Source organism: Kosakonia sp. S42, from assembly GCF_016624785.1.
GTDB lineage: Bacteria > Pseudomonadota > Gammaproteobacteria > Enterobacterales > Enterobacteriaceae > Kosakonia > Kosakonia cowanii.
The window spans coordinates 1-56,697 of the sequence record NZ_JACVTW010000018.1; the positions used below are offsets into that span (position 1 = coordinate 1).

53 protein-coding genes and 1 tRNA gene (1 of these 54 only partly in view) are annotated in these 56,697 nt (G+C 55.9%); 20 read left to right on the forward strand and 34 right to left on the reverse strand.

What is annotated here, in order from left to right; translation table 11 throughout:
* Positions 1-130: 130 nt before the first annotated feature.
* Together IAE50_RS17645 and IAE50_RS17650 are read right to left on the reverse strand one after the other, a co-directional pair.
* A complete protein-coding gene (locus IAE50_RS17645; protein WP_200135219.1) occupies positions 131-472 on the reverse strand; it encodes a nitrous oxide-stimulated promoter family protein in 342 nt (113 codons plus the stop codon).
* A gap of 72 nt (positions 473-544) precedes the next feature.
* On the reverse strand, positions 545-1,147 hold the full coding sequence (locus IAE50_RS17650) for a TetR/AcrR family transcriptional regulator (protein ID WP_200580836.1): 603 nt from the start codon (positions 1,145-1,147) through the stop codon (positions 545-547).
* A gap of 111 nt (positions 1,148-1,258) precedes the next feature.
* Here IAE50_RS17650 and IAE50_RS17655 point away from each other — a divergent pair, with 111 nt between their 5' ends.
* From IAE50_RS17655 to IAE50_RS17665, 3 genes are all read left to right on the forward strand, one after another.
* On the forward strand, positions 1,259-1,858 hold the full coding sequence (locus IAE50_RS17655) for an NAD(P)H-dependent oxidoreductase (RefSeq protein WP_094421858.1): 600 nt from the start codon (positions 1,259-1,261) through the stop codon (positions 1,856-1,858).
* 482 nt (positions 1,859-2,340) lie between these two features.
* Positions 2,341-3,186, forward strand: coding sequence for a transcriptional regulator ChbR (gene chbR, locus IAE50_RS17660; protein WP_042713771.1), 846 nt, complete (start codon positions 2,341-2,343; stop codon positions 3,184-3,186).
* 33 nt (positions 3,187-3,219) lie between these two features.
* Positions 3,220-4,575, forward strand: coding sequence for a 6-phospho-beta-glucosidase (locus tag IAE50_RS17665; protein ID WP_200580837.1), 1,356 nt, complete (start codon positions 3,220-3,222; stop codon positions 4,573-4,575).
* A 64-nt stretch (positions 4,576-4,639) separates the two neighbouring features.
* Here the strand turns inward: IAE50_RS17665 and IAE50_RS17670 are convergent, their stop codons facing one another.
* Positions 4,640-6,154 carry a carbohydrate porin gene (locus tag IAE50_RS17670; protein WP_234467221.1) on the reverse strand — a complete coding sequence of 505 codons (1,515 nt, stop codon included), beginning with the start codon at positions 6,152-6,154 and terminating at the stop codon, positions 4,640-4,642.
* A gap of 314 nt (positions 6,155-6,468) precedes the next feature.
* Here IAE50_RS17670 and IAE50_RS17675 point away from each other — a divergent pair, with 314 nt between their 5' ends.
* The 3 genes from IAE50_RS17675 to proP all read left to right on the forward strand — a co-directional run bounded on the left by IAE50_RS17675 (position 6,469) and on the right by proP (position 9,162).
* Positions 6,469-6,666, forward strand: coding sequence for a hypothetical protein (locus tag IAE50_RS17675; RefSeq protein ID WP_023481113.1), 198 nt, complete (start codon positions 6,469-6,471; stop codon positions 6,664-6,666).
* A gap of 1 nt (position 6,667) precedes the next feature.
* Positions 6,668-7,438, forward strand: coding sequence for a hypothetical protein (locus IAE50_RS17680; protein WP_200580838.1), 771 nt, complete (start codon positions 6,668-6,670; stop codon positions 7,436-7,438).
* A gap of 248 nt (positions 7,439-7,686) precedes the next feature.
* A complete protein-coding gene (gene proP, locus IAE50_RS17685; RefSeq protein ID WP_200580839.1) occupies positions 7,687-9,162 on the forward strand; it encodes a glycine betaine/L-proline transporter ProP in 1,476 nt (491 codons plus the stop codon).
* Here the strand turns inward: proP and IAE50_RS17690 are convergent.
* Entirely contained in the window at positions 9,159-9,482 is a 324-nt protein-coding gene (locus IAE50_RS17690) for a hypothetical protein (RefSeq protein ID WP_054803732.1), read from the reverse strand. The two genes, proP and IAE50_RS17690, sit on opposite strands and share 4 nt — an antisense overlap.
* A gap of 146 nt (positions 9,483-9,628) precedes the next feature.
* On the opposite strand from IAE50_RS17690, the gene IAE50_RS17695 reads away from it, so the two are divergent.
* Both IAE50_RS17695 and IAE50_RS17700 read left to right on the forward strand, forming a co-directional pair.
* Entirely contained in the window at positions 9,629-10,963 is a 1,335-nt protein-coding gene (locus tag IAE50_RS17695) for a sodium:proton antiporter (protein ID WP_200580840.1), read from the forward strand.
* A gap of 63 nt (positions 10,964-11,026) precedes the next feature.
* Complete coding sequence (locus IAE50_RS17700; RefSeq protein WP_200580841.1) at positions 11,027-11,635, forward strand: DUF1349 domain-containing protein; 609 nt, start codon at positions 11,027-11,029, stop codon at positions 11,633-11,635.
* Between the two features lie 41 nt (positions 11,636-11,676).
* On the opposite strand, the gene IAE50_RS17705 is transcribed toward IAE50_RS17700, so the two are convergent.
* Positions 11,677-13,641, reverse strand: coding sequence for a methyl-accepting chemotaxis protein (locus IAE50_RS17705; RefSeq protein WP_200580842.1), 1,965 nt, complete (start codon positions 13,639-13,641; stop codon positions 11,677-11,679).
* A 464-nt stretch (positions 13,642-14,105) separates the two neighbouring features.
* Between IAE50_RS17705 and IAE50_RS17710 the strand changes: the two genes are divergently transcribed.
* The 3 genes from IAE50_RS17710 to mmuM all read left to right on the forward strand — a co-directional run bounded on the left by IAE50_RS17710 (position 14,106) and on the right by mmuM (position 17,196).
* A complete protein-coding gene (locus IAE50_RS17710) occupies positions 14,106-14,744 on the forward strand; it encodes a hypothetical protein (RefSeq protein WP_200135213.1) in 639 nt (212 codons plus the stop codon).
* 120 nt (positions 14,745-14,864) lie between these two features.
* On the forward strand, positions 14,865-16,271 hold the full coding sequence (gene mmuP / locus IAE50_RS17715; RefSeq protein ID WP_200580843.1) for an S-methylmethionine permease: 1,407 nt from the start codon (positions 14,865-14,867) through the stop codon (positions 16,269-16,271).
* The gene (mmuM, locus tag IAE50_RS17720) at positions 16,258-17,196 is read left to right on the forward strand and encodes a homocysteine S-methyltransferase (protein ID WP_200580844.1); all 939 of its coding nucleotides are present in this window, start codon (positions 16,258-16,260) and stop codon (positions 17,194-17,196) included. The genes mmuP and mmuM overlap by 14 nt, the downstream gene beginning before the upstream one ends.
* Before the next feature lie 16 nt (positions 17,197-17,212).
* On the opposite strand, the gene IAE50_RS17725 is transcribed toward mmuM, so the two are convergent.
* The 6 genes from IAE50_RS17725 to IAE50_RS17750 all read right to left on the reverse strand — a co-directional run bounded on the left by IAE50_RS17725 (position 17,213) and on the right by IAE50_RS17750 (position 23,730).
* Entirely contained in the window at positions 17,213-17,827 is a 615-nt protein-coding gene (locus tag IAE50_RS17725) for a hypothetical protein (RefSeq protein WP_200580845.1), read from the reverse strand.
* A 252-nt stretch (positions 17,828-18,079) separates the two neighbouring features.
* Entirely contained in the window at positions 18,080-18,328 is a 249-nt protein-coding gene (locus IAE50_RS17730; protein ID WP_200580846.1) for a hypothetical protein, read from the reverse strand.
* Between the two features lie 892 nt (positions 18,329-19,220).
* Positions 19,221-19,436, reverse strand: coding sequence for a hypothetical protein (locus IAE50_RS17735; protein ID WP_200580847.1), 216 nt, complete (start codon positions 19,434-19,436; stop codon positions 19,221-19,223).
* Positions 19,437-19,867: 431 nt separating this feature from the next.
* Entirely contained in the window at positions 19,868-20,248 is a 381-nt protein-coding gene (locus IAE50_RS17740; protein WP_200580848.1) for a hypothetical protein, read from the reverse strand.
* A gap of 404 nt (positions 20,249-20,652) precedes the next feature.
* The gene (locus IAE50_RS17745) at positions 20,653-22,191 is read right to left on the reverse strand and encodes a methyl-accepting chemotaxis protein (RefSeq protein ID WP_232045223.1); all 1,539 of its coding nucleotides are present in this window, start codon (positions 22,189-22,191) and stop codon (positions 20,653-20,655) included.
* A gap of 636 nt (positions 22,192-22,827) precedes the next feature.
* Positions 22,828-23,730, reverse strand: coding sequence for a LysR family transcriptional regulator (locus tag IAE50_RS17750; protein WP_200580850.1), 903 nt, complete (start codon positions 23,728-23,730; stop codon positions 22,828-22,830).
* A gap of 135 nt (positions 23,731-23,865) precedes the next feature.
* Between IAE50_RS17750 and IAE50_RS17755 the strand changes: the two genes are divergently transcribed.
* Together IAE50_RS17755 and mutS are read left to right on the forward strand one after the other, a co-directional pair.
* Positions 23,866-24,807 carry an amidohydrolase family protein gene (locus IAE50_RS17755; protein ID WP_200580851.1) on the forward strand — a complete coding sequence of 314 codons (942 nt, stop codon included), beginning with the start codon at positions 23,866-23,868 and terminating at the stop codon, positions 24,805-24,807.
* 438 nt (positions 24,808-25,245) lie between these two features.
* A complete protein-coding gene (gene mutS, locus IAE50_RS17760; RefSeq protein ID WP_200580852.1) occupies positions 25,246-27,807 on the forward strand; it encodes a DNA mismatch repair protein MutS in 2,562 nt (853 codons plus the stop codon).
* 24 nt (positions 27,808-27,831) lie between these two features.
* Here mutS and IAE50_RS17765 read toward each other — a convergent pair whose 3' ends face one another.
* Positions 27,832-28,737 carry a LysR family transcriptional regulator gene (locus IAE50_RS17765; protein WP_200580853.1) on the reverse strand — a complete coding sequence of 302 codons (906 nt, stop codon included), beginning with the start codon at positions 28,735-28,737 and terminating at the stop codon, positions 27,832-27,834.
* Between the two features lie 108 nt (positions 28,738-28,845).
* Between IAE50_RS17765 and IAE50_RS17770 the strand changes: the two genes are divergently transcribed.
* Positions 28,846-30,054 carry an MFS transporter gene (locus IAE50_RS17770; RefSeq protein WP_200580854.1) on the forward strand — a complete coding sequence of 403 codons (1,209 nt, stop codon included), beginning with the start codon at positions 28,846-28,848 and terminating at the stop codon, positions 30,052-30,054.
* Positions 30,051-30,431, forward strand: a complete 381-nt coding sequence (locus IAE50_RS17775) for a DUF4440 domain-containing protein (protein WP_200580855.1) — start codon at positions 30,051-30,053, stop codon at positions 30,429-30,431. The genes IAE50_RS17770 and IAE50_RS17775 overlap by 4 nt, the downstream gene beginning before the upstream one ends.
* Before the next feature lie 55 nt (positions 30,432-30,486).
* On the opposite strand, the gene rpoS is transcribed toward IAE50_RS17775, so the two are convergent.
* The 13 genes from rpoS to cysG form a co-directional block, all read right to left on the reverse strand.
* On the reverse strand, positions 30,487-31,479 hold the full coding sequence (gene rpoS, locus IAE50_RS17780; protein ID WP_023481104.1) for an RNA polymerase sigma factor RpoS: 993 nt from the start codon (positions 31,477-31,479) through the stop codon (positions 30,487-30,489).
* A 126-nt stretch (positions 31,480-31,605) separates the two neighbouring features.
* Positions 31,606-32,700, reverse strand: coding sequence for a murein hydrolase activator NlpD (nlpD, locus tag IAE50_RS17785; RefSeq protein ID WP_234467222.1), 1,095 nt, complete (start codon positions 32,698-32,700; stop codon positions 31,606-31,608).
* Between the two features lie 160 nt (positions 32,701-32,860).
* The gene (locus IAE50_RS17790) at positions 32,861-33,487 is read right to left on the reverse strand and encodes a protein-L-isoaspartate(D-aspartate) O-methyltransferase (protein WP_023481101.1); all 627 of its coding nucleotides are present in this window, start codon (positions 33,485-33,487) and stop codon (positions 32,861-32,863) included.
* Positions 33,481-34,242, reverse strand: a complete 762-nt coding sequence (gene surE / locus IAE50_RS17795; protein ID WP_023481097.1) for a 5'/3'-nucleotidase SurE — start codon at positions 34,240-34,242, stop codon at positions 33,481-33,483. Before surE ends, IAE50_RS17790 begins: the two co-directional genes overlap by 7 nt.
* A complete protein-coding gene (gene truD / locus IAE50_RS17800; protein WP_200580856.1) occupies positions 34,223-35,272 on the reverse strand; it encodes a tRNA pseudouridine(13) synthase TruD in 1,050 nt (349 codons plus the stop codon). Before truD ends, surE begins: the two co-directional genes overlap by 20 nt.
* Positions 35,269-35,748, reverse strand: coding sequence for a 2-C-methyl-D-erythritol 2,4-cyclodiphosphate synthase (gene ispF / locus IAE50_RS17805; RefSeq protein ID WP_094421901.1), 480 nt, complete (start codon positions 35,746-35,748; stop codon positions 35,269-35,271). Before ispF ends, truD begins: the two co-directional genes overlap by 4 nt.
* On the reverse strand, positions 35,748-36,458 hold the full coding sequence (gene ispD / locus IAE50_RS17810) for a 2-C-methyl-D-erythritol 4-phosphate cytidylyltransferase (protein ID WP_200580857.1): 711 nt from the start codon (positions 36,456-36,458) through the stop codon (positions 35,748-35,750). The genes ispF and ispD overlap by 1 nt, the downstream gene beginning before the upstream one ends.
* 18 nt (positions 36,459-36,476) lie before the next feature.
* The gene (gene ftsB / locus IAE50_RS17815; protein WP_023481120.1) at positions 36,477-36,815 is read right to left on the reverse strand and encodes a cell division protein FtsB; all 339 of its coding nucleotides are present in this window, start codon (positions 36,813-36,815) and stop codon (positions 36,477-36,479) included.
* 163 nt (positions 36,816-36,978) lie between these two features.
* Positions 36,979-37,305, reverse strand: a complete 327-nt coding sequence (locus IAE50_RS17820) for a DUF3561 family protein (RefSeq protein ID WP_023481103.1) — start codon at positions 37,303-37,305, stop codon at positions 36,979-36,981.
* A gap of 109 nt (positions 37,306-37,414) precedes the next feature.
* Positions 37,415-38,020, reverse strand: coding sequence for an adenylyl-sulfate kinase (gene cysC / locus IAE50_RS17825; protein ID WP_042713713.1), 606 nt, complete (start codon positions 38,018-38,020; stop codon positions 37,415-37,417).
* Entirely contained in the window at positions 38,020-39,447 is a 1,428-nt protein-coding gene (cysN, locus tag IAE50_RS17830; protein WP_200580858.1) for a sulfate adenylyltransferase subunit CysN, read from the reverse strand. The genes cysC and cysN overlap by 1 nt, the downstream gene beginning before the upstream one ends.
* Before the next feature lie 9 nt (positions 39,448-39,456).
* On the reverse strand, positions 39,457-40,365 hold the full coding sequence (gene cysD, locus IAE50_RS17835; RefSeq protein ID WP_023481127.1) for a sulfate adenylyltransferase subunit CysD: 909 nt from the start codon (positions 40,363-40,365) through the stop codon (positions 39,457-39,459).
* Between the two features lie 9 nt (positions 40,366-40,374).
* Positions 40,375-41,781 (reverse strand): siroheme synthase CysG, encoded by a 1,407-nt coding sequence (cysG, locus tag IAE50_RS17840; RefSeq protein ID WP_200580870.1) that lies wholly within the window; start codon positions 41,779-41,781, stop codon positions 40,375-40,377.
* A gap of 245 nt (positions 41,782-42,026) precedes the next feature.
* Between cysG and IAE50_RS17845 the strand changes: the two genes are divergently transcribed.
* Positions 42,027-43,064, forward strand: coding sequence for an aminopeptidase (locus IAE50_RS17845; protein WP_042713717.1), 1,038 nt, complete (start codon positions 42,027-42,029; stop codon positions 43,062-43,064).
* 76 nt (positions 43,065-43,140) lie between these two features.
* Here the strand turns inward: IAE50_RS17845 and rlmM are convergent, their stop codons facing one another.
* The 4 genes from rlmM to IAE50_RS17865 all read right to left on the reverse strand — a co-directional run bounded on the left by rlmM (position 43,141) and on the right by IAE50_RS17865 (position 46,164).
* The gene (gene rlmM / locus IAE50_RS17850; protein WP_200580859.1) at positions 43,141-44,241 is read right to left on the reverse strand and encodes a 23S rRNA (cytidine(2498)-2'-O)-methyltransferase RlmM; all 1,101 of its coding nucleotides are present in this window, start codon (positions 44,239-44,241) and stop codon (positions 43,141-43,143) included.
* Positions 44,234-44,629 (reverse strand): DUF423 domain-containing protein, encoded by a 396-nt coding sequence (locus IAE50_RS17855; protein WP_023481135.1) that lies wholly within the window; start codon positions 44,627-44,629, stop codon positions 44,234-44,236. Before IAE50_RS17855 ends, rlmM begins: the two co-directional genes overlap by 8 nt.
* A 40-nt stretch (positions 44,630-44,669) precedes the next feature.
* Positions 44,670-45,584, reverse strand: coding sequence for a glycine cleavage system transcriptional regulator GcvA (gcvA, locus tag IAE50_RS17860; protein ID WP_023481079.1), 915 nt, complete (start codon positions 45,582-45,584; stop codon positions 44,670-44,672).
* Positions 45,585-45,936: 352 nt separating this feature from the next.
* Positions 45,937-46,164: a YgdI/YgdR family lipoprotein gene (locus IAE50_RS17865; protein ID WP_023481080.1), complete on the reverse strand. Its 228-nt coding sequence runs from the start codon at positions 46,162-46,164 to the stop codon at positions 45,937-45,939.
* Between the two features lie 201 nt (positions 46,165-46,365).
* Between IAE50_RS17865 and csdA the strand changes: the two genes are divergently transcribed.
* The gene (gene csdA / locus IAE50_RS17870) at positions 46,366-47,571 is read left to right on the forward strand and encodes a cysteine desulfurase CsdA (protein WP_200580860.1); all 1,206 of its coding nucleotides are present in this window, start codon (positions 46,366-46,368) and stop codon (positions 47,569-47,571) included.
* Positions 47,571-48,020, forward strand: coding sequence for a cysteine desulfurase sulfur acceptor subunit CsdE (csdE, locus tag IAE50_RS17875; RefSeq protein ID WP_200580861.1), 450 nt, complete (start codon positions 47,571-47,573; stop codon positions 48,018-48,020). Before csdA ends, csdE begins: the two co-directional genes overlap by 1 nt.
* Here csdE and tcdA read toward each other — a convergent pair.
* The gene (gene tcdA / locus IAE50_RS17880; RefSeq protein WP_042713386.1) at positions 48,005-48,817 is read right to left on the reverse strand and encodes a tRNA cyclic N6-threonylcarbamoyladenosine(37) synthase TcdA; all 813 of its coding nucleotides are present in this window, start codon (positions 48,815-48,817) and stop codon (positions 48,005-48,007) included. The genes csdE and tcdA overlap by 16 nt on opposite strands.
* A gap of 69 nt (positions 48,818-48,886) precedes the next feature.
* The gene (mltA, locus tag IAE50_RS17885) at positions 48,887-49,993 is read right to left on the reverse strand and encodes a murein transglycosylase A (RefSeq protein ID WP_094421911.1); all 1,107 of its coding nucleotides are present in this window, start codon (positions 49,991-49,993) and stop codon (positions 48,887-48,889) included.
* Positions 49,994-50,198: 205 nt separating this feature from the next.
* Between mltA and IAE50_RS17890 the strand changes: the two genes are divergently transcribed.
* Positions 50,199-50,275: transfer RNA gene (locus IAE50_RS17890), tRNA-Met, on the forward strand.
* 99 nt (positions 50,276-50,374) lie between these two features.
* On the opposite strand, the gene amiC is transcribed toward IAE50_RS17890, so the two are convergent.
* Positions 50,375-51,628, reverse strand: a complete 1,254-nt coding sequence (amiC, locus tag IAE50_RS17895) for an N-acetylmuramoyl-L-alanine amidase AmiC (RefSeq protein WP_200135192.1) — start codon at positions 51,626-51,628, stop codon at positions 50,375-50,377.
* A 224-nt stretch (positions 51,629-51,852) separates the two neighbouring features.
* Between amiC and argA the strand changes: the two genes are divergently transcribed.
* Positions 51,853-53,184 (forward strand): amino-acid N-acetyltransferase, encoded by a 1,332-nt coding sequence (gene argA / locus IAE50_RS17900; protein WP_023481070.1) that lies wholly within the window; start codon positions 51,853-51,855, stop codon positions 53,182-53,184.
* 27 nt (positions 53,185-53,211) lie between these two features.
* Here the strand turns inward: argA and recD are convergent, their stop codons facing one another.
* Together recD and recB are read right to left on the reverse strand one after the other, a co-directional pair.
* Entirely contained in the window at positions 53,212-55,050 is a 1,839-nt protein-coding gene (gene recD / locus IAE50_RS17905; protein ID WP_200580862.1) for an exodeoxyribonuclease V subunit alpha, read from the reverse strand.
* A protein-coding gene (gene recB / locus IAE50_RS17910; RefSeq protein ID WP_200580863.1) for an exodeoxyribonuclease V subunit beta crosses the window boundary here: on the reverse strand, positions 55,047-56,697 show its 3' end. Its footprint extends 1,898 nt past the window's final position; only the last 1,651 of its 3,549 coding nucleotides appear in the window; its start codon lies beyond the right edge, outside the window; its stop codon occupies positions 55,047-55,049. Before recB ends, recD begins: the two co-directional genes overlap by 4 nt.

Sequence of the window (56,697 nt, forward strand, 5' to 3'; positions counted from 1 at the left end):
CGGCCGCTTCCCTTGTCCCGTTCACCGCACCGGTGATAAAAACGTTCCGCCGCACGCATGGTGAACGGAACAATACCACCAAAGCCATATGCGAACCCCATTGCCGGATGGCGGCTCCGCCTTATCCGGCCTACTTGCGCCGATACTTTTCGGGCAACTCCGGTACCGGGCGCTTATCGTCGATCAAATGGCGCACCGTCAATATCGGATGCCGCCACAACATACGTGGCCCCGCCCAGCGCATCACCTGCTTCATCTCTTCGCGCTTTGCGGGCTGATAACAGTGCACCGGGCACTGCTTGCAGGCCGGTTTTTCCTCGCCGAAGACGCACTTATCAAGCCGCTTCTCCGCGTAGGCATAGAGATCCGCGTAGTGCGCCGCGCTGCTCACCGCATCCGGGCAGGCACGTTGATAGAGGGCAATCATCTTCCTGATGGTCAATTTTTCCCGCAGGATGCGTGGTCCAGACATCGTTATCACCAATAACTAAGATGCATTCATAATACAACTTAATACCTCGTGATGGCACCCTGGGTGAGCGTTTTATGCACTCTCGTCACTCAACGTCGCATGCACCATGGTGATAATCACCCGCTCCAGCTCCTCTTTCGCCTGCTGTTCGCTAATCGCATCCTGCACTGCCGCCCAGGAGAGCCCTTCGGCAGCGCCGAGCATCGCCCATAACGCGGCGTCGCGCAGAGGCGCACCACAAAACTGCGCAAACAGCGTGCGGCAGGTGCCGGTGAAATCCACCGCGTATTCGCGACGGATCTTCTCCAGCTCCGGCGTTCCTGCCAGCGCCGCCAGCAGGCTCGGCATCTCGCGCCCCTGAAACAGCACGCATTCGATATAGGTTTTCGCAACCACTTCTGCGCGCGGCTGGAGCTCGGGCGCGGTTTGCGCCAGCAGCGACTCCAGTTTGCGGTTCTGGCGCTGATCGTACTCGCGATAGAGCGCCGCCAGCAGCCCGGAGCGGCTGGTGAAGTGGTCATAGACCACCGGTTTGGTGACGCCCGCGCGTTCGGCTAAATAGCCGAGCGTCAGCGCTTCGGTACCCAGCTCATGAATGATCTGCCATGCCACTTCCACCAGCTGCGCATAGCGCTCTTCCCGCGAGAGCCGCTGGCGTACACGCGTATCGGCCATACTTTGCCTCCTTGACAAGCTTATATACCATTAGTAACTTACTAGTAGTAGGTTACCGATAGTATATAAGCCTACGGTGATTGATCCGTAATGGCAACCGAGGAGAAGAACATGCATGCACTGATCGTAGTCTCTCACCCGCTCGACACCTCATTAACCCATGGCCTGGCGCACGCGGTGGCAGAAGGGATCCGCGAAGAGAATGCGCAGCACAGCGTTGAGATCGCCGATCTGGCGCGGGAGGGTTTTAACCCGTCGTTCACCGCCGCCGACTACAACGCTTTTATGCAAACCGCCCCGCTACCCGCCGATGTGCTGGCTGAACAGGCGCGGATTGAGAAGGCCGACGCATTGATACTGGTGTTTCCTATCTACTGGTGGACGATGCCGGGGCAGTTAAAGGGGTGGATCGATCGCGTCTTTGCCAACGGCTGGGCTTACGAAGATAGCGGCACCGGCAAGGTGATCAAGAAGCTGGGGCATCTGCCGGTGCATCTGGTGGCGACAGGCGGCGCAGACACTAAAACGTTTGAAAAACATGGTTATGCGCAATCCTGGAACACGCAAATTCCCCACGGTATTTTCGATTACTGCGGCGCGCCGGTGTTAACCAATGCCACGCTGATGCAGCCCGATCTCGGTTCGCCCCAGGCGTGCCTGCAAAAAGCGCGTGAGATTGGCAAAACTATTTTTGCTGCTAACCAGGGGTAATTTTTCGCCGGAGAGGAGCCTGCGCCCTCTCCGGGCTCACTAAAAAATTACCGAAATTGTGAAGAAGAGCATAACAATCGGTCAACCAGAGATAATTGTGGCAGATTGCAGAATACCTCCCTCCGGCACGCTCCCGTATACTTGTTTTATCTCAGGAAAAAAGTACTAAACGCAAATTTACGGCTCCTGTGAAGATGTACTGACGCCCTTTTGGCAAAAATGGGAATAATTGCCGCGCGCGTTGAGGGTAGAGAAGCATATTTCTCTTTCGACATTGCAGGCGAGTCTGTTTGCTTACCGTTAATGATAAGGCAGATATCCTGCCGCTTCGGTCATTATTGAAGCATTCCCGGCAGCCCTGAACGCAGATAAAAAGCGTTCGCGCCAGAAAAAAAGCAGCGTTCATTAAGCAGGAAGCGCGCAGAGCGATCGCCAACGCGCTGAAATTTTGACATGTATGAGCAAGTCGTAAGGAGTGAACGATGCAGCCAACGCCAATGATCGGCACACAGGAGATCAAAACCGTCCACGAACAGCAGCTCTTTAAGGGAAAGCCTTTCCATGTGTTTATCTTCAACAAATCGGAGAGCGCCAGCGGGCTGCATCAGCATGATTATTATGAATTTACTCTTGTTCTGACCGGGCGTTACTACCAGGTCATTAACGGTAAACGCGTACTGCTGGAGCGCGGCGACTTTGTCTTTATCCCGCTGGGCTCGCACCACCAGAGCGTCTATGAGTACGGCGCCGCGCGGATCCTTAATGTGGGGATCAGCCGCAAATTTTTCGAACAGTACTATCAATCGCTGATGCCGTTCTGCTTTGTTGCCTCGCAACCTTACCGCACGCACAACGCATTTTTGACCTATGTTGAAACAGTGATTGCTTCGCTCAATTTTCGTGAGAACGGGCTGGATGAGTTTATCGAAACCGTCACCTTTTACGTGCTCAATCGCCTGCGCCACTACCGCGAAGAGCAGGTGCTGGAGGATATTCCCCAGTGGCTGAGAAGCACCGTCGAAGCGATGCACGACAAGCGCCAGTTCAGCGACAATGCGCTGGAGAATATGGTGCGGCTCTCCTGCAAATCGCAGGAGTATCTTACCCGCGCGACCCGGCGCTTTTACGACAAAACGCCGATGCAGATCATCAATGAGATCCGCATCGACTTTGCGAAAAAGCAGCTCGAGATGACCAACTACTCGGTGGCCGACATCGCCTGGGAGTCGGGCTACAGCAGCCCAAGCCTGTTTATCAAAACCTTCAAAAAAATGACGTCGTTTACACCTAACAGTTATCGCAAGCGGTTGACGGAAATCACGCAGTAACGCCCGCTGGCGTGACGCTCCACAGGAGAGAGCATGGATCCGAAACTGAAAGTCGTCACTATCGGCGGGGGTAGCAGCTATACGCCGGAACTCCTTGAGGGGTTTATCAAGCGCTACCACGAACTGCCGATTACGGAGTGGTGGCTCGTTGACGTCGAGGAGGGAAGAGAGAAGCAGGAGATTATTTTCCGGCTCTGCCAGCGGATGGTGGCAAAAGCGGGCATTCCGTTAAAAGTCTACCAAACGCTGGATCGCCGCGAGGCGTTGCAGGGCGCGGATTTTGTTACCACCCAGCTGCGCGTTGGCCAGTTAAAAGCGCGCGAGCTGGATGAGCGCATTCCCTTAAGCCACGGCTATCTTGGTCAGGAGACCAACGGCGCAGGCGGCTTGTTCAAAGGGCTGCGCACCATTCCGGTCATTTTCGATATTCTGCGCGACGTAGAGGAGATCTGCCCGAACGCCTGGGTGATTAACTTTACCAACCCGGCGGGGATGGTGACCGAAGCGGTCTGTCGCCATACCGACTTCAGGAAATTTATTGGCGTCTGCAATATTCCTGTCGGCATGAAGATGTTTGTCCGCGATGTGCTGGCGCTGGAGGCGCAGGATGAGATCGCGCTCGATCTTTTCGGCCTCAACCATATGGTGTTTCTCAGCGATGTGCAGGTGAACGGCGTGTCGCGCTTCGCGGAGCTACTCGACGGCGTTGCCAGCGGAAAGTTGCAGGCATCGTCGGTGAAAAACATCTTTGATCTGCCGTTTAGCGAAGGGTTAATTCGCGCTCTTAACCTGCTCCCCTGCTCCTACCTGCTCTACTACTTTAAGCAGAAAGAGATGCTGGCGATTGAGCTTGGCGAATATTACAAAGGCGGCGCGCGGGCGCAGGTGGTGCAGCAGATCGAAAAAGAGCTGTTTGAGCTCTATAAAGATCCGACCCTAGACGTAAAACCTCAGGCGCTGGAGCAGCGCGGCGGTGCGTGGTACTCGGATGCGGCCTGCGAAGTGATTAATGCCATCTATAACGATAAGCAGACCGAACACTATGTGAATATTCCCCATCACGGGCATATCGACAACATTCCAGCGGAGTGGGCGGTTGAGATGACCTGCCTGATTGGACGCGAAGGAGCGACGCCGCATCCGCGCGTCACCCACTTTGATGACAAGGTGCTGGGGCTTATCCACACCATCAAAGCCTTTGAGATCGCCGCCAGCCGGGCGGCTCTGAGCGGCGAGTTTAACGATGTGCTGCTGGCGCTCAATCTCAGCCCGCTGGTGCACTCGGACGGTGACGCCGAGGTGCTGGCGCGCGCGATGTTGCTGGCTCATGAGCAGTGGCTGCCGAACTTCGCCGCTACCCTTGCCCACCTTAAGCATCAGCAAGCTTGATACCGGGGCCGTTTGCCCGCCCGGAACAGGCTATTGCGGCGCACCTCTGCGCCGCATTGATTACTTACCACCACACCTCAGCCTGGGCGCCAACGGTGAACTGCTCCCGCCGCTCATCGCCAAAGCGGAAGTGGCTGATGCCATTCTCCTGCGCGCGGAGCCAGCTGGCGTAGAACCGCAGCTCCGGTCGCGAGGTCAGCAGGCTGGTGTCCACTTTCAGCGCGTGATAGAGCGTGGCTTTATACCCCTTCTCACGGTAATCCTCGCCCTGCTGGCGGTTGGTTTGTTTAAACCACGCCAGCTCGACGCCCGTCTGGTTATGCTTATCCCAAATCCACGCCGGGCGCATCACCGCCCGGTAGCTGCGAAAATCCGTATGCGCGCCGGTGTCATAGCTGTAAATATCCTGCCCGGCGGCGTAGACCAGCGCGTGCGCCAGCACGATCTGCGATGTGGGGTAGAACTCGCCCTGGGAGATGGCGCGCACGGCATGCCCGTAGGTGTGTTCGCCATAATAGTTGTCGTGATAACCGTAGCTCGCTCCGGAGTTGGAGATAAGCGCGAAGCCGCTCGCCAGCGCGTTATCCGCCGCCTGCAGCGTAAACTCCTCAAACCCGCCCGCGCTAAAGCTCTGTCGCAGGATCGCACCCGCTAGCCACGCATCTTTAATGCTGTAATAGCGCCCCGCTTTTTCACCCGCCCGGTAGGTGGCAGATTTGTTCGCCAACGAGTAGCGGCCAAACAGCTCCAGCGTGGCGCGATCCCACAGCGGCAGCGAGTTATAGCGAAGATCGACGGTGTGGGTGTTGACCTGAAGGGTGTTGTGGCTGGCAGGGTAATTCACCGCATGGGCGTCCACATCCTGGCGCACCAGCGCAACGTTGAGTTTGCCCGCGCCGAGCGCCCAATTTTCCACGCCGATCCCCGCGCCGCTGTCGGTCTGGTGGCTTTTCCAGTCCAGCATCTGAATTTCATACTTCGGCAGGTTGTGTTTACCGACCCAGAGATCCGCTTCCGGCGCAAAGGGCAGGAAACCGCGCGTCGTGAGGTAGATATCGGAGAACTGCAGGAGGTTTTCTGAGTGTTTGTCGAACCACGCGGAGCCGTACTGCGCGCCGACGTTGCCATCTAACTGCACCACGGCGTGCGCCGATTTGCCCCCCTCCTCATAAACCCGCTGCGAGAAGGTTAAATCGAACCACGATGAGTACTCATTGCCAAAACGCCCCAGTGAGCCGATGGCGTACTCTTTTGGCGAGCCGTTACTGGCCGCCCCCCAGCCGGAACGCAGATAGCCGTGCCAGGCAAAACCGATATCCTCTTTAACAAACTCGCTGATCTCTTTCAGCGTATAGGGGGATTTTTCTGCCGCAGCGGCCTGCGGCTGTGCGGTCGATTTTGCCCCGCTATCGCCGCTTGCTCTGGCCTGTTCCAGCTCCGCTTTTGCCTGCGCCAGCTCCGTCATATTGCGTTGTAATGCCATTTCCAGTTGGCTCAGTCGCTCCTCAACCGTTAATTTTTGTGCAGAGGCGTGGGCACAGGCTGCTGTAATTAGCAGTGCGAGTAATGATTTATTCATAATAATTAGTCCATTTATTAATATATAAACGCGCTGAATAAAGATTCCCTTTAATTTAATTTGCGCGTCTTACCCTGAATGCGTGAAATATAAGAAAGTTAACAAATACAGAAAGATAAGATTATTGATAAACGAGGGGTATAACCCAAAAGCAGGCCTCCTTAACAACTATTATTGAGCGGATAATAGTCATTCAGGATGTTTCGATATGTCTATAAAGATAAATTCATTTTTAGATCTCTCTCGCACAGAATTTTCTCGGAAATTTCACACATTCATGAAATGGTTTCTATACTCTCTGCGGAGGTTTATTAATGAGAAAATTACTTCGTTCTTTATTTGCCAGCCCTGACAAGCTGTTACAGGTGATGAGTCACAGTGAAATACAGGATTCGATTGAAGATGGTGAGCGCATTGTGGTCGATGCTGACGGCAACGCCTCGGTGAATATCCACTGCAAAAGGGTACAGGAAGATTTCAGAGAGCACGTTGATGCGTTGAAGAGGGCTTAGGATGGGTACAGCAATATTCATGGTTTTGATGGTTTGCGGCTACTGGTACACCTCGCACGACCTCTCGACACGCTTCAAATTTAAACGCAGCTTCGGCTGGGACGTCTACTTTCTGGTGGCGCTCTACGGCTGCGTCTTCGTCCTGCAGGGGATTATCGCCACCGCGTTAATCTGGCTCTGTCTGCTCGCCACTTCGGCGGTGATGAACTCTTTTCCCGCCACGTTTGGCGCGGAAGAGCACCATCTGCACATGACGTTTATGAACTGGACCTTCCTCGGCATCCAGGCGCCAGTGGTGATTATGCTCGCCTTTGCGGTGCTGTTTTGCCTGTGGCATTCGAACTGGTCCAGCAGCGCGCGCCTCGATATCCCCGGCCGCCGCGAGTTGTATAAACACCTCTCGCGCGCCAACGGCATTGAGGGGCTGATCTACCAGTGCATGGAGCGCGGCGATCTGGCGTGGATCACCCTGAAATCGCAGCGGATCTACATCGGCATGATCCATACCGCCACCTTTGATGTCGGCGATGCTAACAACATTGTGCTTATCCCGATGCTGAGCGGTTACCGCAACCATGAGACGCTGGATCTGCGCGTCGAGCATAACTACAGCGCCTGGTACGACGAACATGATATCGATCTCGCCTCGGAGCCAATGTCGGCGCTCGATTTCCGCAAGGTGCTGCTGCTGTCGCAGGTGGAGAGTTTGTCGCTGTTCCATCCCTCACAGGTGATGGCGATGGGCATCAACAAGCTGCGGTCCCCGAAGTGAATGCAAGCTAAGGGATTAGCTTGTTCCGCTACTTTTACTCACGGCGCGTTAATATTCAGCTTTCCAGTATAAAAGTAGCGAATTTCGCCAAAAATTTGCCTCATCCATAAATTTTAATTATGGTGTGCCCCTGCCGAAAACGTCGGCAATCTGCTTTTTCTTGCATCTTATAGCTTTCATTTCCCTCCATTTGAGCACTACGGCTGCGAAAGCTATAAGGTCGCACCACCAGCACTCATGGGGAGTTTATGAGCAACGGAACGACTTTACCGCACCACACGAATTCGGCCGCAACGGCCAGTGAACTGACCGTCGAAGACATCACGGTCATCGATAATAAGCTGCTGAAACGCGCCGTTGGCGCCGCCGCGCTGGGCAACACGATGGAGTGGTTCGACTTCGGCGTGTACAGCTATCTGGCGGTGATTATCGGCCAGGTCTTCTTTCCCGGTGCCAGCAGCACCGCACAGCTGATTGCCTCTTTCGGCACCTTCGCCGCAGCCTTCCTGGTCCGTCCGATTGGCGGCATGGTCTTCGGCCCACTCGGTGACCGCTTTGGCCGCCAGAAGATCCTCGCCCTGACGATGATCATGATGTCGATTGGTACTTTCTGTATCGGGCTTATCCCCGATTACGACAGCATCGGCATTGCCGCACCGATTCTGCTGCTGGTAGCGCGCCTGGTTCAGGGCTTCTCGACCGGCGGTGAGTATGGCGGCGCAGCCACCTTTATCGCCGAGTACTCCACCGATAAGCGCCGTGGCTTTATGGGCAGCTTCCTCGAGTTCGGCACGCTTGGCGGCTATCTGATGGGTGCCAGCCTGGTGACCATTATGATTGCCGTGCTGCCAACCGAGGCGATGCACAGCTGGGGCTGGCGTATTCCCTTCTTCCTCGCCGCGCCGCTCGGCCTGTTTGGCCTCTATATCCGCCTGAAGCTGGAGGAGACCCCGGCCTTTAAAGAGCATATGGATAAGCAGGATGCGCTGGAGCACAGCAAACCGACACTCTCTCTGTGGCAGATGCTGCACAAATACCGCAAACAGATGCTGCAGTGTATCGGTCTGGTGCTGGTGTTTAACGTCTCGAACTACATGCTCACGTCGTATATGCCGAGCTACCTGACCAGCGTGCTGGGCATGAGCGAGCTGACCGGCCTGCTGCTGGTGATGGTGATCATGTTCGTGATGATGCCGCTGACGCTGGCCTGGGGGCACTGGACCGACCGTCTGGGCCGCCGCCCGGTGATTGCCTTCGGCGCACTGGGGCTGGTGCTGCTGGCGATCCCGAGCTTTATGCTAATTGGCTCCGATAATATGTGGGCGGTCTTCGGCGGGCTGGTGATTCTGGGCGTGCTGCATACCTGCTTTAGCGGCACCATGCCCGCCACGCTGCCAGCACTGTTTATCACCGATATCCGCTACAGCGCGCTGGCGATTGGCTTTAACCTCTCGGTTTCGCTGTTCGGTGGCACAACGCCGCTGGTCACCGCATGGCTGGTGGATACCACCCACAATGTGATGATGCCCGCCTACTACATGATGGGCGCCGGACTAATTGGCGCGCTGACCGTGCTGACGCTGCGCGAAACGGCGCGTAAACCGCTGAGCGGATCGTCACCTGCGGTTGCCACCCGCGCAGAAGCGCACAAGCTGATTGATAAGTTACGCAAGCAGCGCGCAGCGAAACGCTTAAAAACGCAGACGGCGCATGAGCACGGCTAAACCCAGTCTTCAATAGCGCTGTCCAGAGGCCGGAGCGGTGGCGCGATCCGGCCTATCTCCTCTTCAATATTGAACTCCGTCAGATCTTCGGCGGTGGCCAGCAGATAGGTGTGCCCTTCGGGCGATAGCCACTCGGTAATGAAGTACTGCTCTTTACGCGATAGCTCCACCTTCTTCTGCCCGCTTCGGTCATAGAACTGCCCGAAGCGCTCATCATGCTTCGAGAGATTCAGCCCCATCGCCGGGTAGACACCGCGCCAGACCTCGCCGTGGTGTTTGCCGCCCAGCACAAGATACTCCTGCATGATCTTCTTGCTCATTTGCCACCCCCGTTACGCCGCTTTTTCTAAGCGTAGCTAATGCTCAGCCCTTGCACTATTCGCGCCGTCTGGCCTGGTGCAGACCTTTTTCAGCAACTATACCTTTTGGGGTGCAATGTTCAGGTTGCGGCCTGATGTGGAGGAGTATGAGTTATTTGATGTGGATGGCCGCAACCGGCGGCCTGTTACTGTTGATGTCGTTATCCTACGGCTGGATAAGCCGCGTGCCGATCCCGGTGTTTGGTCTCTATCTGGTGGTTGGCATTATCTGCGGCCCGTGGGAGATGGGCGTGCTTAATATTGATGTGGCGGCCCATGCGGATCTCACCGCCCGCATTACCGAAATCGCGATGGCGGCCTCGCTGTTTATTACCGGCCTGAAAATCCGTCTGCCGCTCACCTCTCCCTACTGGAAGATGGGCATTAAGCTGGCGCTGCCCGCCATGCTTTTGACCATCGGCGGGATTATGGTTGCCGCCCACTATCTGCTCGATCTCGCCTGGCCGCTCTCGCTGGCGCTTGGCGCGATCCTCGCCCCCACCGATCCGGTGCTGGCAAGCCTGGTGGCGATCAACGATGCGCGCGATGATGACCAGTTGCGCATTGCGCTCTCCAGCGAGGCGGGGCTTAACGACGGCACCGCGCTGCCCTTCCTGATGCTGGCGCTAATCTGGTACAAAGCCGATGGCGTGCCGTCGGGCAAAGAGCTGCTGCACTGGCTGAGTATCGATCTGCTGTGGGCGCTGGTCGGCGGCTTACTCATCGGCTACGGTATGGGCCGACTGATAGGGATTATCGCCACCCGTTCGCGCCATAAACAGGGCGAAGTGGCACCGAGCGACTTTATCGCCCTGGCGCTGATCTGCCTGAGCTTTGCGCTGGCCCAGTCGCTGAGCGCCTCCGGTTTCCTCGCCGCCTTTGCTGCCGGGATTGGCCTGCGCAGCGCTGAAGTGAGTGTGCAGAAGCGCCACGGCGATCCTGAAGATGAGGAGGATGTGCCGGCGGAGATGCAGGTTAACCCGCACCTGCGCCATGCGCTGGAGGAGCAGAACCCGATTAAATCCGTCGGGCTGGTGATTGGCGATGCCCTCTCATTTGGCGATACCGTTGAGCGATTACTGGCGGCGCTGCTGGTGATTGTCCTTGGCGTCACCCTCTCGCATCACTGGGATGCGCACGCGCTTGGGCTGGCCTTTGTGCTGTTTCTGGTAATCCGCCCGCTGTCGGTGTTTATTGTCACGCTGCGCTCCGGCACAACCTGGTTTCACCGCGCGAGCCTCGGCTGGCTGGGCATTCGCGGCATCGGCAGCCTCAATTATATTGCCTTTGCCTATGTCCACGGTTTGCAGGGCGCGGATGCCGATATTGTCGCCCATATTGCCATCACCATCGTGACGCTGAGCGTGCTGCTGCACGGCATTTCGGTGACGCCGCTGTTAACAGTGCGCAGTAAAAAACTGGCGCGCAAAGCGAAACGTTAACCACCGCCCGGCAATCACTGCAAAAGCGTGGCAGAGTGGCCGCGTTTTTCCTTGTAAACATTGATGAGGTTGCCTGTGACACCGATTGAGAGCTTCACGTCAGAAGAGGGTTTGTGGATCAATAAACCGGCCCACGTTACGCAGACCGATGAGCAATTGCTGATGCGCACCGGGGCGAATACCGATTTTTGGGTCAAGACCTGGTACGGCTTTGAACGCCACTCCGGCCATGCCTTTGGTTTTATGCTGGAGGGGGAGTTTACCCTCGAAGTGAAGATCGCCGCCGCGTTTGAACAGCTCTACGACCAGGCGGGGATTTTTATTGAGGCATCGGAGACGCAGTGGGTGAAAAGCGGCATTGAGTATAACGATGGCGCGCCCGCCATTGGCTGTGTGGTGACGCAGGGGCAATCTGACTGGTCGACCGGCGTTTTCCCCGGCGATGCGCGTGAATTCTGGATGCGTGCGACCCTTGAGAAGCAGGCGTTACGCCTGCAATACTCCACCGACGGTAAAACGTGGCCGCTGCTGCGGCTCTTTCCGTGGCAGGACAGCGGTCAGCGCTTTGTCGGTGTAATGTGCTGCTCGCCGGAAAGAGAGGGGCTGGATGTGCGCTTCGAACAGCTGCGCATCACCCGCCCGCTCGGCAAAGCACTGCATGATTTGAGCTGACCCCAGGCGGCCTGCGCCGCCGGAGGTCTACACTCAATGCCTTAACGACCCGTCGAGAGGGTTTGCAGCACTTTCAGCTGGGCAACCGCTTCCTGCATCGCATCCATCCCGGCGGTCAGGGTGCGCAGGTTGCTCAGTTGCTTCGCAATGTTTTCCCGCTCCTGGCGCGTCTGCTGGCTCATCTCAGCGATGGCGTTAGCGGCAAGAATACTGCGCTCTGCCATATCGGTTGCCGTCTCCACCGTATTACTGGCCACTTCGCGGATATGCGAGATAGTGTTGACCGCGTCGCTGATGTTGCTCGCCGTCGCTTCCGCCTGCTCTTTTGAGGAGTGCGCCAGGCGGCGAACTTCCCCTGCTACCACCGCAAAACCGCGTCCCGCATCGCCCGCGCGCGCCGCTTCTACCGCCGCGTTGAGCGCAAGGATGTTGGTCTGGAAGGCGATGTTACTGATGCCGTGGGTGATCACGCCGATGCCGTTGGAGATCTGCTCCAGCGAATCCAGCCCTTCGCCAAGACGCCCCTGCGCCCGCTGGCTTTCGGTGGCGATATCGCTGATGCCACGAATGCTGCTTTCTGCCATCACCAGCGCTTCGCTCTGGCTCTGGGTGGCGGCTTCCAGCGCCGGCAACGCCTGCACAATCGGCGCCAGCTCCTGCTGATAACTCACCACGCGATCCAGCACGCGGGTCTGAATGCTGTTCAGCGCTTCCCAGCGGCGCAGCGCGCGCTGGGCGTAGTGCGCGGCATAACCGGCGTACTCCACCGGGAACTGGGTCATCGCTTTCACGTCATGGTTAAAGAAGACCAGCGCGGAGAGGGTCTGGTTAATTGGCACGCCGAGGATTTCGCCAAAGCTTGAGAAGCCCGCCGCCGGAATGCCTTTAAAGAAGTGGGCATCGTGCAGCTGATCGCTGTTGCCCATACGCCGCAAAATGCAGTCATTCATCATGATGGCGGCAGGCTTGCCTTTGCCCGCGATAAAGGTTTGCCAGTCGCGCAGCGTCGCCTGTTTAAAGTCGGTCTCCTGCATCAGGAACAGCCGATCGCCAAACTCCAGATCGCAGAAGAAGTGCACCATGCCGTGCTCAATCTTCGCCACCGAGCGGATGAAATACTCCTCACCCACTTTCACGCCGAAGGTCAGCCCTTTCAGGCGCTCGCTCAGCTGCGACTCTTTGCATTTCAGATGGTCGGCCAGCGCCTCGGTAAAGGCCTTCTGCTGCCCCTGGCGGTCAAAGACCGATGTTACCGTGCGGGCAATCGGGTCGGCGTCGGCAATCAACCAACTCTGATCCAGCGGGGTGAAGTTCTGGCTCTTGAAGGGCGAGAAGGATTTGCCTTCTGCCATGCGACAGAACACGACCACCGCTTTGCCTTGTAAGATGCGGTCGCCAACGCCAATCCACGTGCCGTCAAAGGTCGCGCGTCCGCCTGCGGAGCCGCCAATCGCCAGGCACGGGAAGAGGCCGCTGTTGTACCAGGCCTGCATGAAGAAACCTTCCGAGGCGGAGAGCCCGTCGCAGTAAATCATCGCGAAAGTGCGTTCAGCGGAAAGCGCCATGCGCGGTTTAATAGTGTTTAATTCGCGCTGAATGGCGCTAATACGCTGTGAAGCAGTCTGGGTATCGTGCAGATGGAGATCGACAATGTGCGTCTCGTGCTCGGCGATAAGGCTATCCGGCAGCAGCAGGAAACTCCCCTCTTGTCCGTCGCCCGCACAGTAGGTTGTCTGGCGGCCACTGGCGCTCAGTGCACCATAAGAAGAGAGCGTGATCACCGTCAGATCGGCAGAGGTGAAACGCTGCCACGCCTGGCTAACGCGGTGAAAATCTGCTTCGGGCGGGACGAAGGTCAATAAAATACCGGATGAGCGCGCGCTAAGACCCGCAGCCGAAAGTGAGGTCGGTAAATCCCGGCAGTCGAAAATGCCGTTGGCAGGCTGAGCGCCACCCGCCAGACGGGAACCCAACAAACCGCGATACAGTGATCTTACGAAAGCCATAGTACTGTTTTCCTTAAAATAAAAAATTGCGCCTGAAAATGCGCTTGCAGAGATTGTTAAAGGAGGGCTAAAAGCAGATCCGTTCGCGATCAGAACTCGTTAAAAAAAGATAAGCGCGCCCCTGCGTAATTGAGGGTGACGCAAAGACGTTATCGTCAATTTGCGCTAAAGCTTCACTAATCGCTGCAATAGATAAAAGTATTCCGCACAAAACAGGTTACGAGTGAAGCAGATAGCGTTTAACTATTTTTGCGGCGCTGGTTTTAATACTTTTTTAAGTGCAGGGGTTATTCCCGGACGGCCAGAAATATAACCCTCCTTTATTATGTGCCTTTCAAATCCTAATAAGATGATGCGCAAGCCACCCATTTCCGGTGGGCTTTCGCCGCAGCGGTTTAATTCCCCCAACGAAGCGGATAGCATGGGCGCCACACTTTTTTTTGTCACTATTATAGGGATCGTTCGTGCATTACGATTACAACGGCAACAGCCATCTCAGCGAGTTTGAGCGCGATGAAGCCAACCGAAGAATAGCCGCGCAAAACCCCTATGGCGCAGCGTCAGGTCCGGCGGCGGTAAGTATAGTCATGATTGCATTCATTGCTGTTTTTTCGCTATTTGCCCTGCTTTTCTTTGCTACTAAAGCTTTTCTTACGCGCGGTGCGCCGAAATTATGGCCAGGTTCTTTCGCACGGGCGCTGAAATTATTTCTGCTGTATGAGGTAATTCTTTACGCTTTCGATTTTGCGAGCACTTACTGGTATTTTTTTATTCAGTCTGTGGCGGCACAGCTCTCCGTTCCGCACCTCTTTTCGTGGTTTACCTCCGCCGAATTCTGGCTCTATCAGGTAATACATACACAATTGCTCTACACCATTAATATGGATGAGCTGGCAATACACTATTTAACCCGGCTCTGTCTGAATACGCTGTCGATCGTTGTCTGGTTATTAGTGGCCAAAACGCTGGCCACCTATCTTCCCCATCTGAAGTGGTTCCGCTTTACGGATGCCACCGGCCAGCGCATCGCCTGGCTGCGGGTGATAAAAGTCCATCTGCTGACGTCGCTGCTCTTCTGGAGCGTGGTGTTCTTCTTTAACTAACCCCGGCCAGAGAGTGCGCAGTTAAGCGCCCCTGCCCGCTGCGAGACTGGCTTTTTGTTAACAATCACGTTATAAACCCTGAACGCAGATGTTTAGACGTCCATACGTTTAGAGGGTTGTATGCAAAATCAGCAGGATCAGGCGCAGGGGCAGCTTAAGCGCACCATGAAGACCCGCCACTTAATTATGCTGTCGCTGGGCGGCGTGATTGGCACCGGGTTGTTCTTTAATACTGGCTATATCATCTCCACTACCGGCGCGGCCGGCACGCTGCTGGCTTATCTGATTGGCGCGCTGGTGGTCTGGCTGGTGATGCAGTGCCTCGGCGAACTCTCCGTGGCAATGCCGGTGACCGGCGCGTTTCATGTCTATGCCGCGCGCTACCTCGGCCCGGCAACCGGTTATACCGTGGCCTGGCTCTACTGGCTGACGTGGACCGTAGCACTGGGTTCGAGCTTTACCGCCGCCGGGTTCTGCATGCAGTACTGGTTCCCGCATGTTCCGGTCTGGATATGGTGCGTCATCTTCTGCATGGCGATTTTCGCCCTTAACGTGGTCTCAACGCGCTTTTTCGCCGAGGGCGAGTTCTGGTTCTCGCTGGTAAAAGTAATCACCATCATTGCCTTTATTCTGCTTGGCGGCGCGGCGATCTTTGGCTTTATCCCGATGCAGGATGGCTCCCCCGCGCCAGGGCTTGCTAATATCACCGCCGAGGGGTGGTTCCCCCACGGCGGCCTGCCGATTTTGATGACCATGGTAGCGGTGAACTTTGCCTTCTCCGGTACCGAGCTGATTGGCATTGCCGCAGGCGAAACCCAGAACCCGCAGCAGGTGATCCCGGTCGCCATCCGCGCCACTATCGTGCGCTTGATCCTCTTTTTTATCGGCACCGTGTTTGTGCTGGCGGCGCTGATCCCGATGCAGCAGGCGGGCGTGGAGAAGAGCCCCTTCGTAGTGGTGTTTGAGAAGATTGGCATTCCTTATGCTGCAGATATTTTTAACTTTGTCATCCTGACAGCGATCCTCTCGGCGGCTAACTCAGGGCTGTATGCGTCCGGGCGCATGCTGTGGTCGCTCTCCAATGAGAAGACGCTGCCGCGCTGCTTTATGCGCGTCACCAAAAACGGCGTGCCGCTGACGGCGCTCTCCGTCTCTATGCTGGGTGGAGTGCTGGCGCTGCTTTCAAGCGTTATCGCCCCGGATACGGTGTTTGTCGCGCTGTCGGCGATTTCCGGTTTCGCCGTGGTTGCCGTGTGGCTCAGCATCTGCGCGGCGCATTTTGTCTTTCGCCGCCGCCATTTGCAGTCCGGCAAGTCGCTTGCGGATCTGCACTACCGCGCGCCGTGGTACCCGCTGGTGCCGATCGCCGGTTTCCTGCTCTGCCTGCTGGCGTGTGTTGGCCTGGCGTTCGATCCCGATCAGCGCATTGCGCTCTACTGCGGGCTGCCGTTTGTGGCCCTGTGCTATGGTGCTTACTGGCTGACCCATCATGAAAAAGCGAAGGAGAGTGAACATGTCGCGCCCTAATCCCCTGAACGCGCTGCTGGAGAAGCAGCCCTTTATTGTGCTCGACGGCGCGATGGCAACCGAGCTTGAAGCGCGCGGCTGTAACCTTGCCGATAACCTCTGGTCTGCGAAAGTGCTGATGGACGCGCCGGAACTGATCCGCGATGTGCATCTCGACTATTTCCGCGCCGGTGCGCAGGTCGCGATCACCGCCAGCTACCAGGCTACGCCGCTCGGCTTTGCCGCACGCGGCCTGGATGAAGCACAGTCGCGGGCGCTGATTAGCAAAAGCGTCGAGCTGGCGCAGGCGGCACGTGATGCCGCGCTGGCGGAAAATCCGCACGCCGGGCCGCTGCTGGTGGCCGGGTCCGTTGGGCCATATGGCGCATGCCTGGCGGATGGGTCGGAGTATCGCGGCGATTATCAGCGCACCGCTGACGAGTTTACGGATTTCCACCGCCCGCGCATTGAGGCGCTGTTAGCCGCGGGAGCCGATCTGCTGGCCTGCGAAACACTCCCCTCTTTTGCCGAGATAAAAGCCCTCGCCGCGCTGTTGCAGGCGTGGCCGGGTGCGCGGGCGTGGTTCTCATTTACCCTGCGCGACGCCCAACATTTAAGCGACGGCACGCCGCTCGCAGAGGTGGTGAAAGTGGTGGAAACGACGCCGCAGATTGTTGCACTCGGCATTAACTGCATCGCGCTTGCTAACACCAATGATGCGCTGGCGCATCTGCACAGCCTGAGCGCGCTGCCGCTGGTGGTCTACCCTAACTCGGGCGAAACCTACGATGCGGTAAGCAAAAGCTGGCATGCGCACGGGGCTGCCTGCGACACGCTGGCCGGGCATCTGCCCGCGTGGCTGGCCTCTGGCGCAAAGCTGATTGGCGGCTGCTGTCGCACCACGCCTCAGGATATCGCCGCCCTGCACCGCTGCTGCACAAAATAGTTATTCGCTGCGGCGGCTAGCGTGAACGCCAGCGTTGATGTCCCCAGCTCAGCGCGCCGTTAACGATAATCCTGCCGCCGCAGGCCGGATAGCCCGGCGGGTCGACCGAGACGTTGCGCATTGAAGGGAAGATATCGAAGCGCTGGAATAGGGCCGCCAGCCGTTGATGCTGCGGATTAAGCTCCGGCAGCGAAAACCACACCAGTTCGCCAAGCGAGCGCTCCAGCCACTCTTCAACCTCCCCCTCTTCGCTGGCGGGGTTGTTCAGCGCCGGGCTTTGCGCCATCGCCTGGAGTTGCGCATAGTGGCGGATACGCCAGCCGCAAAACTCCAGCGTTTCACCAGCGTAATAGAGCTCGTCGACATATTCGCTCTCGTCGCGGCTTAAGGTCTCCGCTTGCGCCTCGGTCAGGCTATCCAACAGGAAGCGCGCGGCAAGCGTCGGCAAGTGATGCACCACCAGCCCCGGATGCTCGCCACTGCCGCCACCCAGCACCAGGTTTTGCGGCGTGGCGTTGAAGTCATACGCTCCCCAGCCGCCGTCGCCCTCGATGGTTTCCAGCGGGTGGTAGATAGGCAGATAGCCAAGGGTGCCAATTATTTCGTGGTCAAAGCCATCGATGTAGCTCATAAAGATCCTTGTGCGTAATCGTTTTCATTAATTAAATTCAGGCTCATGCTATGAATTATTGCCGACAATATCATGACCGCCACAACATTTATTCTGTTGTTACCAATACGAGTTGGTCGGCTGAGTCATAGCAAAGAATGTTTTTATAATTTGGCACAATAACGCCATTATTTTGTGAGCACCAAAACATATAGTTCCAAACGGGTAAACCCCAATATGCCGCATCAATATTTTTAAAAGCAGAATCACTACTTATTCATATACCCTGGCAGCCATAAGCATATCGTAGAGAACCTTCCAGTTTATGTCTAACGGAACCTCTTGTTTTGTATTGACATAATACTGCTCCATGTCTTCGACCCACCCCTGTAGCGCATCCAAAAAAGAGGGGAGATCCCGATTAGCCCACTCTTCTGGACATGATTTGAGATCCTGATTGTATAACGTCAGAAAAGCCAGAAAATCTGCTTTTGATTTTATTTCTTTATCGTAGGGGATCATTTGCTCTCCTGATTTCTATATAAGCGATAGCGGTGGCTGATCACATTCCATGATCTTTCATTCCCGTAGTGACTCATTATTAATGACCGAGAGAACAAACTCTTTTTTATGAAGATTCATAACGTCCCCTAAATGCGCGCTTTCATTAGCCTGCAAAAGATCGCTTTTGGAACATAACGCCTTAGTAATGAGTGAGCGAATGATATCACTTCTGGTCACGATAAACTGCCAATGTCTGTTGCCTTGATGAATGCAAACCAGGAGGGTGCAGATCAAAAAGAGCAGGCAAAAAAAAGCCGTTCCTTGGGGTGGGAACGGCAAATACACATCACGGTCAAAATGAAACCATACATCATTCAGTTTCTATAAGTTTTACAGAGTAACTATTAAATATTTACTAATTTAAGAAAATGAAAATTGAGTGCGTATGGCTGCGAACATTCAGCAGAGAGCCTGCATCCGCGCAGCGTTCCCAGCATCACGATAGTGGTTGTGATTATGTAGATCACAGCTGCATCAGGATTACCCTAAAGTTTTTTTATATCCTGACGATAAAGCTGTTAAGGATGCATCAGTCGACGTCGATTGTTTATAAATAAAAAACAAAGGATTTATCATGCGGCTACTATTGTTAATTTCATCTTTACTATTTATCACTTCATGTGGCGATAAAAATAAATCAGAGTTTATGGATGGTTGCACAGGAGGGAACACGAGTGACTACGCACACAAAGTTTGCTCTTGTGCATACGATAAAATGAAAGATACCTATGGCGACCCGGAGAAGTGGGAATCCAGGATGTATAACGAGGGAACGAATAACTTGATTTCTGCGATGAAAAAATCAATTGAAAGTTGCCAATAAAATAAGGCTGCATATGCAGCCTTTTTGTTATTTTTTTAATGATGCATAAGCAATAAAACCAAACAGTAGTAAGCTACCGACAATAGCCCCCAGAGTGGGAAACCATATGAATGGCCAAACCAGCCCCCGGCCTATGTTGTAGGCCAGACCTTTGTAATTAAAATCACCCCAGATACTACCATATATAGTAGTTGCAATGGCCAACATAAAATAGACTGAAAAAAATGTGCCTTTAATGTTCATTTGATAACCCTATTTTGGTTTTTTTTGTTAATTACGTACTGTGTATTTTAATAGTATCAGGGGCCCGTCCGGATATCGAAAGTTATTATGCGTAAAATCTGTTTTTTTTTTACCTTTCGACTTTTTCTCGCCCATAAACGAAACTAAACCAAAATTTTCCTTAATAAGCAGAGCTATCCACTTCGCTATTAATTTAGTGCGCTGCTTTCTCTCAATAAGCCCTGCTACTGGGGTGATTACAATGAGTGCTGGGCCAGGGCCGGGACTTTTCCGGGAAGATCATCCAGCATGACCAGGTGGGTCTTTTCTGGTGGGCACAGTGTGACAGCCCCCTCAGGCTATCGTGAAATAGTCTGCCGGGATGGATTCATCTACTAACAGATAGTGTTCGCCATGCACCAAAACCCAGGGAATTATAAAATTTAAGCCCATTAGATTATCCCTACAGAGGGTTTAACCGAGGATAAAACGTCTACAACATCTTCTACTGTAGAAAAGAGGTAATGAACGACATCATCGTGTCTATTACCACGTTGTTCATTAAACCATTCCAGATACTTAGAGTTTTTGACAACGTAAATGCCCGTCAGCATGATTCCTTTTTGCTCATCTAGCATTTTCAGCAAGTCCCCTTCATCAGTTACTCTAAAAGCGTGGACCCAATCAAAAATTATTTTTGTCTTGCCAGATTTGGCATCGATGACAGAAGAAAAAAGTAATTCCAGCGCTCCCGATTTATATCGTAAACCCTCCAGTTCGGGGCTAAGAGGAAACTTCTCACTTAAGTTACTTAATTGTAAGCATTCAATCATATAAGATTACTCATCATATCTAACGTTATTCTCTACTAACCTGAGTGGATACCCATACCGGCCGACTATCTGAATTACACTCACAAACAATAACAGTTCTACCATCCTTTACGCTACCCCGCTGATGCCGGGGATATGTTTTATCTCAGCAGGAGATAAAACATCAAATTGACGTTCATACGGAGTTATATATACCAGGGTTATATCGGGCAAGCACAACGGGTGGCAAGTTAAGAGGAACAGCAGGCAAAAAAAAGCCGTTCCTTGGGGTGGGAACGGCAAATACACATCACGGTCAAAGTGAAACCATACATCATTCAGTTTCTATAAGTTTTACAGAGTAACTATTAAATGTTTTCAAGTGTAAGAGAGTGAAACTCCCTTGCGTCACAATCGCCGCTGACTCAACTGGCCGTGCGTTCCAGTTTGAAGACGCTGACCAGATCTTTCATCACTCGCGCCTGCTCATTGAGCATTTCTGAGGCAGCAACGGACTCTTCAACCAGCGAGGCGTTTTGCTGAGTGGTGGTATCAATCTGCCCGATAGCAATGTTGATTTGCTGAACGCCGTCGCTCTGTTCGAGGCTTGCACGCTCGATCTCTTTTAAAATTTCCGAAACGTTATCAACGTTCAGCACCATTTCATCCATCTTACCGTTCACCTGACGCACCATCTCCAGCCCGCGGTTACTCTGCTGCGTCGAGTTCTCTATCAGCGTGCGGATATCTTTTGATGAATTCGCCGTTTTCTGCGCGAGGTTACGCACTTCCTGCGCCACGACGGCGAATCCCTTGCCATGTTCGCCTGCGCGCGCCGCTTCGACAGCGGCATTAAGCGCGAGGATATTGGTCTGGAAGGCAATCGAGTCAATCAGGTTGATGATGTCTGACATCTTATCGGCTGAACTGCTGATGTTATGGATCTCCTCGGTGAGTGAGGTCATCAGCCTGCCATTATCTTTAGCGGCATGGCTTGCCCTTTCGGAGAGCTGCGAGGCGTTAGCGGTATTGTCGCCCGTGTTTTTAACCGTCGAAGAAATCTGCTCCATCGAGGCAGCCGTCTGCTCAACCGAACTGGCCTGCTCTTCAGTACGCGCCGAGAGATCGCGCGTCCCTGCCATGATCTGCGAAGCGCCGGTGGCGATGTTTTCCGCACCTGAGCGGATCTCCGCGACGATCTTTTTCAATTCCTCCTGCATATTGATGATGGCACTGGTTAACAGCCCGGTCTCATCTTTAGAAATGACAGTGATCTCATGGCCGAGATCGCCCCTGGCAATACGCTGAGCGGCATCCACGACCTGGCGAATGGGGTTAACAATATTCTTTGCCATCACCATTGCGGTGGTTACGCCAAAGGCAAGGCTAATAAGCGAGATGATTAACATGATGAGCTTACTTTGGCTGTAGTCAGCCAGGAAATCGTCATAGGAACCCTGCATCTCATTGCGTTGCAGCTTAATAAATTCGCTAATTTTGCTGATGTACTGCGTCGTGTAATCGCGCGTTCTGGCATTGTACTCATCAATGGCCGCATCGGGATTTGATTCAATAATCTCAATCACTTTGCTACGCGACTGAATATACGTGGCACGAGCCTGCTTAATTTGCTCAAGCATCAATTGTGATTGTTCATCATCCGCTGCTCTGCTCAGCTCGGTATACAATGCGCTTATTTTGCGAGACTGATCCGTAAGCTCATTAACCATATTTCTTTTACTTGCCGGATCTTTTTCAAGCAGCGCGTTTAGCAGTAAAGCACTGGTGTTATTAACCTGGCGTATCAGATCGTTTGCCAGCGCGGTTGTCGGGTAGACCTCCGTAACAATCTCGGTGATATTCCCTTTTGCTTCACTGAGACGATAAAGCGCATTCCCGGAAATTAAAGCAAGTAATAACAACAATACGCCAAAAGAGATCATGATTTTATTTCTGATACTCATGCCTGTTGTTTTGACTGCGTGCGAATCATTTCTCATATTATTCCCTTATTAAGTTTGCGGATATACCATTCGAATGAAAGAACGGCACAGGTTATATCGGCGTACAGGGAAGAGAGTTTATAAATTGATCGTTAAAAACTGTCTAAACGCGACATTCAATAGGCTCGAGCTATGGATAATTTAATATTGAAACGCTATTTCTAACTATAAATGAGCTTCTTCATTTTTTTTAACGTTAATAGTCGGTGTCAGTTAAAAATGGTGACGGAGAGAAGACTTTCGTTTGTAAAAAATTCGTAAGTCACTGAAAATAAAGAGTCAAAATCACATAATAAACACAATGTAAAGCATTAACTTATTTTTTACCGACCCGAAAGGATAAAAGCGTAAATAATTTATTACGCATTTCACATTTTATAACTAAATTTTTTATAGATTGTCAAAATAGAAAAGGACTTTAATCAGCTGTTAATCAATAAATTATTTCATAACGATCATTAATATTGAACTGCATCGCGCAGAATGGCACAACTAGAAATGAGAGGGCGCAGAATAATGTGGTCTTATTCCCGAGATCCCTTACTCCTCAACAATCAGCATTGCAGAACAGGATCTTTATAGCACTTAGATAATCTGTTAATTCTCATTAAGAAAAGAAACATCCATATCTGACGCGACCCGTAAAAATGAATTCACCACGGGATTGGATTCATTTTTTCTATATAACAGTTCCATAGTCATTCGGTCCGGAAAATCAAGTATTTCACGGTATGTTATCCCGGCCATTTTGATGTTGACTAATGTGCATGGCAATAATGCAAGACCATATCCTGCAGCAGTTAACGTCAGAGTGGCTATTGTATTTTTAGCCTGATGTGATATTACAGGAGCCGCACCTAGCAAGCGTTGTAAGATACTAATTTGTACACTATCGTTTCTCTCGTCGCTATATACGACAAATGCCTGATCTTTTAGCTGCTCACGTGAAATATATTTATTCGCTGCCAGAGGATGGTCATTTCTCATCCCTACTACCCAGTGCCATGACATAAGTTTTTGTGCAAGCAAATGTTCAGACAAATTATTATTAAAATCTGTCGCGAATGATACATCCAGTTCTTCATTGAGAATAGCTTCACAAATTTCCCATGGTGACATTTCTTCTAAATAAACTTCCACATCGGGATAATGTAAGCGGTATTGAAAAAGATAATGCGACAACATGCCGCTAAGTGCTGCGTTACCAACGTAGCCGATACGGATCACGCCGATCAATCCTTTCCCTGCCCTCTGAGCCAGTTCTACGGCAGAGTCAGCCTGCCTTAGCGTTTTTATGGCTTCATGATAAAACAATTCACCTGCTTTCGTTAAAGAGAGCCGCCGACTGTTCCTGATTAATAAAGTGGTACCAATAAGTTCTTCAAGCGCCTGTATTTGTTTGGTTAATGCCGGTTGCACAATATGCAATCTCTCAGCCGCTTTACCAAAGTGTTTCTCTTCGACAAGCGCAACGTAATAGCGTAAGTGACGGAGTTCCATGCCTTTTCTCCAGATACCAAACGATTACTTAAAGTTATTGTTCGATGATATCAATCTATTTGAGTGATTAAAATGTCACTCTTAATATATTTCAATACGCAGTCCATTTTCCTCCTGACGTAAAAGGTAAATAGTATGACCTGTTCAAATCGTATTGATGTTCATCAGCACGTGATCCCTCCTTTCTGGGCCGGTGAGCTGGCTAAACATGGCGGAGATCCATCCGGATGGAAAAGCCCAGTCTGGACACCAGAGGATGCTATTAATTTTATGGACGATAATCAGATCGCTACAGGTATTCTCTCTCTTACTGCCCCCAGTATTACTGCATGGCACGGTAAGAGCATGATTGATATGGCGAGAAAGGTTAATGAATATACTGCTGATCTGGTGCAGAAAATGCCTGGACGCTTTGGTAATTTTATAACCTTACCATTGCCGGATATTGATGCCTCGCTGTCTGAAATTAATTATGCCTATGAGCATTTAGATGCTGATGGTGTAGTGCTGATGACTAACTATCAGGGAATATATTTAGGAGACGAGCGTTTCAGCTCTGTATGGGATGAATTAAATCGTCGTTCTGCTGTTGTGTTTATCCACCCGGCCAAACCACCGATGGCATCAATAGCTGGTATTCCTGGCCCCGTCATTGATTATCCGATGGACACCACCCGGACAGCGATACATATGGTTGTAGAAGGTGTAATGAAGCGTTGTCAAAATATCAACGTGATCCTTTCTCATGCGGGAGGATTTTTGCCTTACGCTTCATATCGATTTGCTGAGTTATTACCCGGACTGCACCCGACGCTCAGCAAAGATGAGATGCTCGGGGAGATGAAAAAGTTTTACTTCGACACTGCGTTGTCCAGTAGTCACGTCGCTTTGAAAAGTCTGCTGGCCTTTGCAGAGCCGGGACATATCCTTTACGGTAGCGACTTTCCTTATGCGCCTGCGTCCGTCAGTACTTCATTCGCCCATCAGCTGGATAACTATGAAAACTATACGGGGGATCAGTTAAGAGAAATTAATTATCTCAACGGGCTTAAACTCTTCCCCCGTTTAATGAAATAAATGGCTCACTGGCGCAAAATCCAGCGACGGGGAGACAATGGTGTGGTTACGGCTTTTTAATAATCGCAACGCTTCGTTTGCTGCCTACCAACAGACTAATCCAGGCGGCCAATTTTGACCTGAGGGAGCTTCTCCCTCAGAGGGCTATGTAAAGGTAGAAAAAAGAGTTTACCCCGGCAGCGCTACAGGAGGGATGTAAACCACGATTTTCGCCGTTATCAGCTCTATCCTGATCATCTGGCTTTATCATTCCTGTCGCTTTCAATAACCGCTTCGCGCACGCTTGTTTTCCTGCCCCACAGAGTCCGTTATCATGCTCGCTACGCCTTCATGAACCGCCATGCAAATTCATGAGTTCCGGTGAGGAAAGTGATAAGCGATGAGAACAACAAACATCACTGACTCATTATTTTTCAAGAAGATGGACATCACTAACTGATGAGTACGACAGACAACCTCGACGCGCACACCCCCATGATGCAGCAGTACCTGAAGCTGAAAGCGCAGCATCCAGACATTCTGCTTTTCTATCGTATGGGCGACTTCTATGAGCTCTTTTATGACGATGCGAAACGCGCGTCGCAGCTGATGGATATCTCTCTGACCAAACGCGGAGCCTCTGCCGGGGAGCCGATCCCGATGGCGGGCGTGCCGCATCATGCGGTGGAGAACTACCTGGCAAAACTGGTGAGCCTCGGCGAATCGGTGGCGATCTGCGAGCAGATTGGCGATCCGGCCACCAGCAAAGGGCCGGTGGAGCGCAAGGTCGTTCGCATCGTCACGCCGGGCACCATCAGCGATGAAGCGCTGCTGCAGGAGCGCCAGGATAACCTGCTCGCCGCCATCTGGCAGGATAGCAAAGGGTTTGGTTATGCAACGCTGGATATTAGCTCCGGGCGTTTTCGCCTCAGCGAACCCGCCGACCGCGAAACCATGGCTGCTGAACTGCAGCGCACCAATCCTGCCGAATTGCTCTATGCGGAAGATTTTGCGGAAACCGCGCTGATTGAAGGCCGTCGCGGTTTGCGCCGCCGCCCGCTGTGGGAGTTCGAAATTGACACCGCCCGCCAGCAGCTCAATATGCAGTTTGGCACCCGTGATTTGATTGGCTTCGGCGTTGAGAACGCCGCGCGCGGCCTGTGCGCCGCCGGTTGCCTGTTGCAGTATGTCAAAGATACGCAACGCACCGCCCTTCCCCATATCCGTTCTATTACTATGGAGCGTCAGCAGGACACCATTATTATGGATGCCGCGACGCGCCGTAATCTGGAGATCACCCAGAACCTCGCAGGCGGGATTGAAAGCACGCTGGCCTCGGTGCTCGACCGCACCGTCACGCCGATGGGCAGCCGCATGCTGAAACGCTGGCTGCACATGCCGGTGCGCGATACGAAAGTGCTTACCGAGCGTCAACAAACCATCAGCGCATTACAGGATCGCGCCGCCGAGCTGCAACCGGTGTTGCGTCAGGTTGGCGATCTGGAGCGTATTCTGGCACGTCTGGCGCTGCGTACCGCTCGCCCGCGCGACCTGGCGCGTATGCGCTACGCCTTCCAGCAACTGCCGGAGCTGCGCAGGCAACTGGCTGACGTCGACTGCGCGCCGGTACAGGCGCTGCGTGAGAAAATGGGCGAGTTCAGCGAACTGCGCGAACTGCTCGAGCGCGCCATTATTGAAGCCCCGCCGGTGCTGGTGCGTGACGGCGGCGTCATTGCACCCGGCTACCATGCTGAGCTGGATGAGTGGCGCAGCCTCGCCGATGGCGCGACGGATTATCTCGACCGGCTGGAGATCCGCGAGCGCGAGCGCCTGGGGCTCGACACCCTGAAAGTGGGCTATAACGCGGTGCACGGCTACTTTATTCAGATCAGCCGTGGGCAGAGCCACCTGGCGCCGATCCACTATGTGCGCCGCCAGACGCTGAAAAATGCCGAGCGCTACATCATTCCTGAACTGAAAGAGTATGAAGACAAAGTCCTCACCTCGAAGGGGAAAGCGCTGGCGCTGGAAAAACAGCTCTATGAAGAGCTTTTCGATCTGCTGATGCCGCACCTCGGCGACCTGCAACAGAGCGCCGCCGCGCTGGCGGAGCTGGATGTGCTGATCAACCTCGCCGAGCGTGCCGATACGCTGAACTACTGCTGCCCCACCTTCAGTGACAAACCGGGCATCCGCATTAGCGAAGGGCGTCACCCGGTGGTAGAGCAGGTGCTGAAAGAGCCGTTTATCGCCAACCCGCTGAACCTGTCGCCGCAGCGCCGGATGCTGATTATTACCGGCCCAAATATGGGCGGTAAAAGTACCTATATGCGCCAGACTGCGCTGATTACCCTGCTGGCCTATATCGGCAGCTATGTCCCGGCGCAGAAAGTCGAGATTGGCCCGATTGACCGCATCTTCACCCGCGTCGGCGCGGCGGACGATCTGGCAAGCGGGCGGTCGACCTTTATGGTTGAGATGACCGAAACCGCCAACATCCTGCATAACGCCACCGAGAACAGCCTGGTGCTGATGGATGAGATTGGCCGCGGGACGTCAACCTATGACGGCTTGTCGCTGGCGTGGGCCTGTGCGGAGAATCTGGCGAATAAGATCAAAGCGCTGACGCTGTTTGCTACCCACTACTTCGAGCTGACGCAGCTGCCGGAGAAGATGGAGGGCGTGGCGAATGTGCACCTCGACGCGATTGAGCATGGCGATACCATCGCCTTTATGCACAGCGTGCAGGATGGCGCGGCGAGCAAGAGTTACGGCCTTGCGGTCGCGGCGCTGGCGGGCGTGCCGAAAGAGGTGATCAAGCGCGCGCGCGGCAAACTGCGGGAGCTGGAGAGCCTTTCGCCGAGTGCAGCGGGGACACAAATTGACGGCACGCAGATGTCGCTGCTTGCCCCGGCAGAAGAGACCAATCCGGCGGTTGAAGCGCTGGAGAATCTCGATCCGGACAGCCTGACACCGCGCCAGGCGCTGGAGTGGATCTACCGTTTAAAAAACCTCGTCTAAAAGCGCTGCCGGATGGCGCTAATGTCATCCGGCAACCTCCTCCTGCGCCACCCACTGGCGCAAAAAATCGACCAGCGCGCGCACTTTGGCAGAGAGATGCTGAGTATCGGCATAGACTGCGTAAACGCCCTGCGGCGCAAACTTCCACTCCGGCAACAGATGCACCAGCCGCCCTTCAGCCAGCGCGTTTTGCACCAGCCACGCTGGCAGCAGCGCCACACCACATCCGGCAAGGGCAAACGACATCAGCGCCTGCGCGCTGTCGGCGAAGATACGCGCGGGCTGCTTTATCTCCAGCATTTCCCCGCAGCCCGCCGCATCAGTGACCTGCCAGCGCAGCGGGGAAGCGAGCCGCTCATGAATAATCCACGGCGCGTGCGCCAGGGCGTGCAGCGTCGTTATCGGGTGCTGGCTAAGCCACTGCGGCGCGGCGACAGGAAGAATATCGAAGCGTGAAATCAGCGCCGCGTGATAGCGGGAGTCCGCCAGTGTGCCGAGGCGAATAGCAACATCGAAACGCTCGCTAATCAGATCCGCGTGATGGGACGAAGAGACGTGGCGAATACGCAGCGCCGGGTGACGCTCGCTGAAAGCGGCCAGCGCCGGGATCACCACCTGCGCGCCATACTCCGGCGTGGTGGTAATGCGCAGCTCGCCGCTGAGTCCAATATGGTTTGCCTGCACCTCATCCTGCAAATTTTCGGCATCCCGCAACAGCGCCACGCCGCGCTGGTAAAAGAGGCTCCCCGCCTCGGTCAGCGTTAAGCGGCGGGTGGAGCGTAGCAGTAGCGCCACGCCCAGCGAATCCTCAAGCTGGCGGATATTAAAACTGATTACCGCCTTGGTCTGCCCGAGCGTTGCGGCCGCAGCGGTAAAACTGCCGGTGTCGACGACGGCGATAAACATGGCGACGCGTTGCAAATTGAGCATCGCTTCTCTCGTGATTGTCAAAACAGGTTTGACAGTATATCGCCACCCGCGCCGTTTATCCTCTTTCTGCCAGCGGCTACAGTAGCGCTCCGCACAGAAGGAGGAAAAATGAGGTATCGCAACAAAGTCGCGGTGGTCTATCTGCTGGGCTTTTTTCTCGACTTGATCAATATGTTTATCGCCAGTGTCGCCTTTCCGGCGATGGCAGAGAGCCTGCAGGCGTCGGTCTCCGCGCTGGCGTGGGTAAGCAATGGCTATATCGCCGGGTTGACGGTGGCGATCCTCTTCAGCGCCCTGCTGACGCGCTTTATCGGCGCACGGCGGCTCTTTATGCTGTCGCTGTTACTCTTCAGCGCGGCGGGGCTGGCGGCGGGTTTTGCTGGCTCACTGGGCAGCCTGATTACCTGGCGCGTAGTGCAGGGGTTAGGCGGCGGGTTGCTGATCCCGGTCGGGCAAGCCCTTGCCTGGCAGCAGTTCAAGCCTCATGAGCGGGCAAAGATCTCCTCTGCCGTGATGCTGGTGGCCTTGCTCGCCCCCGCCTGTTCACCGGCGGTCGGAGGGCTGCTGGTGGAACTGCTCGGCTGGCGCTGGATCTTCTTCGTCACGCTGCCACTGGCCCTGCTGACACTGCTGCTGGCCGGGTGCTGGCTGAAAGAGGAGGCAAAGCCCGCCGTGTCGCGTCGGCTGCTCGATCTCTCTTTGCTGAAGAATTCACTGCTGCGCTTCGCCATGCTTATTTACCTCTGTGTGCCGGGGATGTTTATTGGCGTCAGCGTGGTGGGGATGTTCTATTTGCAGCGCATGATGGGGCTCACGCCTGCGGTGACCGGCGCGTTAATGGTGCCGTGGTCCCTCGCCTCCGCACTGGCGATCTCCGTGACTGGCCGCTATTTCAATCGCCTCGGCCCGCGCCCGCTGGTGATGATCGGCGCTCTGCTACAGGCAGTGGGCGTTGTGATGCTGCTGCTGGTTACCCCGTCGACGCCGCTGGCAATGCTTATCATCAGCTTCGCACTGATGGGCGCGGGTGGAAGCCTGTGCAGCAGCACCGCGCAGAGCTGCGCTTTTCTCACCATCGATAATCAGGCGATGCCGGATGCCAGCGCGCTGTGGAATCTTAACCGCCAGCTGAGCTTTTTTATTGGCGCGACGCTGCTGGCGTTTGTTCTCGGCCTGCTGCAGCACGCACTACCGATTCTTATCGCCTATCGCGGGACATTTATCCTCGCCGCGATAATTACGCTTTTCCCGCTTTTGGGCGCGCTGCGCCTTGATAACCAATACACCCTGCAACAGCTAAAACAGGAGCAACCATGAAGGTTTATACGACGGAGATTATTGATGCCCACATCGCCATTGAAGCGTGGCTGGGCCGTGGCGAAGGCGACTGTGCGACGCTGATGGCGCGCTTTAGTGACGCGTTCACCATGATTACCCCAGGCGGAGCAACGCTTGATAAGCCTGCGCTGGTCAATTTTTTCCAGACACAGCGCGCGGCGCGCACGGGGCTTAGCATTCGTGTGGATGATGTCGAAGTGCTGGCAGAGTGGGAAAGTGGCGCGGTGCTGCGCTACCGTGAAACGCAGCAATTGCCGGAACAGCTTGCACATCAGCGCTGGTCAACGGTGGTGTTTGAGAAAGATGCCGGGAAGCTTATGTGGCGGCATCTGCATGAAATGGCGCTTGCCGGGTAGCAGAAAAGAAAAAAGGCCAGTCTTTACGACCGGCCTTTTTGACGAGAAAGGGTGTTTATTCGCGGAACAGCGCTTCGATATTCAGCCCTTGCGTTTGCAGGATTTCGCGCAAACGACGCAGACCTTCAACCTGAATCTGGCGAACACGTTCACGAGTGAGACCAATTTCACGGCCTACATCTTCGAGTGTCGCAGCCTCATAACCCAGCAGACCGAAACGACGTGCCAGCACTTCACGCTGTTTGGCGTTCAGTTCGAACAGCCATTTGACGATGCTCTGTTTCATATCATCGTCTTGCGTGGTGTCTTCCGGGCCGTTGTCTTTTTCATCGGCCAGGATGTCCAGCAGCGCTTTTTCAGAATCACCGCCCAGCGGCGTATCAACTGAAGTAATGCGCTCGTTGAGACGCAGCATACGGCTGACATCATCAACAGGTTTATCTAACTGTTCAGCAATCTCTTCTGCGCTCGGTTCGTGGTCCAGTTTATGGGACAACTCACGCGCGGTACGCAGATAGACGTTCAGCTCTTTGACGATGTGAATCGGCAGACGAATGGTGCGGGTTTGGTTCATGATAGCCCGCTCGATGGTCTGACGAATCCACCAGGTCGCGTAAGTTGAGAAACGGAACCCACGTTCAGGGTCAAATTTTTCAACGGCGCGGATCAGCCCCAGGTTGCCCTCTTCAATCAGATCCAGCAGAGCCAGACCACGATTGCTGTATCGACGGGCAATCTTCACCACCAGACGCAGGTTACTCTCGATCATGCGACGGCGGGAGGCTACATCACCTCGTAGTGCACGGCGTGCAAAATAAACTTCTTCTTCGGCCGTCAAGAGCGGGGAGTACCCAATTTCCCCAAGATAAAGCTGAGTCGCGTCTAAAACACGCTGTGTTGCACCCTGCGATAACAGCTCTTCTTCAGCCAGGTCATTATCACTGGGTTCCTCTTCTACCAAGACTTTTTCGTCAAAAGCCTCTGTTCCGTTCTCATCAAATTCCGCGTCTTCATTTAAATCATGAACTTTCAGCGTATTCTGACTCATAAAGTGGCTCCTACCCGTGATCCCTGGGCAAAACACCTGACGCATTCTCATTTACCTCCGTTGCAGCGGCATCTGCGCTCACTGCAACGGAATAAGTGAGAATGACCTCACCTGCTTTGCACCGATTTATCGCTGCGGCAAATAACGCAGCGGGTTTACGGATTTCCCCTTGTAACGAATTTCAAAATGCAAGCGTGTAGAGCTGGTTCCGGTGCTACCCATAGTCGCTATTTTTTGCCCCGCCTTCACTTCTTGTTGTTCCCGGACCAGCATTGTGTCGTTATGGGCGTAGGCGCTCAGGTAATCATCGTTGTGTTTTATGATGATAAGATTACCGTAACCGCGCAGTGCGTTACCGGCATATACTACGCGTCCATCTGCGGTCGCGATGATAGCCTGTCCTTTACTGCCTGCGATATCGACACCCTTGTTACCACCCTCGGTGGCAGAGAAGTTATCGATAACATTGCCTTCAGTTGGCCAGCGCCAGGTTGAAATCGGCGAGCTGGTTGTTGTACTGCTGACAGTCGGTTCGGTTGTTGTACTAACGGAAGGTGCCGTAACAGGCGCTGTGACAGGTGTCGCAGGCTTGTTGTTCGGCAACATTTTATTAGCACTTTGTTCACCTGAAGTCTCAGAATACGTAATTGTCGGTTTCGAAGCAACCACCGCGGTTGAATTTTGCGCAGTTTTTGAGACTATTCCTTGTTCCGATGCATCAGCCTGCGTTATTGCATTTCCGCCTGTGATAGGTGTACCAGATGCATTCCCTACCTGCAACGTCTGGCCGACGTTCAAACCATACGGCGCAGCCACGTTGTTGCGCTGTGCAAGGTCACGGAAATCGTTGCCGGTGATCCAGGCAATATAGAAGAGGGTATCGCCCCGTTTTACGGTATAGGTGCTGCCGCCAGTGTAGCTCCCTTTCGGGATATTGCCGTATTTGCGGTTATAGACAATGTGACCATCTACCGTCTGTACCGGCTGTGCCTGGACAGGTTGAGACTGCATTGGCTGCACCGGCTGTACGGGTTGAACAGGCTGTACCGGTTGGACTTGCTGCATTTGCGGCTGCTGTGCGTTAGTGCTCATGGCAGGCGGCGGCGTAATGAGCATGCCTGAGTTGTCGCTGCCGCTGGCGCTTCCGCCTACGGAACTGACCGGTGCCGGAGTATTGTTGGAATTTGAACACCCTGCCAGCCAAAGCGAAACCAATGACAATGCCGCGACACGGCGTACGGTGAATTTCGGGCTTCCCGCGCTCATTTTTCCCCCAATATTATGTAAATTACCAATGACTTAAAGATAACCGCGAAGCTCGACGGCAAATTTGCCCACAATACGCTGTTATGGCCCGAAATACCCAGGATAAATCTGTAACTCAGGCCAACTCACCGCGTACCAGCGGAACAAAGCGCACGGCTTCAACGGTATCGATAATAAATTCGCTTCCCCGCCGACGAACCCGCTTCAACTGCTGGAGTTCGTCGCCCACGGGCAAAACGAGAATGCCGCCGTCATCCAGCTGCGACATCAGCGCGGCGGGAATTTCAGGCGGAGCGGCTGTCACAATAATAGCGTCAAATGGCGCGCGTGCTTGCCATCCTTGCCAGCCATCACCGTGACGCGTGGAGACATTGTGCAGATCGAGCTGCTTGAGGCGGCGGCGCGCCTGCCATTGCAGCCCTTTAATCCGCTCAACGGAGCAGACATGGTGCACCAGATGCGCGAGGATCGCCGTCTGGTAACCGGAACCGGTGCCAATCTCCAGCACGCGCGAATCGGGCGTCAGCTCAAGCAGCTCGGTCATGCGCGCGACCATATAGGGTTGGGAGATGGTTTGCCCCTGACCAATCGGCAGGGCGACGTTTTCCCACGCTTTGTGTTCAAACGCCTCATCGATAAATTTCTCGCGCGGCACCCGCGACAGCGCCTCAAGCACCTGTTCATCTTTGATGCCCTGCGCGCGTAGCTGATTGAGAAGATCCTGGATGCGTTTGCTTACCATTGCGTATTCACCCCAGCGCGATCCAACCAACCTGATACCACCTCTTGTGCACTGTAGGCGGTCAAATCTACGTGCAGCGGCGTAACGGAAACATAACCCTCATCAACGGCGGCGAAGTCGGTATCGGGACCGGCATCGCACTTCTCCCCCGGCGGGCCAATCCAGTAGAGGGTGTTGCCGCGCGGATCCTGCTGCGGGATCACCTGGTCAGCAGGATGGCGGCTGCCGCAGCGCGTCACGCGAATGCCCTTGATCTCACTCAGCGGCAGATCCGGGACGTTGATATTCAAAATGCGCCCGGTGCGCAGCGGCTCGCGGCTCAGCCCACGCAGGATGGCGCAGGTGACCGCAGCGGCGGTTTCATAGTGGGTGTGACCATTAAGAGAGACGGCGAGCGCCGGAAAGCCGAGATGACGGCCCTCCATCGCGGCAGCAACGGTGCCGGAGTAAATAACATCATCGCCGAGGTTCGGCCCGGCGTTGATGCCTGAAACCACCACATCCGGGCGCGGGCGCATTAATGCGTTCACGCCGAGAAAGACGCAGTCCGTCGGCGTGCCCATCTGCACGGCGATGTCGCCGTTATCGAAGGTAAAAGTACGAAGCGAAGATTCGAGCGTCAGCGAATTAGACGCACCGCTGCGGTTACGATCGGGAGCCACGACCTGAACGTCGGCAAACTCCCTAAGAGCACGGGCCAGCGTCTGGATACCCGGCGCGTGGATCCCGTCATCGTTACTCAGCAATATTCGCATAATCACCCGATGTGTTGATAAGTTCCCTGACCACACTGGTGGCAAAACTCCCCGCCGGTAGCCAGAAACGTACCTCGACGGTGGCGTCATCCCACCAGTTCCAGCTGAGCGCCTGCGGATAGAGCAACATCGCACGGCGCGCAGCGTCCACTTTTTCTCTCACCAGCAGCGTCTGTAACTCTGGCGCATCAGCAACTGCCTGCTGCTCAAACTCCAGCGCCGCGTCCTGTGTTCCCCACTCGCCGCGCCCTGGCAGCGGCGCGGTAATCATCAGTGCTTTCGCATCGACACGCGCCTGTAACTCGTCGCGCTCCTCAGTGGTCGCCACGAACCAGCTGCCGCGACCCGCTAATTGTAGCGCATCGCCGACAACAACCTGATTGAAGTCTGGTCTCTTCAGCCGCTCGCTGACCACCTGATTAAACAACGCGCTGCGCGCGGCGGACAACCAAAAACTGCGTTTGTTACGATCGCGAACCGGCGCATCGCTTTGCGCCCAGCGCAGCGCGCCTTGCAGGTTGCTACCGCCAATGCCAAAACGCTGTGCGCCAAAATAGTTGGGTACGCCCTGTTCTGCGATAGCCTTTAAGCGTGATTCAACCTCTGCGCGGTCACTCACCTCCCGCAGCACCAGCGTAAAGGCGTTGCCTTTCAGCGCGCCGAGACGCAGTTTGCGTTTATGGCGGGCATACTCCAGCACTTTGCAGCCTTCGAGCGTGAACTGGCTGAGATCCGGCATACCATTACCCGGTACGCGGGCACAAAGCCACTGTTCCGTTACGGCATGCTTATCTTTTTGACCGGCAAAGCTCACTTCACGCACATGAATTTTAAGGAATTTCGCTAAAGCGTCAGCAACAAAACGCGTATTGCAGCCATTTTTCAGAATTCGTACCAGAATATGCTCACCTTCGCCGTCTGGCTCGAAGCCCAGATCCTCTACCACGACGAAATCCTCCGGGCTGGCCTTCAGGATGCCATTGCCGCCAGGCTTACCGTGCAGGAAGGTGAGATTATCAAATTCCGTCATTTCGCCGCCTTCACTAACAGCGCCACCGCTTCACAAGCAATGCCTTCGCCGCGCCCGGTGAAACCGAGCTTCTCGGTCGTGGTGGCTTTGACGTTGACGTCATCCATATGGCAACCGAGATCTTCGGCGATAAAGACGCGCATCTGCGGAATATGCGGCAACATTTTCGGTGCCTGCGCAATGATGGTCACATCCACGTTGCCAAGCGTATAGCCTTTGGCCTGAATGCGTCGCCACGCTTCGCGCAGCAGCTCGCGGCTGTCTGCGCCTTTAAAAGCCGCGTCGGTATCCGGGAAGAGCTTACCAATATCCCCCAGCGCCGCAGCGCCGAGCAGCGCATCGGTTAACGCATGCAGGGCGACATCGCCGTCGGAGTGCGCCAGCAGCCCCTGTTCATAGGGAATGCGCACGCCGCCAATAATAATCGGGCCAGCGCCGCCAAAGGCGTGTACGTCAAAACCGTGTCCAATGCGCATTATGCTTTCTCCTGAAGGTCTGCATGGGTCAGATAAAATTCTGCGAGTCGTAAATCTTCGGGTCGGGTCACTTTAATATTATCCGCACGCCCGGCGACCAGCTCGGGATGATAGCCGCAATACTCCAGCGCCGAGGCTTCATCGGTGATGGTAGCGCCTTCATCTAACGCGCGGGTTAAGCAGTCGTGGAGTAACGCCAGCGGGAAAAACTGCGGCGTCAGGGCGTGCCATAGATCATTGCGCTCAACGGTGTGTGTGATAGCGGTTTGGCCCGGCTCGGCGCGTTTCATGGTGTCACGCACCGGCGCGGCGAGGATCCCCCCAACCCGGCTGGTCTCACGCAGGGCGAGCAGCCGGTTGAGATCGTCCTGGTGCAGGCAGGGGCGTGCGGCGTCATGCACCAGCACCCACTGCGCACCGGCAGCGGCCTTCAGGCCTGCCAGCACCGAGTCGGCACGTTCCGCGCCGCCGTTTACCACCGTAATCTGCGGATGGTTGGCAAGAGGAAGCTGCGCGAAGCGTTCATCGCCCGCGCTGACGGCAATAATCACCCGGCTGACGCACGGGTGGGCGAGCAGCGCGGCGACCGCGTGCTCAAGGATGGTTTTATCGCCGATGGAGAGATACTGCTTTGGACATTCCGTTTGCATGCGGCGGCCGAATCCGGCGGCCGGCACCACGGCACAGACGTCCGGAATGAGTGTTGCCATTCGTTAACCCGGGACTGTTTATGGTCTAGTTTGCGTATTCTGCGTGTTTTGTGTGTTCTGCGCTGAGCCCGCCGCGCGCTTTGACGCGTCCGGCACCAGACGATAGAAGGTTTCGCCCGGTTTTGTCATTGTCAGCTCATTACGAGCACGCTCCTCGATCGCTTCCTGGCCGCCATTGAGATCGTCAATTTCGGCAAACAGCTGATCGTTGCGCGCTTTTAGTTTTGCGTTTGTCGCCTGCTGAGCCGCCACATCTTCGCTGACGCGGCCGTAGTCATGCAGACCATTTTTGCCGAACCACAGCGAGTATTGCAGCCAGACCAGCAAAGCCAGCAAAAGCAGCGTTAATTTACCCATCCTGCCCCCTGAAAAACGGCATCATCATCCCATAACTTTTCGTCAGACTCCACTTCGGGGCCGGGTGATACCGCGCAAGCGCCAGACTTTATCATAAATGTTGAGCAATCCGAACCCGGACACATTGCCTTAACAGGCGTTACACCTTGAAGTATGGCGCGCCTTAGCCCACCAGCCAGAGGAAAAGGAGGCCAAACATCGCCGCCACGCTGAGCAGCGTCGCCACACAGCTGTAACGCAGTCTACCGTCGAGCAGCGAGTGCAGGGCAATTCCCACCACCACCGAGACCGGCATCAGGGCGAGAAAAAAGGGCCAGGTATAGAGAAGAAAAAAGAGCGTGTTGGAGCCGTATAAAAGAAAAGGGATTGCCAGCGCCAGCAGCCATGCGACAAAACCCACGATGGCACCCGGAAGCGACCATGTGGGTTCGTCGGCGGTCGGGGGAAGAGACGATGACCGCGGGAGGGTAATGTTATGACTGTTACGCATATCTGATCCTGTTGCCTGCACGACCGGTAAACGCGATACACACCTGTTCAGACGGCGCGAAAAGCAAACTCGCTAAAGCCTGAAGAGTGGGTGTATCGCCAGTACCGTCTCAGGATCTGATAATATCTTCCTGCCGCAGCAGGTCTAATAATTGGCTGACCAAATTTGTTACCAATTGTTCGCCATCGAGGTGCACTTCCGCCGCTTCTGGCGCTTCGTATACCGAATCAATGCCGGTGAAATTACGCAGCTCACCGGCGCGGGCTTTCTTGTATAACCCCTTCGGATCGCGCGCTTCGCAAATCGCCAGTGGCGTATCGACAAACACCTCAATAAAGCGCCCCTCGCCGAGGCGTTCACGCACCATCTGCCGCTCGGCGCGATGGGGCGAGATAAAGGCGGTCAATACCACCAGCCCCGATTCAACCATCAGCTTCGCCACTTCGCCGACCCGGCGAATGTTCTCTTTACGATCCGCGTCGCTAAAGCCTAAATCGCTGCACAGGCCGTGGCGCACGTTATCGCCATCAAGCAGATAGGTGCTGACGCCCGCGCGGTGTAGCGCCTCTTCCAGCGCCCCCGCCACGGTCGATTTACCGGAGCCGGAAAGCCCGGTAAACCAGAGCACAACCCCACGGTGACCGTGGAGCTGTTCGCGCTGCTGCGGCGTTACCGGATGGGCATGCCAGACGACGTTTTCGTCATGCTGCGCCATTATTTGCCTCCCAGCAGATCGCGCGCGCCCCAGTGCGGGAAGTGTTTACGCACCAGCTGGTTCAGCTCCAGTTCAAAGGCGCTGAACTCCGACGGCACAACCTGCGTATCGGTGTGCACTTCACGCACCATGCCTGCGCCAACGGTGACGTTGCTCAGGCGATCGATAAAGATCATCCCGCCGGTCACCGGGTTCTGCTGATAAGGATCGAGGGTCAGCGGCTCATCAAAGGTGACGTCAACCAGCCCGATACCGTTCAGCGGCAGGCTTTCCACTTCGCGCTGGTTCAGGTTGTTGATATCCACCTGGTACTGCACGGCGTCGATGCGCGCGCGGGTTTTCTTGCCCGCTACTTTGACCTCAAAACTCTGGCCCGCCTGCAACGGCTGCTCTGCCATCCACACCACATCCAGCGAGGCGCGCTGCACCGACGGCAGTGTCTCCTGCGCATCGAGGATCAGATCGCCGCGGCTGATATCAATCTCATCTTTCAGCACGAGGGTAATCGCTTCGCCCGCGCCCGCTTCCTGCAGATCGCCATCAAAGGTCACGATACGTGCGATGGTTGACTCCACGCCCGACGGCAGCACTTTGATGCGCTGCCCGACCTTGACCACGCCGGAGGCCAGCGTGCCGGAGAAACCGCGGAAATCGAGGTTCGGACGGTTAACATACTGCACCGGGAAGCGCATCGGCTGGCTCTCTACCACGCGTTTGATTTCAACGGTTTCGAGCATCTCCAGCAGCGTCGGGCCGCTGTACCACGCCATTTTGTCGCTCTGGCTGGCAACGTTGTCGCCCTCCAGCGCTGAGAGCGGGACAAAGCGGATATCGAGATCGCCCGGCAACTGCTCCGCAAAAGTGAGGTAATCCTGGCGAATAGAATCGAAGGTCGCTTCGCTGAACTCCACCAGATCCATCTTGTTCACCGCCACCACCAGGTGTTTGATGCCAAGCAGCGTGGAGATAAAGCTGTGGCGGCGGGTCTGATCCAGCACGCCTTTGCGCGCATCGATCAGCAGGATCGCCAGATCGCAGGTGGAGGCACCGGTCGCCATATTGCGGGTGTACTGCTCATGCCCCGGCGTGTCGGCAATAATAAATTTGCGCTTCTCGGTGGAGAAGTAACGATACGCCACGTCAATGGTAATGCCCTGCTCGCGCTCGGCCTGCAGGCCATCCACCAGCAGCGCAAGATCGAGTTTCTCGCCCTGGGTGCCGTGACGTTTGCTGTCATTGTGCAGCGTTGAGAGCTGATCTTCGTAGATCTGGCGAGTGTCGTGCAGCAGGCGGCCGATCAGCGTGCTCTTGCCGTCATCGACGCTGCCGCAGGTAAGAAAACGCAGCAGGCTTTTGTGTTGCTGGGCATGCAGGTACGCTTCGACGCCGCCTTCATCCGCAATTTGTTGTGCAATAGTGGTGTTCATGGCGGCTCCTTAGAAATAACCCTGGCGTTTTTTCAGCTCCATCGAGCCGGCCTGGTCGCGGTCGATCACGCGTCCCTGACGCTCGCTGGTGGTTGAGATCAGCATCTCTTCGATGATCTCCGGCAGCGTCTGCGCGTGGGACTCCACCGCGCCGGTCAGCGGCCAGCAGCCGAGGGTACGGAAACGCACCATGCGTTTTTCAATCACTTCGCCCGGCTGCAGATCGATACGGTCATCGTCGATCATCATCAGCATGCCGTCGCGCTCCAGTACCGGTCGCTCGGCGGCCAGATAGAGCGGCACGATCTCAATATTTTCCAGGAAGATGTACTGCCAGATATCCAGCTCGGTCCAGTTGGAGAGCGGGAAAACGCGGATGCTTTCGCCTTTGTTAATCTGGCCGTTGTAGTTATGCCACAGCTCCGGACGCTGGTTTTTCGGGTCCCAGCGGTGAAAACGGTCGCGGAAGGAGTAGATACGCTCTTTGGCGCGCGACTTCTCTTCGTCACGGCGCGCGCCGCCAAATGCGGCGTCAAAACCATACTTGTTCAGCGCCTGCTTGAGCCCTTCGGTCTTCATAATGTCGGTGTGTTTCGCACTGCCGTGCACGAACGGGTTGATACCCATCGCCACCCCTTCCGGGTTTTTATGCACCAGCAGCTCACAGCCGTAGGCTTTGGCGGTACGGTCACGGAATTCATACATCTCGCGGAATTTCCAGCCGGTATCGACATGCAGCAGCGGAAACGGCAGCGTGCCCGGATAGAAGGCTTTACGCGCCAAGTGCAGCATCACGCTGGAGTCTTTGCCGATGGAGTACATCATCACCGGATTGGCAAACTCGGCGGCCACTTCGCGAATGATATGGATGCTTTCCGCCTCCAGTTGTCGCAGGTGAGTGAGTCGTTTTTCGTCCATATCCCTTCCTTAAGCCAGATTAATCACGGAAGCGTCAAACGCCGCCGTGGCTGTCGTTTGCTGGAACCAGGCCAGTTCGCGATGAAGCGCAACCACTTCACCCACCACTAACAGGGCGGGCATCGGCGCGCCTGTAGCCAGTTCCTCAAGTTGTTCTAATGTGCCGGTAGTAATCTGTTGATCGGCGCGCGTGCCGCGGGAGATCACCGCCACCGGCGTGGTGCGCTCGCGGCCGTGGGCAATCAGCTGTGCGCTGATCTCGGCCGCTTTCATGGTGCCCATATAGATCGCCAGCGTCTGGCGGCTTTGCGCCAGCTGCGACCAGTCGAACGGCGCGCTGTCGGCTTTGTAGTGGCCGGTCACGAAGGTGACGCTCTGGGCGAAATCCCGGTGCGTCAGCGGAATACCGGCATACGCCGTCGCGCCCGATGCCGCAGTGACGCCCGGCACCACCTGGAACGGAATGCCCGCTTCAGCCGCCGCCTGTAGTTCTTCGCCACCGCGACCGAAGATAAAGGGATCGCCGCCTTTCAGGCGCACCACGGTTTTCCCCTCCTGCGCCGCTTCTACAAGCATGCGATTGGTTTCGTGCTGCGGCACGGCATGCACGCCCGCCCGTTTACCAACGCAGATCTTCTCCGCGTCGCGGCGGGTTAACTCCAGCACCGCATCGCTCACCAGATGGTCGTAAAAGACCACATCGGCCTGCTGGATCACCTGCAAACCGCGCAGGGTGAGCAAGCCCGCATCGCCCGGCCCGGCACCGACGAGGATGATCTCGCCGCTGGCCGATCCCGGCTGTTGTAACTCCGCTTCCAGCGCCCGCTCTGCCGCAGGCTCATCGCCTGCCGCCATGAGGCTGGCGAAACGCCCGCGAAAGGCGCTTTCCCAGAAGCGACGGCGATCGTCGGTGGTGCGGCGAAACGCTTTGATGCGCGTGCGCCAGCGCCCGGCCACCGCCGCCATCCGCCCGAGATTACCCGGCAGTAGCGCCTCAATCTTTTCACGCAGCAGCCGCGCCAGCACCGGGGCGTTACCGCCGGAGGAGATGGCGACGATCAGCGGCGAACGGTCAACAATAGAGGGGAAAATAAAGGAGCAGAGCGGCTGATCGTCCACCACGTTAACCAGCCGATGGCGCGCGTTGGCGCCGTCAAATACCCGGCGATTAAGCGCAGCATCATTGGTTGCCGCAATCACCAGAAACACCGCATCAAGCTGCGACTCATCAAATTCCGTGGCGATCCAGTGAACGGCCTGCTCATCGGCAAGCTGTTGCAGTTGCGGATCGAGTCGTCTGGCCACTATCTGTACGTGCGCGCCCGCACGGCGCAAAAAGGTGATTTTGCGCGCGGCAATTTCACCGCCGCCAATCACTAAAACAGGGCGGTCTTTTACAGCAGCAAACAGAGGCAGGTAATCCACAACGTTGTAACTCACTCACAGCCAGCAATAGGGGGACTATAGGGGGCGCGTTAGAACGAATGAAATTACGAATTGGAATGAGTAGTTCCGCAAAAGAATAAAGAGCTGGGAAAGCTCATACCAAAAAGTGCTTAAGGTGAGATTTTTCGCATGGTTAACGACAAATGAAATTGTGCAAACTCTGTCACAGTTTCATACTAAGCCCGTTTAAAATCTTGCTGCATAAAGGACTCACTATGTTTTCCGCATTGCGCCTCCGTACCGCTGCCCTGGCGCTCGGCGTATGCTTTATCCTTCCGGTTGCTGCCCGCTCTTCCCAACCCGGTGACATGGCAAATGAACAGGCGCGACATATCGCCAGCCTCTTTCCCGGCCGCATGACCGGCACGCCGGCCGAAATGCTCAGCGCGGACTATCTCCAGCAGCAGTTTTCCCAGATGGGTTATCAGAGCGATATCCGTAAGTTCAAAACCCGCTACCGCTACAGCACTAAAGATAATCAGCAGAGCTGGCAGAATGTGACCGGCAGTTCGGTGATCGCCGCCCATGAAGGGCGCGTGCCGCAGCAGATTATTGTGATGGCGCATCTTGATACCTACGCGCCGCAGAGCGATGCCGATGTTGATAACAACCTCGGCGGTTTAACGTTGCAGGGCATAGATGACAATGCCGCGGCGCTTGGCGTGATGCTTGAACTGGCGCAGGCGCTGAAAACGACGCCGACGGAGTACACCGTGCGCTTTGTCGCCACCAGCGGCGAAGAGGAGGGTCAGCTTGGTGCGGGGAGCTTTCTTGATCGCATGAGCGAGAAAGAGCGTAAAAACACCCTGCTGGTGATTAACCTCAATAACCTGATCGTTGGCGACAAACTCTATTTTACCAGCGGCAAAAACACCCCGGCCTCGGTGCGCAAACTAACGCGCGACCGCGCGCTGGCGATTGCCCGCTCGCACGGCATTCAGGCGTTAAGCGCCCCGGCGGGCGCGGAGAAGCGCAGCCCCTGCTGCCATGACGCGCAGGTGTTTGATAATGCGATGATCCCGGTGCTGTCGGTGGAAGCCGCCAACTGGTCTCTGGGGAATAAAGATGGCACCCAGCAGCGGGCAAAATCGAAGGCGTTTCCGGATGGCGTGAGCTATCACCGCGCGCGGCTTGATAACCAGCTCTATATCGATAAGGCGCTGCCGGGGCGAATTGAACACCGCAGCCGCGACGTGATGCGGATTATGCTGCCGTTGGTTAAAGAGCTAGCCAGGGCGGGAAATAAAAAATAAGCCTGCAGGTTTTAATTGCAGGCTATCTGAACAGGAGCAGTGCGCGAGGGTTTGAGCACCGCTCCGTTTAGAAGGATTAACGCTCGTCCCTGCGTCCACCCACTGCCGCCCACATTCTGCGGATATGAACCGTCACCTCTTCACGATCGTGATAGAGCTGACGCGCCTGGATCTGCGCGGCGATGCCGTGCTCATCCAGCTGCTGCTGGATATAGGCGAGATTGTTGGAGACCTCTTCATAGCGCTTCTTCATCGGCAGCTTGAGGTTAAAGATGGTTTCACGACACCACCCTTCTGTTAACCACTGCGCCATCAGCGCCGCCACTTTGGCCGGTTTTTCAACCATATCGCACACCATCCAGGAGATGTTGCTGCGCGTCGGACGATAGCGGAAACCATCTTCGCGCAGCCAGGTCACCTGGCCGGTATCCATCAGGCTCTGCGCCATCGGGCCGTTATCCACGGACGAGACCCACATGTTGCGCTTCACCAGTTGGTAGGTCCAGCCGCCAGGGCAGGCACCAAGGTCGACGGCATACATGCCGTTCGCCAGACGTTCGTCCCACTCATCGGCAGGAATAAAGACGTGAAACGCCTCCTCCAGCTTCAGCGTCGAGCGGCTCGGCGCATCGGACGGGAACTTCAGGCGCGGAATGCCCATATAGAAAGGCGAGTTGTTATAAGAGTAGGAGTAGCCGGTGTAGCAGCAGCCTGGGGCAATAAAGAAGATATGCACCACCGGGCGGGTCGCCGAGTCGCTGCGCGCGAGGATGCCCGCTTCACGCAGCGCACCGCGCAGCGGCACGGTGAACTTACGGCAGAACTTCATCAGCTCTTTGCTTTCGTTGGTGTCGGCCACTTCAACGCGCAGATCGCCGCCCTTCTCCACCACGCCCTGCAGCATGCCGACGATCGGCGTAATGCGATCGTCCGGCGGCAGGTCACGCAGCAGTTCCCCGACGACAAACATCTGGCGGGCAAAAATCAGCGAGCTGAACGGCAGTTCGCGCGCCAGTTTGTCGGCATCTTCTTGCTGATAGCACTCAAAAATGACATAGCCCGCGTTCTCTTTGACGCGGGCGAAACCGAACACGTTCTGGCGTCCGGCTTTATCGTTAATTTCGGCTGCGCACTCTTTCTCAAAACCCGGGCGGCACAGCAATACCACTTTATTCATGAACAACGCCCCTACGTTTCAGACGAATTGCGCCAATTAACATTAATGCCCAGCCGATTAAGAAGCAGACGCCGCCGACCGGGGTAACAAACGCCCACAGGCGTAAATGGGAGAGCGCGAGGCAGTAAAGACTACCGCTGAACAGCACGGTGCCGAGCGCCAGGAACACGCTGCTCCAGTAAAACCAGATGCTGATGCGGCGCTGCATCGCCACCGCAAGACCGAACACCGCTAAGGTGTGGAACGCCTGATACTCAAGGCCGGTCTGGATCCAGCTCATCTCGGTGACGCCGAGTGACTTGCTTAACACGTGCGCGCCGAATGCGCCCAACGCGACAAAGATAAAACCGCTTATTGCGGCGAAAATCAGCATAAAACGGCTGGTCATGTTACTTCCCCAAGAGTCATACGCGCCCTGCGCGCGCGAATTATTGTTCGTAGCGGAAACGGAATTTCTCCTGCTCGCTTGCCGCTTTGGCCAGGATCCACTGACGAAAGGCCGCTATTTTACCCAGTTCTGCCTGGCTGTCATGACAAACCAGATAAAAAGCATTTTTACTCACCAGCACATCGTTAAACGGGCAGACCAGACGACCCGCTTCGATCTCCGATTGCGCCATCACGTTGTTCGCCAGCGCCACGCCCTGGCCATGGATCGCCGCCTGCAGCACCATCGAGCTGTGGCTGAAGATCGGCCCCTGCTGAACATTGAGGTTAACGCCCAACTGACGGGTATAAGTTTGCCAGTCGCGGCGCGAAGCATCATGCAACAGGGTGTGGCGCGCCAGATCGTCCGGCGTCTTTAACGCCTTCTCGCCGGTCAGCAGCAGCGGCGAGCAGACCGGGAGCAGATATTCGGCATAGAGTTTTTCCACGCGCAGGCCCGGCCAGTTGCCGCGACCGTAGAAGATCGCCACGTCAACATCGTCGGCGAGCTTGTCCTCTTCGCGGTCGACCGCCTGGATGCGCACGTCGATTCCCGGATAAGCTGAGTTAAAGCTGGAGAGTCTCGGCACCAGCCACTGAATGGCGAAACTGGGCAGCAAGCTGACGGTCAGCGCGCCCTTTGCGCTACGCGCCTGCAATTTGCGGGTGGCTTCATTGAGCTGGGAAAATATCTCTTTGATATCCTGAAAATAACTCTGCCCCTCCTCCGTTAACAGCAGCGAACGGTTGCGGCGGCGAAAGAGTTTCAGGCCGAGAAAATCCTCGAGAGACTTGATTTGGTGGCTTACTGCGGCCTGCGTCACAAATAGCTCATCGGCCGCGCGGGTGAAACTTAAATGGCGGGCAGCGGCATCAAAAACACGTAATGCATTAAGAGGTGGTAATCGCTTGGACATGGTTTATCAGGCTTAGATGTAAACTGAATTTAACAAACAGGAAACAGTAGTTAACCTATTAGTTTTTTTTATCTGAGCCATTATAAATTGTCCGTTGAGGTTGCACCAGCAAATACCTATAGTGGCGCCACTTCCTGAAGCCGGAACGAAAAGTGTTTTGGAATTGAGATTCTGAAGGGCTTTTGGCTTACGGTTGTGATGTTGTGTTGTTGTGTTTGCAATTTGGTCTGCATTTCAGACCCCGGTAGCGACGCTACCCCTTTTTCACTTCCTGTACATTTACCCTGTCTGTCCATAGTGATTAATGTAGCACCGCAAATTGCGGTGCTTTTTTTTTGCCTGGCGTTCTGGATTATTTCTCCAGAGCAACCATCTCTTTCACGTCAGAACGGTTGATCTGCTGCTCATTACCGTTCGCGTCTTTGTAGGAAATCATTCCTGTCTGGTCGTCAGTTTTCGGCTTGCCTTCGGAAATGATTGTACGGCCATCGTTGGTGTGCAACGCGTAGTTCGGGCTGGAACAGGCGCTCAGGGCGAAAGCTAAAGTACAAGCAGAAATAATTGCGGCAGTCTTCTTCATCTTCTTCTCCTTGATTTATTCTGGCAATTAATGCTGTGAAATACTCTTACTGGAAGAGTCTCAAACACGTTACTTACACTTATCAGCATAACCTGCTTACGCAGTTCCGCCAGTACAAACAGATAATTCCGATGGTTATCAATCCCCTTGCCCACGGAAAAAAAGTGCGCGACCATCGTCGGCCTACAGATGAGGATAAGTATGAACGCATTTAATCCTTCGCAGTTTCGCGCCCAGTTTCCGGCGCTGGCCGACGCGGGTGTCTACCTCGACAGCGCCGCGACCGCGCTGAAACCGCAGACGGTAATCGACGCCACGCAGCAGTTCTACAGCCTGAGCGCTGGCAATGTTCACCGCAGCCAGTTTGCCGAAGCGCAGCAGCTCACCGCCCGCTACGAAGCCGCACGCGACCAGGTCGCCACGCTGCTCAATGCCCCTTCCGGCAAAAATATTGTCTGGACGCGCGGCACCACCGAGGCGATCAACATGGTTGCCCAGTGCTATGCCCGCCCGCGCTTAAAAGCTGGGGATGAGATCATTGTCAGCGAGGCAGAGCACCACGCCAACCTGGTGCCGTGGCTGATGGTCGCGGAGCAGACCGGCGCAAAAGTGGTGAAACTGCCGCTGGCGGACGATCGCCTGCCGGATCTTAACCAGCTTCCTGCCCTTATCACCTCCCGCAGCCGCATCCTGGCGTTGGGACAGATGTCCAACGTCACTGGTGGCTGCCCGGATCTCGCCCGCGCCATTACGCTTGCCCATCAGGCCGACATGGTGGTGATGGTCGATGGCGCGCAGGGCGTGGTTCATTTCCCTGCCGACGTGCGGCAGCTCGATATCGATTTTTACGCCTTCTCCGGTCATAAACTCTATGGCCCAAACGGCATTGGCGCGCTGTATGGCAAAGCGGAGCTGCTGGAATCGATGACGCCGTGGCTCGGCGGCGGCAAGATGATCAGCGAAGTGACCTTTGCGGGTTTCACCACCCAGCCCGTGCCTTATAAGCTCGAAGCGGGCACCCCTAACGTGGCGGGGGTGATTGGCTTGAGCGCTGCGCTGGAGTGGCTGAACGGAATTGATATTGCGCAGGCTGAACGCTACAGCCGTGGGCTAGCGACGCTGGCGGAGGAGCAGTTGGCACAGCGCCCCGGTTTCCGCTCGTTCCGCTGCCAGGACTCCAGCCTGCTGGCCTTCACGTTTGACGGCGTGCATCACAGCGATATGGTGACGCTACTGGCGGGTTACGGCATCGCTCTGCGCGCGGGCCAGCACTGCGCCCAGCCGCTGCTCGCCGCGCTTGGCGTCAATGGCACGCTACGCGCCTCATTTGCGCCCTATAATACTCAACAGGATGTCGATGCGCTGGTCAGCGCCATCGACCGCGCTCTGGAACTATTGGTGGATTAATGACAAGCCCAGCTTTCGCCGGACATCCGTTCGGCACCGTGGTCACTGAAGAGAGACTGCGCCAGACCTTTGGCGCGCTCAACGCGTGGGAAGAGAAGTACCGCCAGCTGATTATGCTCGGCAAGCAGTTGCCTGCCGCAACGGACGAGATAAAAGCGCAGGCGCAGGAGATCCCCGGCTGCGAAAACCGCGTCTGGCTCGGCTCAACGCGTCTTCCCGACGGCACGCTGCACTTTTTTGGCGACAGCGAAGGACGTATCGTGCGCGGTTTGTTAGCGGTCTTGCTAACAGCGGTGGAGGGCAAACGCCCGCAGTCGCTTATCGAGAACGATCCGCTGGCGCTGTTTGATGAGTTGGGGCTGCGCAATCAGTTGAGCGCCTCGCGCAGCCAGGGGCTGGCGGCACTGGCCGCCGCCGTGCAGGAGCAGGCTCGTCAGGCGCTGGCCTGACGCTCTGCTTTCGCCATCAGTTTTTTTAACGCATGGGAGACCGCGACAAAGCCAAAGGTGGCGGTCACCATCGTTGCTGCGCCAAACCCGGCGGCACAATCCATCCGTTTTGGCCCTTCCGCGCTGCTTTTCATCGCACACACCGAACCATCCGCCTGCGGATAGACCAGCGCTTCGGTGGAGAAGACGCAGTCGATGCCGAGTTTGCCTTTACTGTTTTTCACCACGCCGAAATCGCTCTTCAGCCGCTCACGCAGCTTTGCCGCCAGCGGATCCTGAATGGTTTTCGCCAGATCGCTCACCTGGATCTGCGTCGGATCGATCTGCCCGCCCGCGCCGCCGGTGGTCACCAGCGGGATCTTATTGCGGCGGCAATAGGCGATCAGCGCCGCTTTTGGCCGCACGCTATCAATAGCGTCAATCACATAGCTGAACGAGGTGCTCATCAACTGCGCCACATTATCAGCGGTGACGAAATCGTCGATTACCGTGACACGGCACTCCGGATTGATGTCGCGAATGCGCGCGGCCATCACTTCCGCTTTCGCTTCACCGACGGTGTCGCGCAGAGCATGGATCTGCCGGTTGGTGTTGGTGACGCAGACATCATCCATATCAATCAGCGTGATGGCGCCAATTCCGGTGCGTGCCAGCGCTTCCGCGACCCACGAGCCAACGCCGCCGATGCCGACCACGCAGATATGCGCATCGGCAAACCACTGCAGCGCTTTTTCACCATACAAACGCGCCGTCCCGCCAAAGCGCTGGCGCCAGGCGTCGCTGATTACTGCTGACATATGAAACCTCAAGCTGAAACAGAGAACCCCCTCCGGGACCGGAAGGGGTGAAGAGTTTACCACATTCCCTTAGCCGCTAAAGACGTTGCCCGTCAGACCCGCGCCCGGCGCGTTCTTCAGGATCCAGACGCGGCCATAGTGGTTATACCAGCCAGCGCGATGCCCGGCTTCCGCGCCGATACCCTGATAGATGTCGAAGTGCTGGCCTTTAATTGCCCCGCCAACATCCAGCGCCACCATCAGGCGCAGCTCATACTGGCCGTTGAATTTGCCTTTACTGTCCAGTTGCGGCACTTCCGCCAGCAGCGTGGTGCCCGGCGGGATCACGGTTTTATCAGAAGCAACCGACGCGCGACCAATCAGCGGCACGGAGCTGGCGCCTTTTACCGGAGCCCAGGATTGCGGTTTAAAGAAGACAAAGGAGGCGTTCTCCTCCAGCAGCGCACGCACTTCCGCTTCGCTGTGCTTCTCGCCCCACTCGCGGATCGCCTGCATCGACATATCTTCGCGCTTCACTTCACCGCGATCGATTAACACTTTGCCGATGCTGCGGTAGGCATGACCATTTTTACCGGCGTAGCTAAAGAAGTTGAGCGGGCTGCCGTCACCGAAATCGATATAGCCGCTGCCCTGCACATCCATAATGAAGTTGTCCATCAGCGAGTTGCTGTAGGCCAGCACATAGTTCTCGCTAAGCGCCCCGGCGTAGATCTCCGCGCGCGAAGGCAGGCGGCCGCGTTTTGACGGCATGCGGTAGATAGGATACTGGAACTCGCCCTGGCGGGTGTGGCGCGCCTGCACCACCGGCGTGTAGTAGCCGGTAAACTGCACGTTGCCATAGTTGTCTGTGCCTTCCATCTGCCACGCGTCAATGCCGAACTGGCGCAGCGAGCGGGTATCGCCCCCGGCGCGCAGCCAGGCTTCAATGGCGTTATAGACGCTGCTCTGGTTGCCATAAAGGCGCGGTGCAGAGCCTCTGATCTGGCTCACCTGCTCGGAGAAGTCTCCGGCATTAATCGGTGCGCCCACGGCGTCAGGCTGATTAACGAGGGAAAAAGGCTGAGAGAATTTTCCGTCTTTATACTGTTGACCGCGATCGGTCGGTTTAGAAGAGCAGGACGCGAGAAGTGCCACCATCGCGCCTGTGAGTACGAACCTAGCCCAACGTGCTTTCATTGTTTCTCATCTTTTGGTTAACCCCAAGCCGGATGAAGATAACAAACCGCTGTGGCTAATGAAATGCACAAGAACATTCCGACACCAGTTTTGTTTAAATCTTAAGCACATTGTGTTGTTTTTAAACATAAAGTCCTTAAATCGACAAATGTCGCAAAAAAAGGTTGCATCAAATCGTCTACGGCGTATAGTGCGCTTCCACGGACGCGGGATGGAGCAGCCTGGTAGCTCGTCGGGCTCATAACCCGAAGGTCGTCGGTTCAAATCCGGCCCCCGCAACCAACACAATAAACACCTTAACGGGTGTTTTTTTGTTTCTGGCGTTTGTAAAAGCGCGCAGCAAACAAGAGAAAAAAAATGGCGCCCATCGGCGCCATTCTGTTATCCCCTTCTCGCCAGCGTCGCGCCATCCGCGAAGTAGGCTTTAATCCCTGCCAGAATCGACTCTGCGACTTCCTGCTGGAATTTTGCGGTCTTGAGCTTACGCTCCTCTTCCACATTACTGATAAACGCCGTCTCAACCAGAATCGACGGGATATCCGGCGCTTTCAGCACCGCAAAGCCCGCCTGCTCAACGCTGTTCTTATGCAGGTTATTGACGCGCCCCAGCTTATTAAGCACCGCTTTGCCAAACTTCAGGCTGTCGTTGATGGTCAGCGACTGCACCATATCGAACATGGTGTGATCGAGATAGCGGTCACCGCTTTTGCTTACGCCACCAATCAAGTCCGCCGCGTTCTGCGTATCCGCCAGATATTTCGCCGCTGTACTGGTCGCCCCTTTGGTCGACAGCGCGAAGACGGAGGAACCGTGCGGCTGGCGGCTGCTAAAGGCATCGGCGTGAATCGAGACAAAGAGGTCGGCGCGCTGCTTCTGCGCTTTCGCCACCCGCACCTTCAGCGGAATAAAGACATCCTCATTGCGGGTCATATAGGACTTCATATTGCCCTCTTTCTCGATAAGCGCATGCAGGCGGCGAGCGATTTGCAGCACCACATCCTTCTCACGGGTTTTATATTTCCCCGTCGCACCCGGATCTTCCCCACCATGACCGGGATCGAGCATGATCACAATTGGCCTGTCGCGCCCGGCTTTGCCCGGCTGCGGGCCGCTCTGCGCGGGCGGCACCTGCTTATCAAGATCGCCCTGGTTGTACTCTTCAAGCAGCGCCAGCAGCGGATCCTGCACATCCTGCGCATTCGCCGGATAGAGATCCATCACCAGACGCTCTTTGAAGCCTGCGACCGGCGCCAGCGCAAAGAGTTGCGGTTTCACATTCTGCTTAAGTTCAAACACCATGCGCACCGTCTGCGGATCGAACTGACCCACACGGGCTGATTTGATAAAGGGATCGTCACTGCGGATCTGCGTTCCCATGCCCTTAAGCACGGAGTTGAGGTGAACGCCTTGCAGATCCACCACCAGGCGGTCGGGGTTGCTCAAGGCGAACTGTTTGTACTTCACCACGCGGTTCGATTCCACCGTCACACGGGTATAGCTCGACGCAGGCCAGACGCGCACGGCGACCACCTGACTGACGGCGGCCAGGCCAATCTGGCTCACGCTTAATAACCACATCGCCCCCGCACCCTGTAATAATTTGCGGCGGCTCAGCGCTGAATGACTTCCCGACATGCTTCTCCCGAGCAATTTGTTTAAATAATGCTTAACGTCAGAATTGACGGAAAACTTTAGCGAATGATGCATAAACTGTCATCTTTTAAAGGGTAAACATATGTCTGGCGCTATGCTTCACAAAGACGGGAGAATCCTGGGTTAAGAAAATTTGTGCTTGCAGCGAAGGCAATAAAAGAATAAAAATACACTTTTTACGAATAATCATGCAGTGAGGATAGGCCGTGGTCAAAGAGCGCAGAACCGAACTGGTGCAGGGATTTCGCCATTCCGTTCCCTATATCAACGCCCATCGGGGAAAGACATTCGTCATTATGCTCGGGGGTGAAGCCATCGAGCATGAAAACTTCTCCAGCATTGTCAACGACATCGGCCTGCTGCATAGCCTCGGGATCAGGCTGGTGGTGGTCTATGGCGCCCGCCCGCAAATCGACGCCAACCTTGCTGAACATCACCACGAACCGATCTACCACAAACACACCCGCGTTACCGACGCCAAAACCCTTGAACTGGTGAAACAGGCCGCAGGGCTTTTGCAGCTGGATATCACTGCGCGGCTGTCGATGAGCCTCAACAATACGCCGCTGCAGGGCGCGCATATCAATGTGGTCAGCGGTAACTTTATTATTTCGCAGCCGCTGGGCGTTGATGACGGCGTTGACTACTGCCACAGCGGCCGCATTCGCCGTATTGATGAAGAGGCGATCCACCGCCAGCTCGACAGCGGCGCGATTGTGCTGATGGGGCCGGTTGCGGTTTCCGTCACCGGAGAGAGCTTTAACCTCACCTCCGAAGAGATTGCCACCCAGCTGGCGATCAAGCTGAAAGCGGAGAAGATGATCGGCTTTTGCTCGTCGCAGGGTGTGATGAATGATGAAGGCGAAATTGTTTCTGAACTGTTCCCTAACGACGCGCAGGCGCGTGTCGAAGAGCTGGAGCAGCGCGGCGACTACCACTCCGGAACCGTGCGCTTCCTGCGCGGCGCGGTAAAAGCGTGCCGCAGCGGCGTGCGTCGCAGCCACTTAATCAGCTATCAGGAAGATGGCTCGCTGTTGCAGGAGCTCTTCTCCCGCGACGGTATTGGTACGCAGATTGTGATGGAGAGCGCCGAGCAGATCCGCCGCGCCACCATTAACGACATCGGCGGCATTCTGGAACTGATTCGCCCGCTCGAGCAGCAGGGCATCCTGGTGCGCCGCTCCCGCGAACAGCTGGAGATGGAGATCGATAAGTTCACGATCATTGAGCGCGACAACCTGACTATCGCCTGTGCGGCGCTCTACCCCTTCCCGGAAGAGAAGATTGGCGAGATGGCCTGCGTGGCCGTGCATCCTGATTATCGCAGCTCGTCACGCGGCGAAGCGCTGCTGGAGCGTATTGCGTTGCAGGCGCGGCAGATGGGGCTCAGCAAGCTGTTTGTGCTCACCACCCGCAGCATTCACTGGTTCCAGGAGCGCGGCTTTACGCCGGTGGATATCGACTCGCTGCCTGAAACCAAAAAGCAGATGTACAACTACCAGCGGCGCTCAAAAGTGCTGATGGCCGATCTGACCTGATTCACGCCCCGCCCTGTGCGGGGCGTTTTATTTCAGGGCGCTGAACAGCGCTTCAAGTCCGCTGCGCCGCTCGGTGCGGGTAGCAATCGCCTGGCCCAGCACGCGCTCATCGGCATAGAGCGAGAGCCGTTTACGTGCGCGAGTAATCGCGGTGTAGACCAGCTCGCGCGTCACCACCGGCACGTTTTGCGCAGGCAGGATCAGCGCGGCGTGATCGAACTCAGAACCCTGCGATTTATGCACCGTCATCGCCCAGGCGGTTTCATGCTCCGGCAAACGGCTCGGCTGCACCGACTTGATCTTACCGCCAGGTAGCGGGAACCAGACGCGCATCCCCTGCCCCTGATCCAGCGCAATACCGATATCACCATTGAACAGCCCCAGCGCGGAGTCGTTGCGCGAAATCATCACCGGCCTGCCGTGGTACCAGCGTGAGAAGGGCTGGCGGGTAATTTTACGCTGACGCACCAACGCCAGCTCAAGCCGTTCATTCAGCCCGCTGACGCCAAAAGGCCCTTCGCGCAACGCGCAGAGCAGCTGGTACTCGCCGAAGGCGGCGATAATCGCGTCCGGTTCGGCATGGCCCTGCACCAGCGAGAGATAGTGCCCATAGCCCGCCAGCGCGTCGTCAATCATCTCCTGATAGGCTTCGGCACTGTTGAGCGGTTTCCGCTCGATATCCTCAAAGCCCTGGCTGAAGACCGCCTGCGTGGCGCGCTTATCACCGCGGTTAACCGCGGCGGCCAGTTGACCGATGCCGGAGTGGCTGCCGAAGCGATAACTTTTTTGCAGCAGGCAGAGGCTGTCGCGCAGCGCGGTGGCGGCCTCGCCTTCGCCTGCGGGCACTTTCGCACCGGTTAAGCGTGAGAGTTGCGCCGCGCGCGTCGCACTGTAACCGGCATTTACCCAGGCGCAGATATCCCCCAGCACCGCACCGGCCTCAACGGAGGCCAGCTGATCGCGATCGCCGAGGAAGATCACCCGCGCCCGCGGCGGCAGGGCATCAATCAGCCGCGACATCATCGGCAGGTCAATCATTGACACCTCATCCACCACCAGCACGTCCAGATGCAGCGGGTTGAGCGCGTGATGGCGCATGCGCTGGCTTCCCGGCTGTGCGCCGAGCAGCCTGTGCAGCGTGCTGGCCTCATCCGGCAGCAGCGCTTTTTGCGCCTCATCAAGGGGTAGCTGGCGCAGCGCGTTGCCGAGGGATTCGGTTAACCGCGCGGCGGCTTTACCGGTCGGCGCCGCCAGGCAGATACGGCAGCGGCTGCCATTGAGCGTTTGTACCAGCGCCGCCAGCAGCTTCGCCACGGTGGTGGTTTTACCGGTTCCCGGCCCGCCGGAGATCACCGAAATTCGCCGGGTAAGCGCCACGGCGGCGGCGACTTTTTGCCAGTTCACCTCGGCTTCATTGTCTGGCGGAAAGAGTGAGGCCAGCGCCTCAGAAAGCCGGGCTTCATCCGCCTCATCAATGACTTCCTGGGCGGCAAAGAACTCCGCGACACGTCGCTCGTTCCACCACATACGGTTCAGGTAGAGGCGCGCATCGTGCAGAATAATCGGCGTTGCGCCGCTGCCGTCGCCAACCGCCGGGGAGGCAAGCAGCAACGCCTGCCAGTCGTCGGGCGGCCCGGCCATCTCAAACAGCTGGCGGGCGAGCGGCGAATCAGCGCCGAACACCTCGGGCGTCAGGCGTGAGAGCGGCAGACAGACGTGCCCCTCTCCGGCATCGCGGCTCAGCAGCGCGGCGGCCAGCAGCAGGGCGGGCTCTTCCGTGCCAGCCACCGTCAGGGCAAACTGCACGTCCAGCGGACGCAGCAGCTTCTGCTCCATCGCTTCTTGCAGTAAAGCCTGCACATTCATGGCGTCATCTCCGGTACTTCACCTGCAAACAGGGTATCCATGCGGGCGATCAGCGCTGCCTCCGGGCGGGTGGTAAAAATTCCCTGCTCCGGTTGCTGCGCCTCCACGCCGCGTAAAAAGAGGTAGATCACACCGCCGAAATGGCGTTCATAGTCGTAATCGGCGATGCGGTGGCGTAAATAGCGGTGTAGCGCCAGGGTATAGAGCTGGTACTGCAAATCGTAGCGATGGGACTGCATGGCCGCCGCCATCGCCTCTTGCGTATAGGCCTGCGCGTTTTCGCCAAGCCAGTTGGATTTGTAATCGAGCAGGTAGTAGCGCCCCTGATGGCGAAACACCAGGTCGATAAAGCCCTTCAGCATCCCGCGCACGTCGCGAAAATCGAGCGGCGCGCAGCCGGCCGACAGCGGATCGTAGCGACGGATAAGCCCGTCGAGCGCCTCTGCGCTCAGCGTGGCGCTGATGGGGAGATAAAACTCCATCTCAACCTGTTTATCTTTAGCCGTCAGTTGGCTAAGAGAGACCCCGGCTGTGGTGAGCGGCGCGTGCAGCACCGTCTCCAGCCAGCTGCTCAGCACCGGCTGCCAGTGCTCCTCATATCCTGCCACCAGTAGCTTTTCCGCCACCCACTCCGGTGATACCGGCTGGGTAAAGTCGATATCTTCAAACAGACTGTGCAAAAAGGTGCCAGGTGCCGCGCCGCGCGGAAACTGGTGCGGCGTCAGCATCGGCTGTGTCTGCACCTCGCGCTCACCTGCGGCGTCGACATCCAGACGCGGGAGCAGATCCTGAGCAAGGCCATGACCGCGCTGTTGCAGACCCGAGTAACTGGTCACGCGCCAGTCATCGGCGACCCGGCGCATCACTTCGCGCACGCTGAGCGCGGGCGGCTGCGGCTGCGGTAACTCCCAGCGCTCAGTGTCCGGCGTGGGCGGCGTCGCCAGCACAATCTCTTCATTGCAGATCTCTGCCAGCGCCTGACGCAGCCCGGCGGCATCCAGCGCTTCGCCCTTCTGGATCAGCCGGCCCAACGCGCTGAGGTGGAAATCAGTGGGCCCGCTCTTCTCGCCACGACGGCGAAACAGCGGCGCAATGCCAAGGCTGCAATGCCACACCGAACGGGTAAGCGCCACATAGAGCAGGCGTAAATCTTCCGCCAGCCGCTCCGCCTCTGCCAGCTCAATGCTCTCTTCGGCATGGCTGAGATCGAGCACCGCGTTGAACGAGGCGCGATCGTGGTAAAAACCCTGGTCCTGTACGCGGAAGTTGGCGATAAATGGCAGCCAGACCAGCGGATACTCAAGGCCTTTCGATTTATGAATGGTGACAATCTGCACCAGGTGTTTATCGCTCTCCAGACGCATCTGCTCGCTGGCGGCGCTGGTGTTCGGCTCGGCGATATGCTGCGTCAGCCAGCGGGTAAGTGCGTGCTCACTTTCAAGCTGCGTGCCCGCTTCCTGCAACAGTTCGCTGACATGCAGAATATCGGTTAAACGACGCTCTCCGCCGGGCGTGGCGAGCAGGTTTTCCGCCACGTTACGCGCACTCATCAGCGTGCGCAGCATCGCCATTACGCCGCGTTTTTGCCACAGCTCGCGGTAGTGGGAAAACTCCTCAACCACCCGATCCCAGGCCTCTTCATCAAGA

Excerpts from the sequence above, each read along its gene's own strand:
- truD (WP_200580856.1), bottom strand. The coding sequence starts at position 35,272 with ATGACGGAATTTGATAATCTCACCTTCCTGCACGGTAAGCCTGGCGGC.
- mltA (WP_094421911.1), bottom strand. The coding sequence starts at position 49,993 with ATGAAAGCACGTTGGGCTAGGTTCGTACTCACAGGCGCGATGGTGGCA.
- IAE50_RS17690 (WP_054803732.1), bottom strand. The coding sequence starts at position 9,482 with ATGAGCAAGAAGATCATGCAGGAGTATCTTGTGCTGGGCGGCAAACAC.
- csdA (WP_200580860.1), top strand. The coding sequence starts at position 46,366 with ATGAACGCATTTAATCCTTCGCAGTTTCGCGCCCAGTTTCCGGCGCTG.
- IAE50_RS17670 (WP_234467221.1), bottom strand. The coding sequence starts at position 6,154 with ATGAATAAATCATTACTCGCACTGCTAATTACAGCAGCCTGTGCCCAC.
- cysN (WP_200580858.1), bottom strand. The coding sequence starts at position 39,447 with ATGAACACCACTATTGCACAACAAATTGCGGATGAAGGCGGCGTCGAA.
- IAE50_RS17765 (WP_200580853.1), bottom strand. The coding sequence starts at position 28,737 with ATGCTCAATTTGCAACGCGTCGCCATGTTTATCGCCGTCGTCGACACC.
- IAE50_RS17745 (WP_232045223.1), bottom strand. The coding sequence starts at position 22,191 with ATGAGTATCAGAAATAAAATCATGATCTCTTTTGGCGTATTGTTGTTA.
- gcvA (WP_023481079.1), bottom strand. The coding sequence starts at position 45,584 with ATGTCCAAGCGATTACCACCTCTTAATGCATTACGTGTTTTTGATGCC.
- IAE50_RS17790 (WP_023481101.1), bottom strand. The coding sequence starts at position 33,487 with ATGGTAAGCAAACGCATCCAGGATCTTCTCAATCAGCTACGCGCGCAG.
- IAE50_RS17740 (WP_200580848.1), bottom strand. The coding sequence starts at position 20,248 with ATGATTGAATGCTTACAATTAAGTAACTTAAGTGAGAAGTTTCCTCTT.
- mmuP (WP_200580843.1), top strand. The coding sequence starts at position 14,865 with ATGCAAAATCAGCAGGATCAGGCGCAGGGGCAGCTTAAGCGCACCATG.
- IAE50_RS17675 (WP_023481113.1), top strand. The coding sequence starts at position 6,469 with ATGAGAAAATTACTTCGTTCTTTATTTGCCAGCCCTGACAAGCTGTTA.
- mutS (WP_200580852.1), top strand. The coding sequence starts at position 25,246 with ATGAGTACGACAGACAACCTCGACGCGCACACCCCCATGATGCAGCAG.
- ispF (WP_094421901.1), bottom strand. The coding sequence starts at position 35,748 with ATGCGCATTGGACACGGTTTTGACGTACACGCCTTTGGCGGCGCTGGC.
- ispD (WP_200580857.1), bottom strand. The coding sequence starts at position 36,458 with ATGGCAACACTCATTCCGGACGTCTGTGCCGTGGTGCCGGCCGCCGGA.
- cysC (WP_042713713.1), bottom strand. The coding sequence starts at position 38,020 with ATGGCGCAGCATGACGAAAACGTCGTCTGGCATGCCCATCCGGTAACG.
- rpoS (WP_023481104.1), bottom strand. The coding sequence starts at position 31,479 with ATGAGTCAGAATACGCTGAAAGTTCATGATTTAAATGAAGACGCGGAA.
- recD (WP_200580862.1), bottom strand. The coding sequence starts at position 55,050 with ATGAATGTGCAGGCTTTACTGCAAGAAGCGATGGAGCAGAAGCTGCTG.
- ftsB (WP_023481120.1), bottom strand. The coding sequence starts at position 36,815 with ATGGGTAAATTAACGCTGCTTTTGCTGGCTTTGCTGGTCTGGCTGCAA.
- IAE50_RS17770 (WP_200580854.1), top strand. The coding sequence starts at position 28,846 with ATGAGGTATCGCAACAAAGTCGCGGTGGTCTATCTGCTGGGCTTTTTT.
- IAE50_RS17845 (WP_042713717.1), top strand. The coding sequence starts at position 42,027 with ATGTTTTCCGCATTGCGCCTCCGTACCGCTGCCCTGGCGCTCGGCGTA.
- IAE50_RS17735 (WP_200580847.1), bottom strand. The coding sequence starts at position 19,436 with ATGAACATTAAAGGCACATTTTTTTCAGTCTATTTTATGTTGGCCATT.
- IAE50_RS17650 (WP_200580836.1), bottom strand. The coding sequence starts at position 1,147 with ATGGCCGATACGCGTGTACGCCAGCGGCTCTCGCGGGAAGAGCGCTAT.
- csdE (WP_200580861.1), top strand. The coding sequence starts at position 47,571 with ATGACAAGCCCAGCTTTCGCCGGACATCCGTTCGGCACCGTGGTCACT.
- IAE50_RS17645 (WP_200135219.1), bottom strand. The coding sequence starts at position 472 with ATGTCTGGACCACGCATCCTGCGGGAAAAATTGACCATCAGGAAGATG.
- IAE50_RS17700 (WP_200580841.1), top strand. The coding sequence starts at position 11,027 with ATGAGGTTGCCTGTGACACCGATTGAGAGCTTCACGTCAGAAGAGGGT.
- chbR (WP_042713771.1), top strand. The coding sequence starts at position 2,341 with ATGCAGCCAACGCCAATGATCGGCACACAGGAGATCAAAACCGTCCAC.
- IAE50_RS17775 (WP_200580855.1), top strand. The coding sequence starts at position 30,051 with ATGAAGGTTTATACGACGGAGATTATTGATGCCCACATCGCCATTGAA.
- IAE50_RS17680 (WP_200580838.1), top strand. The coding sequence starts at position 6,668 with ATGGGTACAGCAATATTCATGGTTTTGATGGTTTGCGGCTACTGGTAC.
- IAE50_RS17820 (WP_023481103.1), bottom strand. The coding sequence starts at position 37,305 with ATGCGTAACAGTCATAACATTACCCTCCCGCGGTCATCGTCTCTTCCC.
- proP (WP_200580839.1), top strand. The coding sequence starts at position 7,687 with ATGAGCAACGGAACGACTTTACCGCACCACACGAATTCGGCCGCAACG.
- IAE50_RS17725 (WP_200580845.1), bottom strand. The coding sequence starts at position 17,827 with ATGAGCTACATCGATGGCTTTGACCACGAAATAATTGGCACCCTTGGC.
- surE (WP_023481097.1), bottom strand. The coding sequence starts at position 34,242 with ATGCGAATATTGCTGAGTAACGATGACGGGATCCACGCGCCGGGTATC.
- IAE50_RS17730 (WP_200580846.1), bottom strand. The coding sequence starts at position 18,328 with ATGATCCCCTACGATAAAGAAATAAAATCAAAAGCAGATTTTCTGGCT.
- tcdA (WP_042713386.1), bottom strand. The coding sequence starts at position 48,817 with ATGTCAGCAGTAATCAGCGACGCCTGGCGCCAGCGCTTTGGCGGGACG.
- IAE50_RS17855 (WP_023481135.1), bottom strand. The coding sequence starts at position 44,629 with ATGACCAGCCGTTTTATGCTGATTTTCGCCGCAATAAGCGGTTTTATC.
- IAE50_RS17695 (WP_200580840.1), top strand. The coding sequence starts at position 9,629 with ATGAGTTATTTGATGTGGATGGCCGCAACCGGCGGCCTGTTACTGTTG.
- IAE50_RS17755 (WP_200580851.1), top strand. The coding sequence starts at position 23,866 with ATGACCTGTTCAAATCGTATTGATGTTCATCAGCACGTGATCCCTCCT.
- IAE50_RS17865 (WP_023481080.1), bottom strand. The coding sequence starts at position 46,164 with ATGAAGAAGACTGCCGCAATTATTTCTGCTTGTACTTTAGCTTTCGCC.
- IAE50_RS17705 (WP_200580842.1), bottom strand. The coding sequence starts at position 13,641 with ATGGCTTTCGTAAGATCACTGTATCGCGGTTTGTTGGGTTCCCGTCTG.
- mmuM (WP_200580844.1), top strand. The coding sequence starts at position 16,258 with ATGTCGCGCCCTAATCCCCTGAACGCGCTGCTGGAGAAGCAGCCCTTT.
- cysD (WP_023481127.1), bottom strand. The coding sequence starts at position 40,365 with ATGGACGAAAAACGACTCACTCACCTGCGACAACTGGAGGCGGAAAGC.
- IAE50_RS17655 (WP_094421858.1), top strand. The coding sequence starts at position 1,259 with ATGCATGCACTGATCGTAGTCTCTCACCCGCTCGACACCTCATTAACC.
- rlmM (WP_200580859.1), bottom strand. The coding sequence starts at position 44,241 with ATGAATAAAGTGGTATTGCTGTGCCGCCCGGGTTTTGAGAAAGAGTGC.
- amiC (WP_200135192.1), bottom strand. The coding sequence starts at position 51,628 with ATGTCGGGAAGTCATTCAGCGCTGAGCCGCCGCAAATTATTACAGGGT.
- IAE50_RS17665 (WP_200580837.1), top strand. The coding sequence starts at position 3,220 with ATGGATCCGAAACTGAAAGTCGTCACTATCGGCGGGGGTAGCAGCTAT.
- IAE50_RS17750 (WP_200580850.1), bottom strand. The coding sequence starts at position 23,730 with ATGGAACTCCGTCACTTACGCTATTACGTTGCGCTTGTCGAAGAGAAA.